Raw genomic sequence first — 57,088 nt, 5'->3', positions numbered from 1 at the left:
TCCCTCCAGCGTAGAGCGTGCGTCCACGTGGATGACACGCACCGCGGAGGAGGGATTCGATGTGGAGCCTAGGAGATTCGAACTCCTGACATCCTGCTTGCAAAGCAGGCGCTCTACCAGCTGAGCTAAGGCCCCGGGAAGGGAACGGGTGGGGCTACCAGGACTTGAACCTGGGACCTCTTCATTATCAGTGAAGCGCTCTAACCGCCTGAGCTATAGCCCCGTCTCGCTGACGCAACGTCGTCAACCTCGAAGACTTTACCTGAATCCCGAGGTTTTTCCGAATCGGCGTCAGTTGGAGGTGAAGCCCACGAGCAGGCCGCCCGTGACCTTGACGGCGAGGTTGTAGATGCCGGCCAGGACCGCACCCATGACCGTCACGACGACCAGGTTGAGGATCGCGACGATCGCGGCGAACGCCATCACCTGGGGCAGGCCCACGTACTGCGACAGGGTGGCGCTCCCGTCGGTGAAGCTGGCGAAGAACTCGTCGGCCCGGGTGATGAGGCCGGTGGCGCTGACGACGAGGTACACCAGGAAGTACGACACGACCGTGACGATCGCGATCGCGACCGCGGCCAGGAAGGAGAGCTTCAGGGCCGACCAGAAGTCGATGTACACCAGGCGCAGACGCACCTGCTTGGCGGACGTCTTCTGAGTCGACTTCTTGGCGAGTTTGTCGGCTACCGTGCTCATGCGTCAGTACTTTCCTCGGGGGTCTCGGAAGAGGAGGCGGTCTCGACCGCATCGGGCGCGGTCGGATCGGTGGTCGTCTCCGTCGTCTCGGTCAGGTTCCGCTCGCTGTTCCGGGCGATCGCGATGATGCGATCATCGCCTCCGGCACGGGCGAACACGACACCCATCGTGTCGCGACCCTTGGCAGGCACCTCGGCCACGGAGGAGCGTACCACCTTGCCACTGGCAAGAACCACAAGGACCTCGTCGCCCTCGGACACCATCAGACCGCCCGCGAGAACCCCGCGATCCTCGGTCAGACGGGCCACCTTGATGCCCAGTCCGCCGCGGTTCTGCATGCGGTACTCGGTGACGGCGGTGCGCTTGGCGTAGCCGCCCTCGGTGACGATGAAGACGAACTCGTCGTCCTTGGCGACGGATGCCGAGAGCAGGCTGTCGCCCGCGCGGAAGTCCATGCCCTTCACGCCCGACGTCGAGCGGCCCATCGGACGCAGCGCGCTGTCGGTAGCGGAGAACCGCAACGACATGCCCAGGCGGCTGATGAGGAGGATGTCGTCGCCCTCGTCGACCAGCAGTGCGCTGACGAGTTCGTCGGCCGCACCCGGCTCGGCATCCTCACCGTCGTCCGAGGCCTGGCCGCGGAGCTTGATGGCGATCACGCCGCCCTGCCGGTTGGTGTCGTACTCGTCGAGGCGGGTCTTCTTGACCAGACCGTTGCGCGTTGCGAGCACGAGGTAGGTCGCGACGTTGTAGTCGCGGATGTCGAGGATCTGCGCGATCTCCTCGTCGGGCTGGAGCGCGAGGAGATTCGCGACGTGCTGGCCCTTGGCATCCCGGCCGGCCTCGGGCACCTCGTACGCCTTCGAGCGGTACACGCGGCCCTTGTTGGTGAAGAACAGCAGCCAGTGGTGGGTCGTGGTGACGAAGAAGTGCTCGACCACGTCGTCGGCGCGCAGCTGCGCGCCCTTCACGCCCTTGCCGCCGCGGTGCTGCTGGCGGTAGTTGTCGCTGCGCGTCCGCTTGATGTAGCCGTCGCGGGTGACGGTGACGACCATCTCCTCCTCGGCGATGAGGTCTTCGATCGACACGTCTCCGTCGAAGCCGTGGAGGATCTCGGTGCGGCGGTCGTCACCGAAACGGTCGACGATCGCGGTGAGCTCGTCTCGGATGATCGTGCGCTGGCGACCGGGGGTGGCGAGGATGTCGTTGTAGTCGGCGATGCGCGCCTCGAGCTCGGTGGCCTCGTCGACGATCTTCTGTCGTTCGAGGGCCGCGAGACGGCGCAGCTGCATGTCGAGGATCGCCTGCGCCTGGATGTCGTCGATGTCGAGGAGCTTCTGCAGTCCCTCGTTGGCATCCTGAGCCGTCGGCGACCGGCGGATGAGCGCGATGACCTCGTCGAGCGCGTCGAGCGCCTTGAGGTAGCCGCGCAGGATGTGCATGCGCTCCTCGGCCTTGCGCAGGCGGTAGCGCGTGCGCCGGACGATGACCTCGATCTGGTGGTCGATCCACAGGCTGATGAAGCCGTCGAGCGACAGGGTGCGCGGCACGCCGTCGACGATGGCGAGCATGTTGGCGCCGAAGTTCTCCTGCAGCTGGGTGTGCTTGTACAGATTGTTCAGCACGACCTTCGCGACCGCGTCGCGCTTCAGCACGACCACGAGACGCTGACCGGTACGACCCGACGTCTCGTCGCGGATGTCGGCGATGCCGGTGATCTTGCCTTCGCGGGCGAGGTCGCCGATCTTGACCGCGACGTTGTCGGGGTTGACCTGGTACGGCAGCTCGGTGATGACCAGGCACGTGCGTCCCTGGATCTCTTCGATGTTGACCACGGCGCGCATCGTGATCGAGCCGCGTCCCGTGCGGTACGCGTCCTTGATGCCGCGCGTGCCGAGGATCTGCGCGTGGGTGGGGAAGTCGGGCCCGGGGATGCGCTCCATGAGCGCCTCGAGCAGCTCTTCGCGGCTGGCATCCGGGTTCTCCAGAGCCCACAGGGCGCCGGCGGAGACCTCGCGCAGGTTGTGCGGCGGGATGTTCGTTGCCATACCGACGGCGATACCGACCGAGCCGTTGACCAGGAGGTTCGGGAAGCGCGCGGGCAGGACCGTCGGCTCCTGGGTCTGTCCGTCGTAGTTGTCCTCGAAGTCGACGGTGTCTTCCTCGATGTCGCGCACCATCTCGAGCGCGAGGGGAGCCATCTTCGTCTCGGTGTACCGGGGCGCGGCCGCGCCCTGATTTCCCGGGGACCCGAAGTTGCCCTGCCCGAGGGCCAGCGGATAGCGCAGCGACCACGGCTGAACGAGACGCACCAGGGCGTCGTAGATCGGGGCGTCGCCGTGGGGGTGGTAGTGCCCCATGACCTCGCCGACGACGCGGGCGCACTTCGAGAACGACTTGTCGGGACGGAAGCCGCCGTCGTACATGCCGTAGATGACGCGGCGGTGCACGGGCTTCAGGCCGTCGCGCACGTCGGGCAGTGCGCGCCCGACGATGACGCTCATCGCGTAGTCGAGGTAGCTCCGCTGCATCTCGAGCTGGAGGTCGACCTGGTCGATCTTCCCGTGGTTGTGAGCGGGCACTTCGGGCGCGCCGGCGGGCTCGGGAGTGATGTCGTCAGCCATGGATTCTCAGTTTCGTATCGAGTCGACCGGGATCAGATGTCGAGGAAGCGGACGTCTTTGGCGTTGCGCTGGATGAAGCTGCGTCGCGATTCGACGTCCTCGCCCATGAGCACGGAGAAGATCTCGTCCGCCGCGGCGGCGTCGTCGATCGTGACCTGCTTGAGGGTGCGGGTCTCGGGGTCCATCGTGGTCTCCCACAGCTCGTGGTCGTTCATCTCGCCGAGACCCTTGTAGCGCTGGATGCCGTTGTCCTTCGGGATACGGCGACCGGCAGCCTGACCCTCGACGAGCAACGCGTCGCGCTCACGGTCGCTGTACGCGTACTCGTGCGGGTGGTTCGACCACTTGAGGCGGTAGAGCGGCGGCTGCGCGAGGTAGACGAAGCCGGCTTCGATGAGACCGCGCATGTAGCGGAAGAGCAGCGTGAGCAGCAGCGTCGTGATGTGCTGCCCGTCGACGTCGGCATCCGCCATGAGGACGATCTTGTGGTACCGGGCCTTGGCCATGTCGAAGTCTTCGCCGATGCCCGTGCCGAAGGCCTGGATCATCGCCTGGACTTCCTTGTTGCCGAGCGCCCGGTCGAGGCGCGCGCGCTCCACGTTCAGGATCTTGCCGCGGAGCGCCAGGATCGCCTGCGTGTGCGGGTCGCGCCCCTGCACGGCCGAGCCGCCGGCGGAGTCACCCTCGACGAGGAAGATCTCGCTGATCGAGGGGTCTTTCGACGTGCAGTCCTTGAGCTTGTCGGGCATGGCCGCGGACTCGAAGACGCTCTTGCGCCGAGCGGTCTCACGGGCCTTGCGGGCGGCGAGGCGCGCGGTGGCCGCGTCGATGGCCTTCCGGATGATGTTCTTGGCCTGCGCGGGGTTGCGGTCGAACCAGTCGCCGAGCTTGTCGCCGACGACCTTCTGCACGAAGGCGCGCGCCTCGGTGTTGCCGAGCTTGGTCTTGGTCTGACCCTCGAACTGCGGCTCCGAGAGCTTCACCGAGATGACGGCCGTGAGCCCCTCGCGGATGTCCTCACCCGTGAGGTTGTCGTCCTTCTCCTTGAGGAGATTGTTCGCGCGCGCGTAGCGGTTGACGAGCGTCGTCAGCGCCGCGCGGAACCCTTCCTCGTGCGTGCCGCCCTCGTGGGTGTTGATCGTGTTGGCGTAGGTGAAGACGTTCTCGGTGTAGGCCGTCGTCCACTGCATGGCCAGTTCGAGGGCGATCTTGCGATCGGTGTCCTCGGACTCGACCTCGATGACCTCGTCGTTGACGACGTCGGCCTTGCGCACGCGGTTGAGGTGCTCGACGTAGTCGACGAGGCCGCGCTCGTAGAGGAACGAATCGTGTCGGGCTGCGGTCACCTCTTCGCCGGGCTCGCCCTCGGTGACCACGGCGTCCGGGCGCTCATCGCGCAGGCTGATGCGGAGTCCCTTGTTCAGGAACGCCATCTGCTGGAAGCGCGTGCGGAGGGTGTCGTAGTCGAAGTCGACGGTGTCGAAGATCGTGGCATCCGGCCAGAACGTGATCGTCGTGCCGGTCTCCTCGCTCTCCTCGCCCTGGGCGAGCGGCGCCAACGGCACACCACCGTCGCGGAAGGACTGCCGCCACACGTGTCCCTGGCGCTTGACCTCGACCTCGAGGCGGGTGGAGAGCGCGTTCACGACGGACGAACCGACGCCGTGCAGACCGCCGGAGACGGCATACCCGCCACCGCCGAACTTTCCACCGGCGTGCAGAACGGTCAGGACGACCTCGACCGTCGACTTGCCCTCGGTGCGGTGCATGTCGACCGGGATGCCACGGCCGTTGTCGATCACACGGACGGCACCGTCGGAGAGGATCGTGACGTCGATCAGGTCGCAATAGCCGGCGAGAGCCTCGTCGACGGAGTTGTCGACGATCTCCTGCACGAGGTGGTGGAGGCCACGCTCGCCCGTCGAGCCGATGTACATGCCGGGACGCTTGCGGACGGCCTCGAGACCCTCGAGCACCTGGATGGCGTCTGCCCCGTACTCGTTGGGAACCTTCGCACTGGTCGTCGCTTCGGGTTCCGCGGAAACGTTGTCGGGGTTTTCGGACGTCATGACTTCGCGAGCTCCAGATCGATTCGTCGGAACCTCCATCCTACCGCGCGAGGCCGCTCAAAGCGGTGTGTACGCCCCTAGGAGGGGATAAATCGGATCGAGCCAACCCCGACCATGGCCTAGCCGTAGGTATCGCGCGGGCCGCGGCCTGGAACGGCTCTCGTCCCCCATTTCCAGGAGGGGACGTCCGGCCCGATGAAGCGGATCGACTCGACCCCCGCCTCAGGGAAGCGCCGGATGATCTCCGACAGGATGTGCGCGCGCATCAACTGGAGCTGCTTCGCCCACGCCGTCGAGTCGGCCTGGACGGTCAGCATCCCGGCATCCAGGGCCACCGGGCGGGTGTGCGCGGCGGTGTCGGCACCGGCCACGTCGTGCCAGGTGCGGACGAGGTCTTCGCGCGCCAGCTGCGGCTCCCAGCCGGCCGACTTCGTCAGGGTCGAGAGCACATCGCCGAGCCCGCGCGGATCGCGGCCCGGGGTGAACGGGGCGTTCTCGCCGTCGTCGGCACGCCGGCGACGCTTCTTCTTGCGATACGGCGACGGCTCGAGACCGCGCAGCCGCAGGTACGTGGCGATGGTCTCGGGGAGGTCGGGCTCGTCACTCATCGGCGCCCTCGATCCGGCCGGCCTCGACGCGGACCACGTGCGCACGTAGTCCGTCGGGCACGTCCTCTTCGACGGCGGAGGTCACGATGACCTGCTCGTATCCCGCGACGAGGTCGGCGAGGCGGGTGCGGCGACCGGCGTCGAGCTCGGCGAACACGTCGTCGAGGATGAGCACCGGGTCACCGAGACGCGACTCCGCGCGGAGCAGTTGAGCGGATGCCAGGCGCAGAGCCAGCGCCACCGACCACGACTCGCCGTGCGAGGCGTATCCCTTCACGGGCAGACCCCGCACTTCGAGGACGAGATCGTCGCGATGCGGGCCCACGAGCGTCAGGCCCCGCTCGAGCTCGGTCGCGCGCCGGGCCGCGAGCGCGGCGCGGAACTGGTCGGCGAGCGATCCCGTCACCCCCGCCTCGGTGGCGTCGTCGCCCTCCTCGGGGTCGCCCCCGCCCACAGACAGCGCCCAGCGCAGACGCGGGTCGTGGTCGGCACCCGCGATCGCGGCGTACGCCTCGGCCACGGGAGAGGAGAGATCGGATGCCAACGCCAGACGCGCCTCGATCACCTCGGTACCGAGGGCGACGAGCTTGTCGTCCCACACGTCGAGCGTTCCGAGGGCATCGCCGCGGATGCCGCGCGCACGTGCCGACTTCAGCAGCGCGGTGCGCTGGCGGAGCACACGGTCGTAGTCGGCCAGGACGCCGGCCAGACGCGGGGACCGCTGGACGATGAGCTGATCGGCGAACCGCCGACGCGCCGACGGGTCGCCCCGCACGATCTGCAGATCCTCGGGGGCGAACAGCACCACCTGCGCGTAGCGGGGCAGTTCGGCGGTGCGGACGTTCACGCCGTTGACCCGCGCCTTGTTCGATCCCTGCCGGTTCAGCTGCAGCTCGAGCAGCACGCTGCGTTCCCCGTGGGCCAGACGCGCCCGGACGATCGCGGCATCCGCCCCGTCACGCACCATCGGAGCGTCACTGGAGACGCGATGCGAGCCCAGCGTCGCGAGATACGCGACGGCCTCGACGAGATTCGTCTTCCCCTGACCGTTGCGGCCGACGAAGAGGTTCGCCCCGGCCGAGAGCGCCACGTCGGCGGCCGCATAATTGCGGAAATCCGTCAGTTCGAGCTGCTCCACGATCACCGGGTCAGACTACCCGCCGGCCCCGACATGCGCCGGGCCGGAGCCCCCTCAGCGCAGGAGGAGATTGGGCTGCAGCAGGTACTTGAACGAGCCCTCGCCGCCCTTGTCGACCGAGGTCTGCGGGGTGATGAGCACCGGGCTGAGCTTGTTGGCGTTGTCGCTCGAGGTGAACGTGATGCGCGCGAACTCGCTGCGGACGGCGCCGAGGGACTCGAGCAGGTACTGCGGGTTCAGGCCGAGGGTGACCTCGTCGCCGACGAGCGTCGCGTCGACGGATTCCGTCGCGCGGGCCTGCTCGGTGCCCGAGGCGTCCATCGACACCCCGTCCGGACCGAAGGTGAAGCGCAGCGGGGCGGACCGGTCGAGCACGAGGGCGACACGGCGCACGGCTTCGGCGAGCTCTGCGGTGTTGACGACGCTGTGGTGCTCGGTCTGCGCGGGGAAGAGACGGCGCACGGGCGGGAAGTTGCCCTTGATGAGCAGCGACGTGACGGTCTTGTTGCCCGAAGAGAAGGCGATGATCTCGCGGTCGCCCGAGCCCGAGAAGGCGATCGAGATGTCGCCGCCGTGCGCGAAGGTCTTGCCGACTTCCTGCAGCGTGCGTGCCGGCACGAGGGCGGCCGTGGGCTCGTCGGATGCCGCAGCCCCGCCGTCCCAGGGGATCTCGCGGAGCGCGACGCGGTAGCGGTCGGTGGCGACGAGGCTCAGCTGCGTGCCGGTGACCTCGAGCTGCACACCCGTGAGGACGGGGGTGACGTCGTCTCGCGACGCGGCGAAGGCGACCTGCGCGATCGCGGTGGCGAAGTCGTCGGCGGGGACCAGACCGGACTCGCCGGTGACCTCGGGGATGGCCGGGTACTCCTGCACGGGCATGGATGCCAGCGTGAAGCGGGCCGAGCCGCACGTGAGCAGGATACCGCCGTCGTCGTCGACCGCGATCTGGATGGGCGCGTTGGGGAGCCGGCTCGCGATGTCGGAGAGCAGACGGCCGTGGACGAGGATCGTTCCCGGCTCGTCGACGGTCGCTTCGATCGTGGTGCGGGCGGATGCTTCGTAGTCGAACGCGGCGAGGGTGAGACCCTGCTCGCCCGCTTCGATCAGCACACCGGCGAGGATCGGCTGGGGGTTGCGCTGTGGCAGGAGCTTGACCACGAACGAAACGGCTTCGCTGAAGACATCGCGATTGACGTGAAACTTCACGGGCGCTCCCTTGACGGCGGTATGGCTTACCCATGCTAGTGCCCGACCGAGTCGGCACACGTCGGCACACGTTCGCACTGCAAGGTCATCGAACCTCTGTTAACTCATCAATGGATTCTTCATCTTGTTAACAGCTGTGGAGAGTGTGGATAACTCGCGCGAGGCGTGTTAACACAAGGGAACTACACGCGTGTGATCTGTGGACGCCTTGCGGAGAGCCTGGGCAGTTAACACGTTCGGTCGAGTGCGGGTTCTCCGCTTCCTCCACAGGCGGACGCGTGTCGTTCACATGTCTTCCGCAGAGAATTCGAGTTATCCACAGGTTTTCCACACTGTGTAGAACCGAGTAAAAGATCTGCCGCGAACGTCGCTGACGGCCCCGCTGGCGCGCGAAAACGACTGAGGGGTTCGCCCGCGGATGCGGAGGAACCCCTCAGTTCAGGTGGGCGCTCAGCGCATGCGCCCCAGCTGCGTCGTGATCTCGGACACCTGGTTGTAGATCGAGCGCCGCTCCTTCATGAGGTCGCTGATCTTCTTGTACGCGTACATCACCGTCGTGTGATCGCGGTTGCCGAACAGCTGCCCGATCTTCGGCAGGGACAGGCTCGTGCGTTCACGGCAGAGGTACATGGCGATCTGTCGCGCCGTGGCCACGGCCTGCGACCGACTCGACCCGTAGAGATCGTCGACCGACAGCTTGAAGTACTGCGCGGTCGCGGTGATGATGTCGGTCGGCGAGACCACGTTCGCGTCGTCCTGGTCGATGATGTCGCGGAGCACGGTCTGCGCCAGAGACATGTCGAGCGTCGAGCGATTCAGGCTGGCGAAGGCGGACACGCGGATGAGCGCGCCCTCGAGCTCGCGGATGTTCGACGAGACCACGGTCGCGATGTACTCGAGGACGTCGTCGGGGATGAGGAGTCGTTCGCTCTGCGCCTTCTTGCGGAGGATCGCGATACGCGTCTCCAGGTCGGGCGCCTGCACGTCGGTGATGAGACCCCACTCGAAGCGGCTGCGCATGCGGTCTTCGAACCCGGTGAGCTGCTTCGGAGGGAGGTCGCTGGTGATGACGACCTGCTTGTCGTGATCGTGCAGCGTGTTGAAGGTGTGGAAGAACGCTTCCTGCGTCTCGGCGCGACCCTGCAGGAACTGGATGTCGTCGATGAGCAGGATGTCGACGTCGCGATAGCGGGCCTGGAAGGCCGAGCCGCGGTTGTTCGCGATCGAGTTGATGAAGTCGTTCGTGAACTCCTCGCTCGAGACGTAGCGCACGCGGATGCCGGCGTACATGCTCGCGGCGTAATCGCCGATCGCGTGGAGGAGGTGGGTCTTGCCGAGTCCGGAGTCGCCGTAGATGAAGAGCGGGTTGTACGCCTTCGCGGGGGCCTCGGCCACGGCGACCGCGGCGGCATGCGCGAAGCGGTTGGACTGCCCGATGACGAAGTTGTCGAAGGTGTACTTCGGGTTCAACCGCGTGTCGTTCCGGGATGCCGGGACGATCGGGTCGGGCGCCTGCTCGGGCAGGGGCGAGTGGGTGTTCGGTGTCGAGTTCGCGACCGGTCGTTCGTCGGCGGCGGGTGCGGAACGGTGCGACTCGATGAGGTCGGGGTTCACGACCACGCGGAAGTTGCTGACTTCGGGGTCGACGCCCTGCACCTGCGTGAGCGCCTCGAGGATGGGCGCGCGCATGCGCTTGTTCATCTGCGCCGCGGTCAGGTCGTTCGGGACGTCGAGGTAGAGCGTGCCCCCCATGACGCCCTGCGGAACGGCGAGGTTCAGGAAGCCGTGGAGCTGCGGGGTGACGCGGTCATCGGTGAGGAGATGGTCGAGCACGGCGGACCAGACGGGAACATCCGGTACTTGGTGCAATGACATATCCCCTCCGGGATCTCGGCGCGCGACTGTCGACGTGCAGCGCGCCGAACCTGTGGATAACTTCCGGGGACACGCTAGTTCGCGGTCCGCACGGAGCCAAATCAACTGTAGAACGCGCTCGCGTGTCTTTGCCACGGGTGTGGACGACGCCTGGGGATAATGAGCGGTCGACCTCCCGGTTTGAGTTAACGTCGCGCACGACGTAGCCTTAGTCGGTTGACTTATGCCTACACGGCAGTCCCGACCACGTCCCCCGGCAGAAGAGCATCGGGTGACATCACCTCCGGAGTGACCCATGAGCAAGCGCACCTTCCAGCCCAACAACCGCCGTCGCGCCAAGAAGCACGGCTTCCGCGCCCGTATGCGTACGCGCGCCGGCCGCGGCATCCTCGCGGCGCGTCGCGCCAAGGGCCGCACCGAGCTCTCGGCCTGACCCACCTAGTGCTCGCGAAGCCGAACCGACTCACCCGCGGATCGGATTACAAAGCCACCGTCCGTCGGGGTTCTCGGTGTGCCGGAACGCACACCGTCACCTACGTCGGCAGCGTGCCGGACGAAGGTCCCGCACGGTTCGGCTTCATCGTGAGCCGCCAGGTCGGCTCCGCCGTCACACGCAACACCGTCCGCCGCCGTCTCAAGGCGGTGTGCGCCGAGGCGCTCCCGCTCGTCCGCGGGGGCGCCTCGGTCGTCATCCGCGCGCTCCCGTCGGCCGCCACCGTCGACTACGCCGATCTCCGCGCCGACGTCGTCCGGTGCCTGCAGCGCAAGGCCGCCGCATGAGCTCGTCAACGCTGCCCGCCTCGTCCACCGGCGTCGGACATCTGGAGTGGGACACCATCGCGGCATCCGTTCCGCTTCTCCCCCGCAATGCCGGCCTCGCCCTTCTGCACGCCTACCGCGCGACGATCTCGCACGTCTACGGCGACGTGTGCAAGTACTACCCGTCCTGCTCCGCCTATTCGGTGGGCGCCGTGCAGCAGCACGGACTCGTCAAAGGTGCCGCGTTGACCGCGGCCCGCCTCGCCCGCTGCCACCCCTGGGCTCAGGGAGGCATCGACGACGTCCGTCCGCACCGCGCCTTCCGTCACGAACTCACTCCGCACGGCTTCGTCGTGCCCTCCCGAAAGGACTGATCCGTGCCGGATCTCATTGGAATCGTCCTCTGGCCCTTGAAATGGGCCGTCGAGCTCGTGCTGGTCGGTTGGCATGCGCTCTTCACCGCGGTCGGCATGCCTCCGGCCGCGGGCCTCACGTGGGTGCTGTCGATCATCGGCCTCGTTCTGATCGTGCGGGCGGCGCTCATCCCGCTCTTCGTCAAGCAGATCAAGAGCCAGCGCAAGATGATGGAGATCGCCCCCGAGCTGCGCAAGGTGCAGGAGAAGTACCGGGGCAAGAAGGACCAGCTCTCGCGCGAGGCGATGAGTCGCGAGACCATGGCGCTCTACAAGAAGCACGGCACCACGCCGGTTTCGAGCTGCCTGCCGCTGCTCGTGCAGATGCCCATCTTCTTCGCCCTGTTCAGCGTGCTGAACGACGTCGCCAAGCACGCCACGAGCGGTCTCGGCGGTGTGGGTCTGCTGACCCCGGAGCTGACCCGCGAGTTCTACGACGCGCGCCTGTTCGACGTGGCATCCATGCACGTCAACCTCGTCACCGCGTGGGGCCAGTCCGACGGTCAGGTCACCGTCGCGATCCTGCTGACGCTCGTCGTGCTGATGATCGCGTCGCAGTTCTTCACGCAGCTGCAGATCATCTCGAAGAACCTGTCGCCGGAGGCCAAGACCGGTCAGGCGTACCAGATGCAGAAGATCATGCTCTACATCCTGCCGCTGGCCTTCATCTTCTCGGGTGTCTTCTTCCCCCTCGGCGTCGTCATCTACTGGTTCGTCAGCAACCTGTGGACGATGGTGCAGCAGTTCGTCGTCATCCGCGAAATGCCGACTCCCGGATCGGATGCCGCGAAGGCGCGGGAAGAGCGGCTCGCTCGCAAGGGCAAGGCGATCGACTCGAGCGGCAAGGTTGTTCCGATCGAGAAGTACGAGGCCGAGCAGCAGCGCCTGTTCGAAGAGGCCGAGCGCGCACGCGCCGCACAGCCCAAGCGTCAGCAGCCCGTCGGCAAGCAGCGCGCCAAGAAGCAGCAGCAGTCCCCCAAGGCCTCCGGAACCGCTCCGCGGACGACCGCGAAGCCCGGAACCGACTCCCCCTCCTGAGCACCTGGAGACCATGAGATGACGACGTCCGAGCAGATCGCGACCGAGCACACCGCCGCCACCGAGGAGCAGCTGGAGCAGGAGGGCGACGTCGCCGCCGACTTCCTGGAAGGGCTCCTCGACATCGCCGATATCGACGGCGACCTGGCGCTCGACGTACGCGCCGGCCGTGCGTACGTGTCCGTCGAGGCCGAGGACGCCTCCGCGCTGTCGACGATCTCGCACCCCGACACAGTCCAAGCTCTGCAGGAACTCACCCGCCTGGCCGTGCAGAACTCGACGGGACGCTTCTCGCGTCTGATCCTCGACATCGGCGGCTCGCGCGATGCGCGCCAGCGTCAGCTCGAGAACCTCGTCGACCGTGCCATCCAGCGTCTCGAGGAAGGTGCTTCGCAGGCGTCGCTGCCGGCGATGTCGAGCTACGAGCGCAAGCTCGTGCACGACATCGCGGCTGACCGCGGGTACTCCTCCGAGTCCTTCGGTGAGGGTGCGGACCGACACACCGTGCTGCGTCGCGGCTGATCCGTTCGACGTGGGCAACCAACTCGAAGCGGAACCGGATGCCGCGGCGGCGCTGTTCGGCGACCGCATCGATCTGGCACGCCGGTTCACGAGGGCGCTGGCCGCTCATGGCGAAGAACGTGGTCTGATCGGACCGCTCGAGGTGCCGCGGCTCTGGACCCGGCACATCCTCAACAGTGCGGTGGCCGCACCGTTCTTCGAGGGGCGAGTCGCGGACGTGGGGTCGGGTGCGGGACTTCCGGGTGTCGTGCTCGCGATCGCACGACCGGACGTGGAGTTCACTCTCATCGAGCCCATGGAGCGGCGGACCATCTGGCTCAGCGAGCAGGTCGCCGACCTCGGCCTCGAGAACGTCACCGTGGAGCGTCTCCGCGCCGAGGAATGGGCCAAGGGTCGCGTGTTCGATGTCGTCACCGCACGTGCCGTCAGTGCGCTCAGGACGCTCATTCCGTGGACCGCGCCGCTGGCGCGCGTGGGAGGGCGACTCGCCTACCTCAAGGGCGCGAATGTGGCGGCCGAGGTCGACGCGGCGGAGAAGCAGATCCGGCGCTTCGGTGTGTCCGACATCGAGGTGCATGTCGTGGGCGAGGGCGTGGTCGACGAACCGACGCGCGTCCTGACGGCGACCGTCACGCGTTAGCTACTCCCGTTCAATGGGAGTCTGTCGACCACGCCCTCACGCGCCTCACCGTTGCCGCTTTCGGGTAGGCGCCTCGATCGGGTGACATCTCGAACACGTCGATGAGAAGCATCTGGGGATACGCCGGAGCCTGATCGAAGGCGGCGACGAGGCGTCCCTCGCACCCGATGGTGGTCACTCCCCCGCCCCACTCGACGCTCCAGGTGAGGAAGCGCGACGCGTCGTGCGGAACGCTCGTCGCGATCATGTCGGTGCGGAGCCGTTCGTCGTGGTGGGCCTTGATGCCGCACCGCACGCGCGTGCTCGCGCCGATGGCATCCGCGTCGATCTCCGCGACGCAGATCTCTCCCGAGTCTCGCGGGTCGTCGTGTTCGGTGCCGACCAGCCAGATGGCTGTCATGCAGTCGGGATCGGTGCTGGCCCGCAGCGTGACATCGACACGGCCGGCCGTCGGGGCGTAGTGAAGGCTCGTCGGGGTGTGCGTACGAACGAGGAGTCCGTCCGAACGGTGGCGGTGTGTTCCCACGTTCGATCCGAGCGTGCCCGAGAAGGTGGCGGTCTGCAGATTCGAGACTCGCATCTGGCCGTCCTCGGGACGCCACTCGAGCTGGTCTTCCTCGATGCGCAGATCGATGCCTTCGGGCGTGAAGGCCAGCCGTGCGGCCGATCTGTCCGCCGTCGTCCAATGCGGCAGGTAGTGCGGAACCCACACCGGCGCGAGCTCGCCGCCCGAGAAATCGTCGTCGATGGCGGGCGCGGAGGTCGGGGGTGGCGAGAGTGGATCACCCGGCGTTCGGAGCATGACAGCCAGTCTGCCGTGGAGGTCTGACATGGATGCCGTCGGAGTGGGCCACGCCTCTGCCGGGCGCGGGGTCGTGACTGTTTCACGTGAAACGGTTCGTAAGGTGGGTGCCATTGCTTGACCAATGAGTGGGGGCGGGTCGAGCGTCTTGGGGGCTGCGCCGAGAAGATGGGAGTTCGCGACTCGGCGAGTTGGGCGTGCTCCGGTTCGCGGCGGCGTGAGATGCGCTGCGTGACCGGCCTGGTGCTGGGGATCTGGCTCATGCGGGCTTCGGCCGTGTTGAGGCTTCGACGCGCCGCGCTGTGAGTGTCGCCGACGCCTCAGTCGTCGGAATCTGTCACTCTGTCGCCGGCCTCCTGTGGTGGTGTGGCGTCGCGCGGCGATCGACGTTCGGTCTCGTGGGAGGCATCGGTCAGCAGGACTGGGGCCGTGCGGAATGTAAGGCTCCCTGTCATCGGTGACGCGTCCCACGTCGATGGGTCGGCACACACTCCCCCACTGTCACCCCATGCTCCAGCGCGGCGATGGGCTGACGTCGAAGGTTGGGTGTCTGAGGCGCGTCGAACGACCGTTGATCGCTTCAGGCGTGGGCGGTGGCGCGCACACCGCGGGGGTCGCGGGGACGTCGTTGGTACCGCGCTCTACGCAGTTCCGCGATCGCGCCGGCGGCTGCTGGCCTTCTCGCACCATGACGGGGTGGAGTCCGCATGCCGATGCGGTTCCCACGCGTCGACGTCCGGATAGGCGGTCGTTGCGCGGAGGACGTCGGCCGTGAGCGGGAATGCTCATCCCGTAGTGCACGCAGGTAGCACGGAGGCTGTCTGGCACACGCGATGTCGCGTAGTCCGCGAACTCGGTCGATGGCAGGCGAGCGCAGCCATTCGGACTGAACCGCGTGATGCCGCGGACCACGTCCGAAAGGGCATCGGCTTGTGTGTCTGTTCCACCTCCGCGTGTGCTCGCTGGTCGGGATGGGGTGCGCGGTCTTCCCTCGGTATGGCGCGGGCGGCGGCGCGCGCTGATCCTGGAGAGGAGCATCCGGTTGCGTGGCCTGAGCGCTGGTGTTCCGGGGTGCGTTGCGTGACGCGTCGCGCCGTACACATACGCGGTGAAGAAGCGCACCCGCGCGGTGTTTCACGTGAAACATCGAGCCACCATCGCGGCGTGCGCCGTCAGATTCTGGTGACGCTGTTGCTGGGCGGCTCCGGCGATGATCGCTACTCGACACCGTCGATCCGCCATTCCCGGCGTCCACTCCCCCACCCGCCCCCCGCCTTGTCGCCACCATCGTCGCTCTGAGGTGCCTGCGCGTGCTGGTCGCGCGAGGAGGTAAGCCGCCACGCGCCACCCGCGAACAACGTTCCGGGCGAAATCCGTCTGCGGATGTTTCGCGTGGAACATCGCGTTCGACCCAATAAGGCACGATTGACGCACAGACGGTGCTCGGCTCGGCCGCTGGTGCCTCGACCGGCCCGGGAGCCTCGCGGCTAAGAAGCTGCGGGCGATCGCCTGAGGAGATCGCGCGCCCACCGTGGCGGCGAGTGGGCGTGGCGTGCCGTGTTCAAGTCTTCTCGTCAGGTGCGCCGGTGGGTGAACTTGACCGCCCGACCACGTTCGCACTCGGCGCGGACACCGTTGCAAGGGAGAGAACCGAGGGTGTTCGAGGGGCCTGATCCCACGACGGGGCCGTTCCTCCGTGGGCATACCCGGCGAGGCCCAACATTCGGTGGGTCGGCGTCGTCTGTGTAGGCGGCTTCGGAGAGGGCGGTGGCCCTGGACGCTCCCGCCTGATGTCCGGAGGCACGCCTCCGGATGGCCGCCGGGGGTGCGCCATTCGCCATCCTCCCGGGCCGCGATCCGAGATGCGGCCACCGACAGGATGCGGACGGAGCACAAGATCGGCCGGTGGTGGGCTGCCGCTAGCCTCCCCTGCGCCCCGTGGGATATGGATAGGCGATGTGTGGAGCTGCGCGCGGTTTCGCGGTGACGTCCATCGCCGTGCGGGCTACGCCCGAGCACGCGATCAGTCGACCATCGAACCGTCCCATGGAACCGATGCAGCGACGCTCTCTGTCTGCCCACGCAGCCGATCTACTCTCCCGGGCGCGGTCATGTTTCACGTGAAACATGACCGCGATGGAGGCCATCATCGGGGAGCCCCGCGTCGTTTCCCTCCCCGCCCCCGCGCACTTCCGCTCGACACTTCGGGTCCCGCAGGGACGAACAAGTGTTGACCGGGATTGCCGCCATCGGTGGAACTGTCGTCTCCGCGCCGTAGCCGACACGTTGGAAACGAGAGCCGCTCGGACCACCGAGTGTGCCGGTATGGTCGCCGACGGTTATCAGTGCGCGCGGCCAAGTACTGATCTCGGTTCTCGACGCGCGATGCTGTGCGCGGGCGCCGTGTGGTGGCGGCGGACAACGCCGCCGGCAGCGGTCTGATCGACGAGCCTTCTCAATGGAGCGCACGCACAGCTACGTGGGTGTCCGCACTTCCCGGGAGTCGCTGTCCCAAGCGTCACGGGCCGCTGGCATCGGCGCATGCCCCAACGAGATGCGGTTCACAGACCTCAGCTGCGCGGCGGGCAGGCGGCGCATGGAAGGTCGTGGTGCCGTGGCAGGGGGCGCGACGCGAGGTGCGGCGGCACACAGGGCGCCAGCAGCCGCGGTCTGACGGCGTGGACACCCGCCGACTGCCCGCGCCGACCCGAAATGTTCCACGTGAAACATCGAGGCCGCGCTGCTCAGCCAGGCCGGATGCGCGTCCGGTGCGCAGACGCCAGCTCGATTGTCACGGGATCCCAGCGTGACGGAGTCCGTCGGTGAAGAGGCGCATCGGGGGAGTCGCGTCACACGGTGTGGCGAGGAGGACGTCAGGCGCGGACTCAGGCCAGCGCACACGGTTGCTGCGTCACGGGCGACACTCTGGCAGTGCGGGCCGTCGCGGTGAACCGGCGCGGCCCGCGAGGCCGCGGAGCGCGCGGGTTCTGCGCGGATCCTTGCGTGGGAAGTGGATACCGGACGGCGTGACGGCACACTCCCCTGACGCGCGAGACTCTAACGAACGGCTGTGTCGGTGGCGAACGGGGGCTGCCCTTCATGACCAGAGCTTGCCGAGAGCAAACGACACTCGCGAGAACGCCATGACCACTTAGGTCCAGCACCAGGGTGCAGATGCCGCACAGTCGCAGGAGCTCCGACGCTCATGCGCTCGTCAGTCACAACGTTTCACGTGAAACATCCACACTTCGGCGCGATGACGAGGCGTGCCCGCCTGTCAGTGCGGACGGCAGCTCTCCACGCCGGCACGACCGAGTAGACGCGCTCCCCGCGCGCGGCACGATCGACGAGTCCAGCGCGTCGTGCTCGTAGACAGCTGCCGCAGCGACGGGTCCGAGTTGGTCCGGAGTGGTGCGTGTTCATCTTCTCGTCGGCGCCGATCGTTGATCTTGCGCGGCACTCGCCCTGGAGATCGCCCGGATTCGCCCCGCGAAACCCGACACGCGCCTGCGCACGGTCGGCGTGCCCACGTAGACTGAGGATGTTGTCCCCGGAGATGAAGGAGCGCGTTTCACGTGAAACAATCCGGCGAGTCGTCCGGCTCGACCTCCTTCGAGGACTCCCCCATTGCACGTGAGCTCGCGGATCTCTCGGCTCGGCGCCGAGCGCTGGAGGCAGTCGAGGTGAAGTTGTCGGGGCGAACCCGCGTATTCACGGTGTCGAACCAGAAGGGTGGCGTCGGTAAGACGACCACAGCAGTCAACATCTCGGCTGCCCTCGCCTCGCTGGGTGCCAAGGTTCTCGTCATCGACCTCGACCCTCAAGGCAACGCGTCGACCGCACTCGGTGTGCCCCACAACGCGGACACGGCGAGCATCTACGACGTGCTCATTGACGAGTTCCCGCTGGCCGACATCATCCAGACCAGTCCGGAGTCGCCGAACCTCCTCTGCGCTCCGAGCACGATCCACCTCGCCGGGGCCGAGATCGAGTTGGTCTCCCAGGTGGCGCGTGAGCATCGGCTTCGCGGGGCGCTGCGTGATTACCTTGCGGATGCCGGTAACCACCTCGACTTCGTGATCATCGACTGCCCGCCGTCTCTCGGGCTCCTGACCATCAACGCGTTCACGGCGGCGGATGAGGTCCTCATCCCCATCCAGTGCGAGTACTACGCGCTCGAGGGTCTGAGCCAGCTACTCGGCAGCGTCCAGATGATCCAGAAGCATCTGAACCCCGCCCTTCACGTGTCGACGATCCTGTTGACCATGTACGACGGTCGAACGCGCCTCGCACAGCAGGTCGCGGATGAGGTGCGTCAGCACTTCTCGAATGAGGTGCTCGACACGGTGATCCCCCGCTCTGTGCGCGTGTCGGAGGCGCCGAGCTTCGGACAAACGGTCATCGCCTACGATGGCCACTCGGCGGGCGCGATCGCCTACCGCGAAGCCGCGGTCGAAATCGTCGCACGCGATACCACCACGAAGGAAGACTGATGGCCAAGAGAACCGGACTGGGCCGCGGAATCGGCGCCCTCATCCCCACCGCCGAGTCGTCGGAGGCCCGCCCGGTCGACGTCTTCTTCCCCGGCGGCACGAAGACCGAGGAGTCGAAGGCGACGACCTCGGCGACGGAGCCCGTGGATGACACGGCGTCGGAGCTCGTCGCCGTCCCGGGCGCTCGGCTGGTGCACATCGACCCGCAGTCGATCGTGCCCAACCCCCGTCAGCCGCGGACGCACTTCGACCCGGAAGACCTCGCTGAGCTCGTCCACTCCGTTCGCGAGTTCGGCGTCCTGCAGCCCGTGGTCGTCCGCGACAAGGGCGACGGCACGTATGAACTCATCATGGGCGAGCGCCGTACCCGCGCGTCGCGCGAGGCCGGACTGTCCTCGATCCCCGCTGTCGTTCGCGAGACCGACGACGAGTTCCTCCTCCGCGACGCGCTGCTCGAGAACCTGCACCGATCGCAGCTGAACCCGCTGGAAGAGGCATCCGCCTACCAGCAGCTCCTCGAGGACTTCGGCATCACGCAGGAGGAGCTCGCCACCCGCATCGGTCGCTCGCGTCCGCAGATCAGCAACACGATCCGTTTGCTGAAGCTCCCCGTCCCCGTGCAGCAGCGGGTCGCGGCCGGCGTCTTGAGCGCGGGCCACGCGCGCGCGATCCTCTCGCTCGACGACCCGCGCGAGATGCAGAAGCTCGCCGACAAGATCGTGAACGAAGACCTCTCCGTCCGGGCGGCCGAGGCCGCGGCCAAGATGCCGGGAGTCGCCCCCGTTCGTCAGAAGCCCAAGGCCGGGAGCCGTCGTTCCGGTCTCGACGACATCGCCGAACGTTTGGGTGATCGGTTCGACACCAAGGTCAAGGTGTCGCTCACCGCAAGAAAAGGCCAGATCAGCATTGATTTCGCCACGATTCAGGACCTCAATCGGATTCTCGCCGTACTCGGAGAAGACGGCTACACAGGCTGAATATCGGCTCATTCCCTTCTCGGCATATACCGGGAGCCGGCCCCGACCGGCTCCTCTGTCCGAGGCCCGACGTAGGCTGGAGAGGTGACCGCGAACGACCAGGGCCCCCGCCGCCGCGCCAGTCTCGAACTGCTGCGCGCGGAGGCCTCGGACGAACTCGCCGTCCTCATTCACGAGCGTCTTCGCGGCGGTGAGGACCCCTGGGACTTCATGGAAGATCTCCCCAGCGTCGATGAACTCGTCGTGTTGACCCTCCGGGCCGAGAACATCGCCGAGAACGGCGGCGTCCGGCCGAACCGGTCCCGCAACTACCGTGTGCTGCGACAGATCGCGCTGGACCATCCGGCGCTCACGCGCGCGGTGTGGCGGATCCTCGGCGATGAGGAACCCCACCGTCGCTGGGACGCATCCGTGCGCCTCGACGCCTCCTAAGCCCACCAGCGACCCGGCGTACGGCAATTCAGCCCCAAACGCTCCAGGATGCCACGGAGAGCTCCCGGAGCCGGCTCTGGCGCCACGGCCACCCCGGGAGCGCCCTCGGTGGCCAGGAGGCCGCAGGGCGGCCCGAATGGAGCGCGTCGGCTCCTGGCATCCCCTCGCCCACGAGAAAGCCCCCGACACCACGAGGGTGCCGGGGGCTTTCGCTGCGAGCGGGCTCAGCCGAGGTACGCCGCGAGGTCCTTCTCGAGGGCGAACTTCGGCTTGGCGCCGATGATGGTCGTCTTGACCTCGCCGCCTTCGAAGACCTTCATCGCGGGGATCGAGGTGATCTGGTACTTCATCGCGAGGTCGGGGTTCTCATCGACGTTGAGCTTCACGATGGTGATCTTGTCGGCGTTCTCGGACTGGATCTCGTCGAGAACGGGGCTGACCATACGACACGGTCCGCACCACTCGGCCCAGAAGTCCACGAGAACGGGGCCCTCGGCCTGCAGGACGTCCTGCTCGAAGGTCGCGCTGGTCGTCGCCTTGGCGGTCATGTGCATTTCTCCTTAGATGGAAGCGTTACCGGTGGAAACCCCGGTGAGCGTGGGTTTATTCCTCAGACGACAGCGGCGTCGGGGAGCCCTTCGAGGGGGCTCTCGGCGACGGCGGGCTCGCCCGCCTCACCGCGCGCGGCGAGGAAGTGCTCCACGTCGAGCGCGGCCACGGTGCCGCTGCCGGCAGCCGTGATGGCCTGACGGTAGGTGGGGTCGATGACGTCGCCCGCGGCGAAGACGCCGTGGACCGACGTGCGCGACGAGCGACCGTCGACCCAGATCGTGCCCTCGGGGGTGAGCTGCAGCTTGTCGTGCACGAGGTGCGTCCGCGGGTCGTTGCCGATCGCGACGAAGAGGCCCTCGATCTCGAGGTCGCGCTCCGAACCGTCGACGGTGGAGCGCAGGCGCACACCGTTCACGGCCTCGTCACCGAGGATCTCGGCGACCTCGCTGTTCCAGACGAACTCGATCTTGGGGTTCGCGAAGGCGCGCTCCTGCATGATCTTCGAGGCGCGGAGCGAGTCCTTGCGGTGGATGATGTACACCTTCGAAGCGAACTTGGTGAGGAAGTTCGCCTCTTCCATCGCGGAGTCGCCGCCGCCGACGACGGCGATGGTCCGCTCCCGGAAGAAGAAGCCGTCGCAGGTCGCGCACCACGAGACACCGTGGCCGGACAGACGCTCTTCGCCCTCGAGTCCGAGCTTGCGGTAGGCGGAGCCGGTCGCGTAGATGATCGAAGCCGCCTCGTGCACCTTGCCGCTGCCCAGCGTGACCTTCTTGACGGGGCCGTCGAGCTCGAGCGAGACGACGTCGTCGTACAGCACCTCGGCGCCGAAACGCTCGGCCTGTGCCTGCATCTTGGCCATGAGGTCGGGTCCGAGGATTCCGTCGGGGAAACCGGGGAAGTTCTCGACGTCGGTGGTGGTCATGAGGTCGCCACCGGCTTCGACGGAGCTCGCGACGACGAGGGGTTCGAGGTTGGCTCGGGCGGCGTAGATGGCGGCCGTGTAGCCGGCAGGACCCGATCCGATGATGATGACGTGACGCACGGTAGCGCGTTCCCTTCGTTGATTCCGCCGGATGAAACCCATGCTAGCCCCGCAATATTCCTTGGGCCCGGGGGCTGGCGCGGGGTCGTGACCGTCAGTCCTGGCCGACCTGTTCGGCGTCGCCGGGGGTGCTGACGTGGGCTTCCGCCCCGCGCGCCCGCCGGCGGCGACTGACAGTGCGCAGGACACCGATGCCGAGGAACACCGCCACCAGGACGATGAAGACGATGAGGCCGATGCTCTCCCATTCGGCGCGGACCTCGACCTGCACATCCTGCCGAGCACCGATGACCTCGCCGGTCGGGCTGTAGAGCTGCATCGAGACGTTGACCTCGCCGTTCGCGATCCGGGCTTCGACGGGGACCTCGGCTCGCGTGTTCGCCGACGCCTGGGCGTCGATCGGGGTGTCGGCCTGCACCCGCAGGCGCACGTCGTCGGGTTGCGCCCGCAGCACCACTGAGATGGGCCACGGCAGATCGTTGCGCACCCAGGGCCGCAGCGGCGCGCTGGAACTGACGAGGCGGAAGTCGGACGACAGGATGCCGACCGAGTCCAGGGTCGTCTGGGTCGCGGAGCGGTGGGCGGCGACGGCCGTGCGGGCGGCATCCCCGGTCCAGGCGACGTTTAGCACCTGCAGGATCTCGGCCCGCTCCCGTCCGGTGAGCAGTTCCGGCTGGTCGAGGATCGTCGCGAAACGATCGATCGTGTCCTCGTCGGTGAGCAGTTCGGCGACGTCCGCTGCGCGGACCGCGTCGGGAGTCGCCTCGGCGAGGGACACGTCCGTCAGGGGAGCACTCGCGATCGCCGCGAACGTCGAGGGGGTGTACCCGGGGGCGGATGCCAGGGCGCCCAGCGTCGCACGCAGGCTCACGCGCGAGCGATCGGTGCCCCGGTCCAGAACGGCCAGCACGGGGCGGTCGTCCGCACCCGTTCGGGCGAAGGCGAGATGGCCGGAGGCGGCGGCCAGCGCGGCACCGCGCCGGGCCGTGTCGTTCTCGGCCGCGGCCGCGGTCAGGGCACGGGAGACCTCCGCGTCGTACGCGGGCGTCGCCACCCCGCCCACGGCGGCGGTGGCCGTGGCGGCGCCCCCCGCGAGGTTGCTCGAGGCGACGAGGATGCGGGTCGGCGCGGCATCCGAGCCGAGGCTCCCGAGGGCGCTCACCACGGCGCCGTCGACCGAGCCGGTGGCGGGCCAGAAGACGTTCTGGTCGGCGGATCCGATGTCGAGGAGGGCCGTCAGGTCGGGGAAGGAGGGTTGTCCGGGAGCCGTCGAGGCCGAGGGGCTCGGAGTCGTGACCCCCGAGACGGGCTGGGTGAAGTCGGACGCCGTCATGTACGACTGCAGCGACGTCGGCGTGAGCGGTGTGGTGACACCCGCGCGGATCTGCGCCGACAGGTCGGCGTCGCCGAACTGCAGCGCGAAGCGATCATTGGGGAGGGCGAGCAGGCGTTTCAGCCATGCGACCGCGGTGGGAGGCGCCGATGACCCGAGCACCCGGATCGCGGCGGGGATCGCGGGGTCGACGGCGAGGGTCGCGACCGAACCGTCGACGGCATCCAACTGCGCCGAGAGCGCGCCGTCGACCGCGGTCAGGTCGGCCAGTTCGTCAGCCGTGAGCAGGCCGCCGGTGCGGGGGGCCGCGGTGATCGGCACGACGACGGCCAGCGGTGTGCTCGCGCCGTCCGCGGGGACGACGACGACCGTCGGGGCCTGCAGCGACGCTCCCCCACCCGTCTGGGCAAGGACGGGGTAGACGCCGGCGCCGCGACCGAGGAGGGCCGGGTCGGTGCCCTGCACCGTGAACGACACCGAGGTCTGTGCCGCCGGGGCCGTGGCATCCAGGTTCCCGGTCGCGACCTGCTGCAGCGTGACTCCGGACGCGTCGCCGCTCAGCCACCGCGTGAGGGCGGCGTCATCGGCCAGCGGTGTCGCACCGATCGACAGCGATACGGAGGTCGCCGAGACGGTCGCACCCCCGGAGTTGGTGAGCGTGGTGAGGACCGCGAGAGTCTCCCCCGCACGCAGGATGCCGTTCCCGGCCGGCGCCGCGGTCAGGGTGGGTGCAGCGGCGCCAGCGGACGGCGAGGGCGTCGGGGTGGTCGCCGCCGTAGCGGCGAGCGGCGCCGTGAGTCCGAGTGCGAGGGCGGCCGCGGCGAGGGTCGCCAGGAACCGGCGCGTGAGAGAGCGCCGCGGCACGGGTGAGCCCGAGGGCAGGGAGGTCACGTTCATACGAGCGTCGGTGGGCGAGGGGGCCTCGCACCGCGACGAGTCTAGGTCCGCCTGCCTCGGAACCCCCCGATAGCCTCGCGCAGACGGTTGAATGGGGCGGTGCTCCCCGAACCAGACCCGACCCTGTGCCGTGCCCTCGCCGACGATCTGCGGACCGCGGGGTTCGCGGGTGCGGCGCTGCGCGAGGCGTGGGGCGTCCAGGCCGATGACGCCGTCCCGCGGGGCCTGCGCGGGCCGGCCGAGCGTGCCCTCGGCGACCGACGCGACGCGCTCGCGGTCCTCGGGCGTCTGTGGGTCCTCGGTGCACCGGTCGCTCGGGAGGACGCGTCGGCGGCTCTCCCGGGGCTCGGGCTCGACGGTGCCGAGGCCCTCGGTCTCGTCGCGCTCGACGGTGATCGCGTCGCCCCCGCGGCCCTCATCCGCCCCCAACCGTTCGCGGATGCCGCCGGGGACGTCGAGTGGTGGATCGCGAGCGACCTCGATGAAGCCGCGCTCGGCGGGCCGCTCCCCGAAGACCACGTCCTGGGCGTGGGTGGGGCATCGCAGACCCTGGCCACGCTGCAGCTGACGTGGCGCGGAGGCTCGGCCCTCGACCTCGGCACCGGCTGCGGCATCCAGGCCCTCCGCCTGCGGCGGCTGGTCCCGCGGGTCGTGGCGACGGACATCTCCGAGCGCGCGCTGCGTTTCACGCGCCTGAACGCGCTGCTCAACGACGTCGACGGGATCGAGACCCGGCTCGGTTCGCTCTTCGACCCGGTCGACGGGGAGACGTTCGATCGGGTGGCATCCAATCCCCCGTTCGTGATCACGCCGCGTGTCGCGGGCGTCCCGGCGTACGAGTACCGCGACGGCGGGCTGGAGGGCGATGCGCTCGTCGCCTCAATGATCTCCTCCGTCGGTGCGCACCTCGCGCCCGGCGGGGTCGCGCAGTCGCTGGGCAACTGGGAGTACCGCGAGGGCGAGTCCGGCCTCGATCGCGTCCGCGGGTGGGTGGACACGTCGCTCGACGCCTGGGTGATCGAGCGCGAGGTGCTCGACCCCCTCGCCTACGCCGAGCTGTGGGTGCGGGACGGGGGCACCATTCCGGGCACGCCCGAGTACGCGCGGCTCATCGGCGCGTGGCTCGACGATTTCGCGAGTCGCGGCGTCACCGGAATCGGCTTCGGGTACGTGCTGCTCCGGCGACCGCTGGCCGGCGCACCGACCCTGTCCCGCTACGAGCGGGTCGCGGGCGGCGGCGAGTCCGCGTTCGGGCCGCACCTCGCGGCGTGCCTGGAGAACCACGACCGCGCCGCCCTCCTGGACGATGAGGGACTGGCATCCGCTGTCCTACAGGTCGCTCCCGACGTGACCGAGGCCCGGCACCACCGGCCCGGCGAGGAGTCGCCGTCGGTGATCGAGCTGCGCCAGGGCGGCGGCTTCGCCCGCACGCTCGACGTCGACTCGGCGCTCGCGGCCCTCGTCGGGGCGTGCGACGGCGACCTGTCGGTCGGGTCGCTCGTCGACGCGATCGCCCAGCTCCTGGACGTGGATGCCGCGGAGCTCCGCGCGGACGTCCTGCCGCGGGTGCGGGAACTCATCGTCACCGGGTTCCTGAGGTTCGCGGACTAGGGCGGCTCCTGCGACCCCCAGCGAGGGTCTAACGGGAGTCGGTGCCGGGTGCGAATCGGACGCCGGCTGCCCGACCCGTTTCGACGGCGGCGGTGACGGCATCCATCACGGCGAGGTTCGCCGCACCCTCGCGGGCGCTGACGAGCGGCTCGGCGATGCCGTTGATGACGTCGGAGAAGTGCCGCAGCTGGCCCGCGTAGGGGTTCGACGATCCACGGGACTCGCGGACGGGGATCATCGGCGTCGTCCACGTGCGCTCGCCCTGGTGTCTCCAGACCTCGAGCGTGGGAATGGTGAGGGAGGCTTCCGTTCCGCCGATGCGGTGCGAGTCGACGTTATGCGCGGGGAACCGCGGGGAGTCGCCGGCGGTCAGATCCCAGCTCCACGGGCCCGCGGCGGTGTCGGAGATGATGAGCGAGCCGAGCGCACCGCCGTCGAACGTGAAGGTCAACGCCCCGGTGTCCTCGACATCCAGCCCGCGGACAGCGGAGGATGCGACGGCGGAGACGGACGTGATCTCGCCGATGAGGTGGCGCAGCATGTCGATCTCGTGGATGAGGTTGATGAGGAAGACACCGCCGCTGCCGGCGCTGCGGCGCCAGGCGACGTCGTAGTAGTCGTCGGGTTTGGACAGGAAGTAGGTGGCGCTGACGGCGACGATGCGGCCGAGTCCGCCGGAGTCGACGATCTCCTTCGCGCGGCGCACGACCGGGTGATGGCGGCGATGGTGCCCGACGAGCACCGGGACTCCGGCATCCTCGGCTGCGGTCACGAGCTCCATCGCCTCGGAAAGGCTGGTCGCGAGCGGTTTCTCGATGAGGATGGGGATTCCGGCGGCGATGAGTTCGAGCGCCATCGGGACGTGGAGCTCGTTGGGTGTGGCGATGATCGCCGCATCCACTCCGCCGGAGCCGATGAGCTCGCCGATATCCCTGTACCGCGCCGTGCCGTATCGCGCGGCGAGCGTCTCCCCCGCGGTGAAGGGGTCGACGATCCCCGCCAGGACGATTCCCGGGGTGGCCGTGATCGTCTCGGCGTGGGTCGCCCCGATGGCTCCTGCGCCGACGACGGCGATGCGGAGGGCCTTCATGCCGGCGCCACCGCGGACACGGCGTGCGATGCAGCGGTGGCGCCGGCGACGTAGGCCCGGGTCACGGCGGAGCCGAGGGTCGCGCCGCCGCCGGGATAGGTGTTCCGGAACACTCCGGCGGCGGCGTTGCCCGCCGCGAACAGTCCGTCGAGGGGGGTGCCGTCCCAGCCGAGCACGCGTCCGTCGACGTCGGTGCGCAAGCCGCCGGAAGTGCCGAGGGCCCCGGCGTGGATCGGCACGGCCGCGTAGGGCGGGGTCGAGAGGGGCGCGAGGCAGGGGTTCGGGCTGTGGGTCGCGTCGCCGAGGAACCGGTCCTGGGGGCTGTCGCCGCGACCGAACTGGGTGTCGCGACCGCGCTCGGTGTCTTCGTTGAAGCGCGCGACCGTCTGGACCAGACCCGCGGGGTGGATGCCGAGCTCGTCGGCGAGCTCCTCGAATGAGTCCGCGGTCACGGCCCAGTCGGGAATCGCCCCTGCCGCCGCCCCGGCGATGGGGTAGCGGGCGGCGAAGGCGCTGTCGAACACGAGCCAGGCGGGATTGTTGCGCTGCCGCCCGGTCGCGGGGTCGGTGTCTCCGAACATGCGGCAGGCGTCGTGGTAGGCGAGTGCTTCGTTGACGAAGCGTCGCCCTTCGGCGTTGACGACGATCGATCCGGGGAGGGTCATCTCGACGTTCCCCATTCGTCCAGACGGGAGTCCGTCGTAGGTCTGCGTCGGGGAGGTGAGCACGGGAACGCCCCAGATCGCGGTCATGTCGGCGACCGCTGCTCCAGCGGCGAGGCCGAGTTCCAGGCCGTCGCCCTCGTTCGAGGGTGCGCTGATGGGGGTGACGGGGAAGGCGAGGAACGCGTCGCGGAGGCGCGGATTCCATTCGAATCCGCCGGTCGCGATCACGACGGAGCGTGCGATGACGGTGGTGTCCCCGAAGGCCACGCTCCACGCATCGCCGGCGAGGTCCAGACCGTCGGCCCGGACGGAGCGGACGATGCGGATGCCGCGGTCCAGTGCCGACGCGACGAGAGCGCCGACGAGCGCGCCGCCCATCGTGCGCACACCGCGCTGACGGCGCTGTTCGAGGAGCGACGGGTCGGGTGCGCGGCCGTTGAGGCCGTCGCGTTCGGCCATCGTGAGCAGCGGGAAATAGGAGGAGGGTCGCAGCGCGTCCGCCAGTCCGGGGAATCCGGCCGGATCGAACGCGTCGTTGTCGAGGCTTCGCCCGCCCTGGGCGGCGCCCGGCCATTCGCCCCGGTAATCGGGTCGAGTGAGCGCGGTGAGGGCCACCCGCGTGCGAGTCGTGAGGTAGTCGATCGCGTCGGCGGCGGTGCGCACGTACCAGTCGATCGCCTCGGCATCCATCACATGCCCCGACGAAGCCGAGAGGTACGCGACGCCGTCCTCGACGCTGTCCGCGAAGCCCGCCGAGGAGCCGACCGCGGTCGCCGGAGCCCAGATGACCCCTCCGCCCGCACAGGTCGTCCCGCCGAGTCGGTCGGCCTTCTCCGCGACGACGACGGATGCGCCCGCATCCGCCGCGCGGAGGGCTGCGACCAGTCCTGCGGCACCGGATCCGAGCACCAGGACGTCGATGTCGGCGGGCAGGGCCGCCGTGCCGGTCAGCAGCGCGCCGGTCATGACGTCACAGCCTGGGCGGCGGGCATGAGGATCAGGATCTTGCCGGTCGGGATGGTGCGGTCGCTCATCGTGTGGAACGCTTCGGCGAGTCGCGAGAACGGGAACCGGTGCGTCAGCAGCGCATCCGCTGCTTCCGGGTGCCGCGCGAGCATCGCGAGCCCTTCGGGGATGAGGCGCCGGCTGTTGCGGCTGCCGCGCAGATCGATCTCCTTGTCGGTGAGGTCCTTGATCTTCAGACCGACCGAGCGGGATGAGATGCCGACCTGCACGATGCGGCCCGCGGGCGCGATCAGGCGGATCGCGTTCTCGAGCGAGGCGGGGACGCCGGTGGCCTCGATGACGATCTCCGGCCCCGCGCCCTCGGTCAATGCGTCCAAGGTCGCGCGTTGCCCGGCATCGGGGAACTCGCGGCCCACCTCGAATGCGTGCGCGGCGCCGAACGTCCGCGCGAGTGCGACACGGTCGGGGTCGGTGTCGGCGGCGACGACGGTCACGCCACGCTCGGAGAGACCGAGCGCGGCGAGCAGCCCGATGGGGCCGCATCCCAGCACCAGCGCCGTCTCGCCGGCGGCGGGTTCGGCACGGCTGACGGCTTGCAGCGAGATCGATGCTGGCTCACCGACGGCGGCGACCTCGAGCGGCAGGTCGTCGGGCACGGGGCACAGCCGGTCGACGGGGACGCTCAGGACCTCGACGAAACCGCCGTCCTCGTAGCAACCGAGCACGGAGAGGTTCTGACACACGTTGTCGCGGCCGATCCGGCAGGCGCGGCAGGTGCCGCACGCGACGACGGGGTCGATCGCGACCCGGTCTCCGACCTGCAGACCGCCAACGGTGTCCGCGTCGCGGATGATGCCGGCCATCTCGTGTCCCTGCACGAGGGGCAGGTCGGTGGGGAAGTCGTCTTCGAAGATGTGCAGGTCGGTGCCGCACAGGCTCACGGCGTGGATCTCCACGAGTGCGTGACCGGGGGTGAGTGCGGGCAGGGGCGTCTCGTCGAACGACAGTGTCTCGCGCGCGACAGTCCGGGCCGTGAGCATCACCGCTCCGTCGTCCGGCGCGGGTCGAAGAAGACGTTCCAGGCGGTCACCGTGCGCTCGGCGATGAGCCCGTTCTCGAAGAACGGGTCGCCGTCGAGCCGGGTTTCCAGGGTGTCGGCGTCGGTGTCCTCGAACACGAGCAGCGCACGTGACGGTTCGCTCGCCAGGGGGCCGCTCATGTAGAGGTAGCCGTCGGAGTGGAGGTCTTGCAGGAACTCGACGTGGGCGGGGCGATGCGTGTGGCGCTCCGCATCGCTGTCGTCCCTGTAGCGGTAGGTGACCGCGAACGTCGTCATGCTGACTCCTTTGTCCTGAGTGTCTGACGGTCTCAGTATGGGAGGCGGATAGTGTGAACTGAACGACTGAATTCGTCTCAATTTATACTCTTGTTCAGTCATAATCCGGACTACGTTGGTGTCATGTCACAGGTGACCTTCGACTTCCGAGACAGCTCCGTCGTCATCACGGGGGGAGCGGGTGGAATCGGCGCGGGCATCGGCGCACTGTTCGCCAGGGCCGGCGCACGGGTGGCGGTATGGGATCGCGATCCCGGCGCGTTCCCCGGCGGATGGGAGCCCGCCGCGCTCCTCGCCGCCGACGTGACCGACGAAGCATCTCTGCGGGAGGCTTTCGCGCAGACCCTCGATCACCTGGGCTCGGTCGACATCGTGGTGTCGTCCGCCGGGATCACCGGCCCGGTCGGACCGTTGTGGGAGTACGACGCGGATGACTGGAGGCGCGTGGTCGACATCGACTTGACCGGTGCATTCCTGACGGCGAAGACCGTGGTGCCGCACATGCGGGCGCGCGGCTACGGGAGGATCATCACCGTCGCCTCGATCGCGGGCAAGGAGGCGACGACCTCGCTGTCGGCGTACACCGCCGCGAAGCACGGCGTGGTGGGGATGACGAAGGTGCTCGCCCGTGAGGTGGTGAAGGACGGCATCACCGTCAACGCGATCGCGCCGGCGATGGTGAAGACGGAGCTGTTCTCACAGTTGACGGAGGAGTTCATCGATCGAACCCGCGCCCTGATCCCCCTGGCCCGATTCCTGACCGTCGATGAACTCGCGGCCACGGTCGCGTGGATCGCCAGCGATCAGTGCGGCTTCACGACGGGGCAGACGTTCGACCTGTCCGGCGGACGCGCCGACTACTGAGTCCCGCCCGGCACCCGCGCGCGTGCTGTCAGCGCGAGGCGGCGCTCAGCGCGCCGGTGAGCTGGAGGAAGTGCGCGCGCATCCGCACCGGGTCGGGCTCGGCGCCGGTGATCAGCCGGAACGCGTCCGCGGCCTGCCCCACGGCCATGCGGCCCCCATCGAGCACGGCGCAGCCGAGCGCGTCGGCGGTCTCGATGAGCTCGGTTCGCAGGGGACGGTACACGGCGTCGGCGACCCACAGGCGCGAGTGCAGCAGCGTCGCAGAGATCGGCATCCCGGGGTGTCCGGTCATGCCGATCGGTGTCGCGTTGACGAGCCCGTCGGCCGCGGCGATCGCCGCGGCGAGCTCGTCAGGGGTGATGGCGACGACCCGCACGCCGGGGAAGGCGGGGCCGAGGGCGCGGCACACCGCGTCGGCGCGCTCGATCACCGGGTCGTACACCGAGAGTCGTGTCGTCCCGGCGTTGAGCAGCGCGTAGGCGATCGCGGACCCGGCACCCCCGGAGCCGAGGAGCACGACCCTGTCCACCACGGGAGCCCTGAGCCCGTCGCGCAGCCCCGAGGCGAAGCCCGAATGGTCGGTGTTCAGACCGATCGTCCGACCGTCGCGGAAGAGGACCGTGTTGACCGCGCCGAGGAGCTCGGCGTCGGGCGAGAGCTCGTCCAGTGCGTCGAACACGGTCTGCTTGCACGGGTGGGTGATGTTGAGGGCGTCATACCCGACGTCGCGTGCCGCGCGGACGAGCGCCGCGGCATCCGTCGCCGTCTTGCCGAGCCGGTCGATGTCGATGAGGCGGTACAGGTAGCGCAGGCCGAGAGCGTCCGCCTCACCCTCGTGCAGGGCGGGAGTGAGGGAGGTTTGGATGCCGGAGCCGATGAGCCCGACGAGGTACGAGGCGGTCATGGGGCTTCCTTCCCGGAAGACGGATCGGGGCCGCGCCGCAACGGCGCGACCCCGACGGTGGTCGATCAGCGGAGCCGATCGTACGGGGTGGTGCGGACCGACGCGGTCAGGGGCTCGCCGACGGCGTCGCGCCGGTCGATCTCGGCCAGCTGGCGGCGGGTGAGGCCCAGGTGCTGCGTGGGTGTGCGGGCCGTCTCGGGAGCGAAGATCGCGGCGATCCCGGAGACGACGACGATGCCGATCGTGAACAGCGCGACGGCGGGCCAGTTCTGCTCGTTGCCGGCACCGGTGACGAAGCCCTGCGCGATGGCCGGCGCGAAGCCCGCGAGCAGCAGCCCCAGCATGAGGCTCACGGCCATCCCGGAGTAGCGCACCCGCGCCGGGAACTGCTCGGGGAAGTACGCCGGGTACACCGAGTTCGACAGCGTGTACGCGACGCCGACCAGGAGGATGCCGAGCACCCAGACGAGTGTCATGTTGGCGGCGTCGACGGCGGCGAGCAGCGCGTAGATCGTGATCGACTGCAGGACGAGTCCCACGAGGAACACGGGCTTGCGGCCGACGCGGTCGGACAGGGCGCCGACCAACGGGCCGACGCAGACGGCGGTGAAGTTCGCGATGGTGATCACCCACAGCAGATCCGCGCGCGGGATGCCGGCGACGCTGGTGCCGTAGGCGAGGACGAAGACGTTGAACATCGTGTTGACGACGGTGAACAGCGCCATCAGCATCACGCGGAGCACGGTGAGGCCGTTGTAACGGAGCAGCGTGACGAGCGGGATCTTCGCGACCTCGTCGCTCTCCTTGACCTCTTCGAACACCTCGGGTTCGTCGAGCATGCGGCGCAGGAAGATCGCGACGATCGTCACCAACGCGGAGGCGAGGAACGGAACGCGCCAGCCCCAGCTCAGAAGAGCCTCCTCCGGCATCGCGGCGATCGGGATGAACACCAGGCTGGAGATCACGATCCCGAACATGATGCCGCTCATCGTCCAGCTCGTGAAGAAGCCGCGACGGTGGGCGGGCGAGTGCTCGAGGGTGAGGGCGCTGGAGCCGGGGGACTCGCCGCCGGCCGAGAATCCCTGGATGAGGCGGAGGAAGACGACGAGGATCGGCGCGAGGATGCCGACCACGTCCCAGGTGGGAAGGCACCCGACGGCGAACGTCGCGATGCCCATCACCAGCAGGCAGGCCAGCAGGGCGCGCTTGCGGCCCCACTTGTCGCCCACGTGCCCCCAGAAGATCGCACCGAAGGGTCGCGCGACGTAGGCGACCCCGACGGTGGCGAGCGAGAGGAGGGTGGCGACGCCGGGCTCACCGGCGGGGAAGAAGAGCTGCGGGAAGATCAGCGCAGCTGCGGACGCGAAGATGAAGAAGTCGTAGTACTCCAGCGCGCTGCCGATGAAGCCGGAGACGGCGGCGATGCGAGCGTTGTTCTTGGGTTTGGGTGGAGATGTCGTCGTTGACATGTCGTCTGCCTTCCATTGGACGACGCGAGGGTCAGCGTCGTTGTCTGCCAGGGTCCGACTGCGGCCCGCAGTCGATGGAGTCACACTGACAGCCGCATTGAGACATGTAAATGACTTTATGCGTCACTGACTAAGCCGTGATCGTGCTTAATCTGCGGGAGTGGGCAGGATCTTCTCGGACAGTCCGAGCACGGCGCTCACGGCCGCGGACTGCTCGTCGGTCATCCAGGCGATGCCGTGGAGCATGTACTGGGGTTCGTCGTGGAATCGGACCCACCGGGCTCCCCGCGGCATGATCGGCGCGAGGTCCTCGGCGATGACCGAGACGCCAAGACCCGCCGCGACCAGCGTCAGCATGATGTAGGGGTCGGTGATCTCCTGCGTCACCCGAGGTCGGAAGCCGGCCGCGATGCAGCAGCGCATCAATGCTTCCGCCATCGAGGAGGAGCCGTCCATCGGCATCGACAGGAAGTCGTCGTCGGCGAGCTGCGCCGCGCTGATCGAGGCCTCGTCGGCGAGCGGGTGATCGACCGGTAGCGCCGCCCCGAGTTCGGTGCGGGCGATCAACCGGGAGGCGACACCCTCGGCCGTGATGGGCAGACCGACGAAGGCGATGTCGAGAGTGCCGTTCCGCAGCTTCACCAGACCGTCGCCGGTACGCACGCGGCTCACGAGTTGCAGATCGATATCCGGCAGTTCGCGGCGCACGGTGCGGGCGAGAACCGGGAGGGTCAGATGATTGAACGCCCCGGAGAACCCGATACGCACAGTCCCGTGGACCGCGCCGGACGCGGCCCGGGCGGCCGCCGTCGCGAGGGCGAGGTCTTGGATGACGCGGTAGGCCATGGGGAGCAGCGCCGATCCCGCCGGTGTCAGCGCGACACTGCGGGTGTTGCGTTCGAACAGGTCGGCACCCACGCTCGCCTCGAGCCTGCGGATGGTCTGGCTCAGGGGCGACTGCGCGATACGGAGGCGTTGCGCGGCGCGACCGAAGTGCAGCTCCTCCGCGACGGCGATGAAGGCCTCCAACCACCGGATCTCCACTGTGATCTCCCCGATCTGCCGTGCGGGAGGCATCCATTCGCCGGCCCGGCCGAAGCCAGAACCGCACCTGATGCCTGCCCTTTTATACCGGAAGAATACATAATTCCGGATGCCGTCAGTCACAGTCCCCGATGGTGCGGTCTCAGCCGGGTGGGGTCGACAGGATCTCGACGAAGAACCCCAGGCTCGGTCGAGCGTCGAAGTACGCGTACCGGACGCCTCCCCCGCGCACCGAGTCGCCCTCCTGGTGGACGGGGATGCCGATGGCCGCCATGGCGTCGACGACGGTGTCATGATCCTCGACCGCGAATCGGATGTGATGCAGGCCCGGGCCGTGCTCGTCCTGGAACTCCTGCCAGATGTCGGGACCGCCGCGCGGGGAGAGGAATTCGAGCTCGAGGCCGAAGAGGTCGTAGAACAACGCGCCGACTCGCGTGTCGATCGTGCGGCCCCTATAGGAGGTGCCGGTGTACACGTTCTCGGAACGGGAGCGCGGCTCGAGCCCGAAGATCGCGCGCATCCCGACCTCGACGGCGTTGAGATCGGGGACCACTATTCCCACCTGGTCGAGGGCGGACGCGAGATCGCGGAGATTCGACGTCGGTTGCCCGAGGGAGTCGCGGGAGGTCATCGTGGTCGTCCTTCTCTCGTCCAGGTGTCAGCGGTCGACCGTCGCACGAGTTCGCGAGCCCTGTCGGGGGCGCGCCAGGTCTCGTGGCGCGTCGTCGCGTGGGTCGGCGCTCTCGCGGCGCGCGGCATCCATGGCGGCGATGTAGCCGAACGTCATTCCCGCACCGACCTGGCCGCCCGCGCCGGGGTACTCCGCCGCCATGGGTGAGTCGGCGTCGTTGCCGGCGGCGTACAGCCCGGGAACGACATCGCCGTGGGCGTCGAGCACGTGAGCGCTCTCGTCGATGCGCAGTCCGAGAGCCGTGCCCAGGGGTGTGGGCACGAGAGGGAGGGCGTAGAAGGGGCCCTTCTCGATCGGCCCGAGGTTGACGTTCGGGGTGTGGCGGGGGTCGCCGTACTGGTGGCCGAACGGGCTCGATCCCTTGCCGAACTCCTCGTCGACACCGGTGAGGGCGGCGCGGTTGTTGGTGCGCACCGTCTGGGCCAGACCGTCGGGGTCGATGCCGATCCGCTTCGCAAGGGCGTGGAGGGAATCCGCCCGGTGGATGTACCCGCCGGTGACGTACTTGCGCAGGAACGCTGCGGGTGTGTGGGGGCGGATCATGCCGAGCCCGTACTCGTAGAGCGATCGCGAGTCGATGATGAGCCACGCCGGCACCGCCTCGTCGGTCGCCTGCGTCCGGTACATGGCCCTCACGAACCGGTGGTACGACACGGACTCGTCGACGAAGCGACGGCCGGATGCCGTGACGGCGACGATTCCGGGCTTCGCGCGGTCCCAGATGTGCGGGAACACCACGAGCGAGCCGTCCTTGCGATGCCCGATGGAACTGGGGAACCAGAAGCCGTTGTCGTCGTGGTCGGGTCCCAGCGCGCCGCCCGCAGCGAGGCCGAGGGCGATCGAGTCGCCGGTGGCGCTCTCGGCCGCGCGGGTGAACTGCGGGGTCGGTGTGGGAAGGTGCTGTTCGCGCCACGACCGGCTGGCCGAGAAACCACCGCCGGCCAGGACGACGCCACGGCGGACGCGGATGCGCCGCTCCTGTCCGGCCGTTTCGATCACGGCGCCGATGACCGCCCCATTCTCGACGAGGAGTTCCTTGGCCGTGCTGTTGAACAGCACCTCGCCGCCACGGGTCTTGAGGGTGTGGAACAGGTTCGCGACCAGGGCATTGCCCATGGCCAGTCTCGTTCCGCGCGGGTATGTGATCCGATCGAAGAACCACCGCACGCCGAGCCGGAGTGCGAGGAGGGCGGCGCGTGGCGACCAACGGAAGAGCTTCAGCAGTTGCGTGACCTCGGCGCGGCGCACCATCAGCGTGCCGCCGAAGAGGGCGAACTCCGGAACGGGTCGGCGTACTCGACGGAAATCGTCGATGCCCAGCCTGCGGCCGTCGAACGTCTCGGGTTCCAGGGCACGGCCCACACCCGCCCCCTCGATCTCGGGGTGGTAGTCCACCACGGTCTGCGAGTGCCAGAACCGCACGCCGAGGTCGTGGAACCAGTCGATCATCTCGGGTGCGCGCGCCAGATAGGTCTCCCGCATCTCCCGGGGTGCCTTGTCGCCGACGACGAGGTCGAGATAGCGCGAGGCGTCGCGCTGCTCATCGACCTGGCCGGCGGCGCGCTGGTAGCGGTGGCCGGGAACCCAGCAGGTGCCGGCGGAGTAGGCGGTCGTGCCGCCCAGGTACTCGGTCTTCTCCAGCACCAGCGTGCTCAGGCCTTTCGCGGCGGCGGTGGTCGCGGCGGACAGGCCCGCCGCGCCGGTGCCGAGCACGAGAAGGTCGACGGTGTCGTGCCAGGGGGCGCTGTCGGTCATGGGTTCTCCTTCGATGCGGATGCCGTGCGCCTACGCGGCGGCAGTGTCGCGGGCTTCGTCGACGCGGTCGATGAGCTGCCTGGCGGAGCGCGCGGCGAGAGTCGCGTACTCGAGCGGACTCCATCGCGCCTGCAGCTCGGCGTGCGGGATCTCCACGCTCACCGGGGTCCCGGCCGGGGTCGCGTCGAGGAGCTCGGCAAGCGGCAAGGCGCCCTCGCCCACGAGGAGACGCTGCACGCGCGCCTCCCGCTGGAGCGCGGCGACCCGATCCGGCCCGGTGGGCGCCTCCAGGGGCGCGTCGCACAGTTGCACGACGGGGACGAGATCGGGTTCGAGGGCGCGGATCTCGTCGAGCGTGCTGCCGCCGCGGTGCACATGGAGCGGGTCGAGCATGATCGCGGCGCGGGCGGCGCGGGCGACGGCTGCCGCGTCCGCGACGCGGCTCACCGGTTGGTACGAGATCGGCTCCAGGACGGGACGGATGCCGTACCCGGCCGCGTCTGCGGTGAGTCGCGTGAGCGTGTCCAGCAGGCGGGAGCGGTCGGGGTCGGCGCCGGTCACGGTGAGCGCGGTGGCGCCCAGCGCCGCCCCGGATTCCAAGGCGGCGAGCCAGTCGCCCGACGTGGTGGTGGGGGTGATCGGCAGGAACTCGATGTCGCGCACGATGATGCCCGTGTCATCCATTCGGGCGATCGTCTCCCGCAGCATCGGCGAGCCGGCGTGCATCGGGAAGGCGCGCTCGGTCGCAGTGACCGCCTTGACTCGGAGGCCGACGAAGTCGAACCCGGCGGCCGCGGCGGTCGTGACGACCTCCGGTGGTGTGAGCGAGAGCAGGGTGAGATGGGCGACACCCAGGGACCGTTTCATCGGAGTGCCTCTTTCTTCATCCGTGCGAGCTCGCGTCCGGCGACGTAGCCGAATGCGAGGGCGGGGCCGATGTTGACACCACCGGCGGGGTAGTGGCCGGCCATCACATTCGCCTGATCCGCGCCGACCGCATACAGTCCTTCGATCGGTCGCCCGTCGGCATCCACGACCCGGGCGTGACCGTCGGTGGCCAGGCCGGCGAACGTGCCGAATGAGCCGGGAACGACTCGGACCGCATAGAACGGACCCTTCTCCAGCGGCGCCAGCGAGGGGTTCGGTGTGTAGGAGACGTCTCCGCCGTACCGGTTGAAGGGTGTGGAGCCGCGCTGGAACTCGGTGTCGACACCCCGGCGGGCATCGGCGTTGAACTTCTCCACCGTCGCGAGGAGACCGTCCGGGTCGATGCCGCATTTCGCGGCGAGCTCGGGCAGCGTCCGTGCTCGCACGAGATACCCGCTGGACAGGTACGGGAACAGCGGCACCGGCCGCGGCTTGGCCATCCCCAGCGGGAATCGGCGCACGAACGTCGCATCCGCGATCTGCCACGACTGCACGGGCTCACCCTCGGGCGCAGCCTGGAACATGCCCGTGACGTAGTCGAAGTAGCCGTTGGCCTCGTTGACGAACCGCTTGCCGGTGCTGACGACGCCGATGCTGCCGGGCTTGGCTCGGTCCATGATGTGCGGGAACACGCCGGTGCGACCGTTGCGATACGGCACGAGCGAGACCGGACACCAGGCGCCCGCCGACGCAGCTTGCACGAGCACGCCGCCGACGCTCTCGCCCAGGGTGATCCCGGAGCCGTCGGCCGTCCGCGGCGCGAGCGTCCAATGCTCTCGCCCGGTCGGCGTGCGGGGGAACCGCTCGCGCCGTCGCTCCACATCATTCGGGAATCCGCCGCCCGCGAGCACGACTCCCGCGCGAGCGTGGAAGGTCATCTCCCCGTCGGGGGTGTCGGCGACGACGCCCGTGACCCGGCCGTCGCCGTCCGTGAGGATCCTGCGGGCGGGCGAGGTGACGCGTATCTCGACGCCGGCATCCTCGGCGGATTGCAGAAGGCGGCCGACCAGTGCCGTGCCGTTGACGAGCTGCCATCCCCGACGGTGGAGGACCAGATCCCAGAGGTGGAACCCGAACCGCCAGAAGCAGTGCCAGAGGCCTTTCACGCTGCCGCGCGCTGCGGACAGGAATGCTCCCAGGTCGGGCCCCGCCATGATGCCCATGCCCAGGAACGACGTCTCGTAGAGCTGTCCGCGCAGGAGTCTGCGCACGGCGGGGCTCAGCTTCCGGGCGTTGATGGGCTTCGCACCCGCGGAGCGGTTGCCGGTGCCCGCATGGGGGAGATCGCCGTAGATGTCGTTGATCTTCGACCCGGGCACGAACTTGAGCGCGGTTCTGGTGTGGAAGAACTCGATCATCTCGGGCGCAGCTTCGAGGAAGGCGGTGATCCGCTCCTCGTCGTAGTCGTCGCCGAGCGCCGCGCGCAGGTAGCTCTTGACGTCGTCGATCGACTCATCGACGCCCTCGGCTTTCGCGAGGATCGATCGCGGCGCCCACAGCCATCCGCCCGACCACGCGGTCGCCCCGCCGCAGGTCTCGTCGGCTTCGAGGACGAGGACGGAGCTTCCCCGGTGGGCGGCCGAGACGGCAGCCGCGAGCCCACCCGCTCCTGCCCCCACCACGACGATGTCGTAGGTTCCGTCGGACGGTTTCGATGGCATCAGGTTCCCCCGTTGGTACGTGATGATTGGCGCGAGTTCGCTACTCGCACTAAGCTTTGATTACACATATTCAGTAACTCATAATGTGTGATGCGAGCATAGCTTCCCGTCCGAGTGCCCGCAACGAGCACATCGCCGACGGCCTCAGCCGCCGCGGGCCCCCGCGGCCCGCGCACCCGGGGCGTCGGTGCCCCCGGTTAGGCTCGAAGGCATGCTGAACATGGCCGACGGTGTCGCGCGCCTCGGTGAGCTCGCCGAACACCCGGTGGTCGCCACTCTCGCGCGGGTGTTCGCCGACGCGGGGCGCGATCTGGCGATCGTGGGCGGTCCGGTGCGCGACGCGCTGCTCGGACGCACGACGCACGACCTCGACTTCACGACCGACGCGCGCCCCGACGAGATCCTGGCGCTCGTGAAGCCGGTGTCGTCGGTGCAGTGGGACGTCGGCCGCGCCTTCGGGACGATCGGCGCCAAGGTGCAGGGCGAGCAGGTCGAGATCACGACGTACCGGGCCGACAGCTACGACGGTGTGACCCGCAAGCCGACGGTCGAGTTCGGCGACACCCTCGAGGCCGACCTCACGCGGCGCGACTTCACCGTCAACGCGATGGCGCTGCGCGTCCCTTCGCGCACGCTCGTCGATCCGACCGGCGGCGTCGAAGACCTGCTCGCGCAGCGTCTCCGCACCCCGATCGACCCCGCGGTGAGCTTCGGCGACGATCCGCTCCGCATGCTCCGGGCAGCCCGGTTCGCCTCGCAGCTCGAGTTCGCGGTCGACCCCGAGACACTGGATGCCGTCGCCGAGCTGCGCGGAACGCTCGAGATCGTGAGCCCCGAACGCGTGCAGGCCGAACTCGTGCGGCTGCTCCAGACCGATGACCCGGTGCGTGGCATCCGGGTGCTCGTGGAAACGCGGTTGATCGAGGAGTTCCTCCCCGAGGTCCCGGCGCTGCGCCTCGAGGTCGATGAGCACCATCACCACAAAGACGTGTACGAGCACTCGCTCACGGTGCTGCGTCAGGCGATCGCGCTCGAGAAGCAGCGCCACCCCGGCGCTGCGCCCGACGTGCCGCTGCGCCTGGCGGCCCTGCTGCACGACATCGGCAAGCCCGCGACGCGGCGTCTGGAATCCGGCGGCGGCGTGACGTTCCACCACCACGACATCAAGGGCGCGCGCATGGCGCGCAAGCGCCTGCAGGCGCTGCGCTTCGACGCGGCGACCACGACGGTCGTCGCTCGCCTGGTGGAGTTGCACCTGCGGTTCTTCGGCTACGCCGAGGGGGCGTGGACGGATGCCGCGGTCCGCCGTTACGTCCGTGATGCCGGCGACGAGCTGGAACGCCTGCACATCCTCACGCGGGCGGACGTGACCACGCGCAACAAGCGGAAGGCCCAGCGTCTGGCATCCGCCTACGACGACATCGAGGCGCGCATCGTGGCGCTGCGCGAGCAGGAGGAGATCGATTCGATCCGTCCCGAGCTCGACGGCAACCGCATCCAGGAAATCCTGGGGTTGAAGCCCGGCCGCGAGGTCGGTGAGGCGTACCGCTTCCTGCTCGACCTGCGCCTCGACGAGGGCGTCCTCGGCGAGGACGAGGCCGAGAAGCGCCTGCGCGAATGGTGGGCCGCGCGGAGCTGAGGAGGCCGCCCGGCGTTCCGCCATGGAAATGCTGGGGAAACGCCCAGTGTCTAGGGTCATCCTCATGACCCCCCTCTCTCCCGCATTCCGTGCGCTGAGCGTCACCACGGTGACGATCGGAATCCTCGCGACCGCCGTGGTCCTGCCGGGCGCCGCAGTGGCCGACACCATCGACCCGGCCGCCGACATCTTCCCCGCGGTGGGGACGTCGGACTTCGATGTCGAGCACTACGACGTGCAGATGGACTACCGAGCCAACGACGACATCTCGGTGGTCACCACGATCACCGCCTCCGCCGCGGCGACCCTCGACACGATCCGCCTCGACTTCGAGGGGCTGACCGTCGACACCGTCACCGTCGACGGGGTCGCGGCGACCTTCGCACGCGAGGACGACAACGACGCGACGCTGCACAAGCTCGTCGTCACGCCGGCGGCTCCGGTGTCCGGCGACTTCACGGTGGCGGTGGAGTACCACGGCGCTCCGGGCACGCACGAGGATCCGGACGGGTCGTTCGAGGGGTGGATGCCGACGAGCGGCGGCGTGGTGGCGCTGGGGCAGCCGGTGGGCACGATGACGTGGCTGCCGAGCAACAACACCCCCAGCGACAAGGCGACCTACGACATCGAGGTCACCGCTCCGACCCAGACGGATGCTCGCGACCTGTCGGTGGCGAGCAGCGGCGATCTCGTCGGACAGGAGCCCGTCGACGCCGATCGCACGCGATGGTCGTGGCACGTCGGGACGCCGTTGTCGACGTCGATGCTCGTGCTCGCGGTCGGGCACTACGACATCCAGAACTCCACCATCACGCTGGCGAGCGGCCGCGTGTTGCCCGAGTGGTCGTTCGTCACGGCGGACGCGTCCGACGAGGACAAAGCTCTCGTGGCGAGCATGCGCGGGCGCATCGCCTCGATGCTCGACTGGCTCGAGACGAAGCTCGGACCGTACCCCGGGGAGAGCACGGGCCTCATCTACGACTACGCCGGCGTGGGGTACGCCCTAGAGACGCAGGACCGGCCGTTCTTCGACGGCGGGATCGACGAGGCCACGCTGCTCCACGAGCTCACTCACATGTGGCTCGGCAATTCGGTGAGTCCCCGCACCTGGTCGGAGATCTGGCTCAGCGAGGGCGGCGCTTCCTTCTTCGAGTCCTATTACGCGTGGGAGGTGCGAGAGCAGGGCGATCCGCGCGACCTCGCCGCCGAGGCGATCGGTCCCGAGGGCGACCCTGACATCTGGGAGGTCCCGACCGTCGGGTGGACCGACCCCGCCCAACTCTTCGGCAACCAGAGCTACGTGCGTGGCTCCTACGTCTACAGCGCCCTCATGAACGCCGTCGGCCCCGACGGCTTCGACCGGATCATGCGGGCGTGGACGAAGGAGCACGCGACGTCGTCCGTCGTCACGGAGGACTTCCTCGCGCTCGCCAACGAGGTGTCCGGCCGAGACCTCAGTCGCACGCTCGTGCAGTGGATCTCGAGCGACACCCCGCCGGCGGTCCCCGAGGACATCGTCTCGTTCGAGCCGCTCACTGCCGAGACGACGGTCGGCACGGCCCCCGTCCTCCCCACGGAGGTCACACCGAACTACCGGTCGGGACCGGGCTCGCCCGCGTCGGTCACGTGGGACACCGCGGATGCCGACTGGTCGACGCCGGGGACGGTCACCCTGACCGGAGCGGGCACCGACTTCTTCGGCGCACCGTTCACCACGGCATCACTCGTCGTGACCGTGTCGGCGGCGGCGAGCCCGAGTCCGACGGAATCGGCATCCCCGACCCCGTCGTCGGCCGCGCTCCCGCACACCCTCAGCGCGACCGGCGCGGAGCCGGCCACCGTGCCCCTGATCGCCGCGCTGTCGCTGTTGGTCGGCGGTGCCGTCGTCCTGGTCGCCGCGCGTCGGCGCCGGAAGGTCGACTGAGCTCGGCGGCCCCGACCCCGGGTTTGGGGCGCGTTTCTCCGTTTGGGGCGGAAAACCCGCGCCCCAAACCGAGAATCACGCCCCGAACCCGTCGTGCGAGCGCCGAGGGCGGCATCCCGGCCCGACCCCTGGCATCCCGCTGTGAACCCGCCCACTCCCCCCGGACGGCGACCTACACTGGGCACGACACCGTCACCGCCGATGGGAGTCCTGTGTCTTCGCCATGGTCGCGACCCGCCGTCTCCCCCGAGAACTCGGGGCTGCTGATCGCGCGCGCCCACGACGAACTGCTCGCCGGCAACGAGGATCGGCGGCTCAGCGACGTGCGTCCGCTGGTGCAGGAGTCGTGGCGGCGGTCGCTGGCATCCCTCGTCGGTCCGGAGGGTCTGCCGACACTCGATCTCGCGTCCGAGGAGCTCGAGGCGTATCGCCGCGCGCACCCGCTCGCCGGGGTGATGGACATGATCCGCGCCCTGCTGCTGCCGGGGTCGGCGGAGGATTCCGGCGTGGTGGTGGCCGTGGGCGATGCCGCCGGTCGCCTGCTGTGGGTCGAGGGTGATCGACAGATCCGCGCGCGCACCGGCGACATGGGATTCATCGCCGGGGCGAACTGGTCGGAGGACGTCGTGGGCACGTCCGCGCCCGGCACGGCGTTGACGCTCGACCGGTCGGTGCAGATCCGCGGGGCGGAGCATTTCAACCGTCTCGTGCAGCCGTGGTCGTGCACCGCGGCACCCGTGCACGATCCCGAGACGCGGCGGCTGCTCGGCATGATCGACGTCACGGGAGGCCCCGAGGCCGTGACCCCGCAAGCGCAATTGCTGGTGGATGCCACGGCCCGGGCGATCGAGAGCGAGATCCTCGTCGGGCGGCTCCGGGCGCAGCAGGACCCCCCGCCGCGTCGACCGCGGCGCTCCCCCGGGACGCGCGCGCTGCTGCGGATCCTCGGCCGGGATCGGGCGCTGTTGGAGGTGTCCGGCGAGTCCGGCGAGACGGTGGTCGAGCTCGGCGCGCGGCACGCCGAGATCTTGCTGCTGCTCGCCGTGCACCGCGAGGGGATGTCGGCCGAGGCGCTCAGCGAAGCGGTCTACGGGCACCCCGCCACCGAGACGCTGCGCCCCGAGATGGTGCGGTTGCGGAAGGTGCTCGAGCCCCTCGCGCCCGCGCTGGTGCCGGCCTCCCGCCCCTACCGGCTGCCCGAAGGCCTCGAGACCGACGCCCAGCAGATGGTGTCGCTGCTCGATCGCGGGGCGCACCGCGTCGCGCTCGCCGCCTACCGCGGGCCGGTGCTGCCCGATTCGGTGGCGCCGGGGGTGGCCGAGGTGCGGGAGTCGGTGCGTCAGGCGCTGCGCGAGGCGTTGATCGAGGAGGCGGGGATCGACGTGCTGCTCGCGTACGCCGACACCGTCGACGGGCGGGAGGATGCCGAGGTCTTGCGGCTGTGCCTCGGCATGCTGCCCGCGCGGTCGCCGAAGCGCGCCGGGCTCGTGTCACGGATCGAGCGTCTCGAACAGGACTGATGTCGGACCCCGTGGCTACGCTGAATCCATGGACGAACAGACGCTCGACATCTTCTCGGCAGCTCGCGCCCGTCGCGATGTGGGGCGCATCCGCGAGGCCGTCGCCGAGGTCAAGGCGGGTGACATCGCCCGCGTCCTGGTGCGATCGCCCCGCTACGGTCTGTACGCGATCGAGGGGGCCGTCCGCATCGGCGTGGGCGGGCAGCCGCTCGTCGGTGATGTGATCCTCGCGACCAGCGCCGAGATCCAGCGCATCGATCTCGGCATCTCCGCGCCCGAGCCGGCCCTGTCGGCCGACGTCGTCGACCCCTCGACCCTCCCCCACGGCACTCCCGTCCGCGTCACGTTCGTCACGCCGACGGCCGCGACGTTCGCCGTGACGGGGCCCATCACCGCGGGCAACGACCGCTTCCTCCTCGTCGGCAGCTGGATCGTGGCCGACGACCGCGCCATCGCTCCGCGCGTGGTGAGCATCGAGCGCCTCGACGACGTCGACCTGCACGAGGTCAACGTCCCCCCGCTGCGGTCGGTGCTGGTCGACGCCGACGCGTGAGCGCGTGAAGCGAGGGATGCCGCGGCCTCGGGGTCGCGGCATCCCTCCTTCGTGAAGGGCGTCAGGGCCGGATCAGCACCTTCAGCGCTTCGCGGCTGTCCATGAGGCGGTACGCCTCCGCGATCTCGGACAGCGGTAGTTCGCGGTCGAAGACGCGGCCGGGGTCGATGCTGCCGTCGAGCACCTGGGGCAGCGCCGCTTCGATGTACGCCCGGATGGTCGCGGGTCCGCCGGTCAGGGTGGCGTTCTTGCCGAACAGCGAGGTGAAGCCGACGGGTGCGTCCTCGTACTGGGGGACGCCGACGCGCGAGATGACTCCGCCGGGGCGGACGATCCGGTACGCCTGCTCGTAGGCGGGCATGTGTCCGACGGCTTCCAGCACCACGTGCGCGCCCTCGCCGCCGGTGAGGTCGAGCACGCGGGTCACGCCCTCGTCGCCCCGCTCGGCGACCACGTGCGTCGCGCCGAAGTCGCGACCCAGGCTCGTTCGCGCCTCGTGGCGCCCCATGAGGATGATCTTCTCGGCACCCAGCTGACGCGAGGCGAGGACCGCGGACAGACCGACGGCGCCGTCCCCGATGACGACGACGGTCTTCCCCGGCGCGACGCCGCCCCGGTGGGCGGCGTGGTGTCCGGTCAGGTACACGTCCGACAGCGTCAGCAGCGAGGGCATGAGCGCCTCGTCGGTGCCGGCCGGGACGACGACCGCGGTGCCGTCGGCCTGCGGGACCCGCAGGCGCTCGGCCTGGGTCGCCGACCCGGCGCCGTCGAAGAAGCCGCCGTGTACGCACGACGTCGTGATGCCGTCGCGGCAGAACACGCACGTGTTGTCCGACCAGGCGAAAGGCACGATCACGGTGTCGCCGACCGCGAGGGTGCGGACGTCCTCACCGATCTCCTCGACGACGCCGATGGCCTCGTGACCCATCCGGCGCCCCTCGGGGGTGTGCTCGAGGGAGTGGTACGGGTGCAGGTCGGACCCGCACACGCAGGCGTACGTCACCCGGATGACGGCATCCGTGGCTTCTTCGATGGTGGGATCGGCGACCTCTTCGACGCGGACGTCGCCCGCGCCGTACATCAGTGTGGCTCTCATCGTTTGCTCTCCTCGGTGGTGGGGCCGTTGTACTCGTCGTCGGAGACGTGGGAACCCCACGTCGCGCTCTCCGCGCCCTCGGGGGTCTCCCACAGGGCCAGGTGGGTCATGAAGCTGTCGGGTGCGGCACCGTGCCAGTGCTCTTCGCCGGGCGGACACGAGACCGTCTCGCCCGCGTGCACCTCGACGATGTCGCCGCCGCGCGCCTGCACCCGCGCGGTGCCCTCGACCACCCGCAGGGTCTGGCCGAGCGGATGCGAATGCCACGCCGTTCGCGCGCCCGGGGCGAACCGCACGAGGCCCGCGTGGAGCCGCTGACCGTCGTGCTGCGGTGACACGACCGGGTCGAGCCAGACGTCACCGGTGAACCATTCGGGCGGGTTCTTCACGGTCGGTGGGATGGGGAGGGTACGCATGGTGTGCTCCGTTCGTCAGGGCGGTACGCCCAGCACACTCCGTCGACGGCTCCCGCGGGAGGCCCTGACGGAAGGTGTACCGCCAGGGCATCCCTTCCTCCGCGCGACGGTCCTAGCGTGGACGGCATGGACAACAAGGCCGAGGTGCGGGAGTTCCTCACGACCCGCCGCGCCCGCGTCGCCCCCGAGCAGGTGGGGCTGCCGGCGGGCGCCAATCGGCGCGTTCCGGGTCTGCGGCGCGCGGAGGTCGCGATGCTCGCCGACGTGAGCGTCGAGTACTACGCCAAGCTCGAGCGCGGACAGATCGCCGGTGCCTCCGCCGCGGTGCTCGAGTCGCTCTCCCGCGCCCTGTTGCTCGACGAGACCGAGCGGATGCACCTCCTCGATCTCGCCCGGGCGGCCGATGGCATCCCGACCTCCGGGCGACCCCGGCGACGGTCGAGCGCCACTGTGTCCGCGCGTCCGGGTCTGCAGAGGACCCTGGATGCCATCACCGGCGGGCCGGCGTTCGTCCGCGACCGCCACCAGAACCTCGTCGCCACGAACGCCCTCGGAGCGGCGTTCTACTCCCCCGTCATCGGTGCCGGCGGGCGGGCGCCGAATCTGGCGCGATTCCAGTTCCTCGACCCGGCGGCGCGCGACTTCTACCCCGACTGGGAGCTGTTCGCGCAGATGTGCGTCGGGATCATGCGGGTCGAGGCCGGGCGCGACCCCCACGACCGCACGATGCAGGACCTCGTCGGTGAGCTCACGACCCGCAGCGAGACCTTCGCCCGCCTGTGGTCGGCGCACGACGTGCGCACCCACGGGACCGGGACCAAGAGGTTCCATCACCCGGTGGTCGGCGAGCTCACCCTCGCGTATGAAGAACTCGCCGTCACCGCCGAAGACGGGATGGCGCTGCTGGTCTACACCGCCGAACCCGGGTCGCCGTCGGCCGAGCGCCTGCAGATGCTCGCCAGCTGGTCGCTCAGCGAGGCGGGTCGCCCGTGAACGTCGATGATCTTCTCGAAGCCCTCGACCGCGGTGACACGATCACCGGCGGATCGCCCCTGCACGACGTCATGCACGCCGCGAGTCAGGAGGCCCTGCGGATCGCGGCCGAGCTGAACTCCGCGTACCGCGAGCCCGACGACGTGCGTGCCCTCCTCGCGCGGCTGACGGGGCGTGAGATCGACGAATCCGTCACGCTCTTCCCGCCCTTCACCAGCGATTTCGGTCGCAACATCCGGCTGGGCGAGCGGGTGTTCATCAATTCCGGATGCCGCTTCCAAGACCAGGGTGGCATCACGATCGGCGACGACTGCCTGATCGGCCACAACGTGGTGATCGCGACGCTGCAGCACGGCATCGACCCCGCTCGCCGCGCGGATCTGCTGCCCGCGCCGGTGGTCCTCGGACGCAACGTGTGGCTCGGGGCGAACGTCACGGTCCTGCCCGGAGTGACGATCGGCGACGATGCGGTGGTCGGCGCCGGATCGGTGGTCACGCGAGACGTCCCGGCGGCCACGATCGCGGTGGGGTCTCCCGCGCGGGTGGTGCGCGGCATCCACGACCCGGCGTAGGGGCGGGTCGGGCGGCGCGTGCGCGCGCGGGGCGGGGTGCGCGTGGTGCGGTCGCGGTCGCGCGGCGCCGAGAGCACACGATCCGTGCGAGGTCACACGCTATGGGCGGCCGTACCGTGTGCTTTCGCACGGATCGTGTGCTCTCGCGGTCCCGACCCCCCGGTCCGACCCCGTGCAACCGGATGCAACGTGGCGCGGCGTACGTTCGGCGCATCGCCGCCCGAAGCCGTCGCGGCGTCTCATGACCGTCGAAGGAGACACGCATGACCATCGTCGAAGAAGGCGTTTCCAGCGTCTACGCCGCCCCCGGTTCGCGCGGGGCCGTCGCCCAGTATCGCGAGCGGTACGGCCACTACATCGGCGGGGAGTGGGTCGAGCCGCACAGCGGCGAGTACTTCGAAGACATCACCCCCGTCACCGGCAAGCCGTTCTGCGAGGTCGCCCGTGGCGACGCCGCCGACATCGATCGGGCAGTGGATGCCGCCTGGAAGGCGTTCGCGTCCTGGAAGAAGACCACGCCCGCCGAGCGCAGCGTCATCCTGAACAGGATCGCCGACCGCATCGAGCAGAACCTCGAGATGATCGCCGTCGCCGAGACGTGGGAGAACGGCAAGCCGGTGCGCGAGACGCTCGCCGCCGACATTCCCCTGACCGTCGACCACTTCCGCTACTTCGCGGGTGTGCTGCGGGCCCAGGAGGGGTCGCTCAGCCAGCTCGACGAGAACACCGTCGCGTACCACTTCAACGAGCCGCTCGGTGTGGTGGCGCAGATCATCCCGTGGAACTTCCCGATCCTGATGGCCGCCTGGAAGCTCGCCCCGGCGCTCGCCGCGGGCAACTGCGTCGTGATCAAGCCGGCCGAGCAGACTCCGGCATCCCTGCTGTTCCTGTTCGACATCATCGGCGACCTGCTGCCGGCCGGTGTCGTGAACATCGTCAACGGTTTCGGCATCGAGGCGGGGGCGCCGCTGGCGCAGCACAAGCGGGTCCGCAAGGTCGCCTTCACGGGTGAGACCACCACGGGCCGCCTGATCATGCAGTACGCGTCGCAGAACCTCATCCCGGTGACGCTGGAGCTCGGGGGCAAGAGCCCGAACGTCTTCTTCGAGGACGTGGCCCGCGCGACCGACGACGCCTACTACGACAAGGCGCTCGAGGGCTTCACGCTCTTCGCGCTGAACCAGGGCGAGGTGTGCACGTGCCCGTCGCGGGCGCTGATCCAGCGGTCGATCTACGACCAGTTCCTCGGCGACGGCCTCGCGCGCGTCGGCAAGGTGAAGCAGGGCAACCCGCTCGACCCCGAGACGATGATCGGCGCTCAGGCCTCGAACGACCAGCTCGAGAAGATCCTGTCGTACATCGAGATCGGCAAGGCCGGCGGCGCGAAGCTGCTCACCGGTGGCGAGCGGGTCGACCTCGGCGGCGAGCTGTCGGGCGGCTACTACGTCGCACCGACCGTCTTCGAGGGCACGAACGACATGCGGATCTTCCAGGAGGAGATCTTCGGTCCGGTGCTCGCGGTCACGTCGTTCGACAGCTTCGACGACGCGATCTCGATCGCGAACGACACCCTCTACGGCCTCGGCGCCGGTGTGTGGAGCCGCAGCGGCGACACCGCCTACCGCGCCGGCCGGGCCATCGAGGCCGGACGCGTCTGGACCAACACCTACCACCAGTACCCGGCGCACGCCGCGTTCGGCGGGTACAAGCAGTCGGGCATCGGCCGCGAGAACCACCTCAAGATGCTCGACCACTACCAGCAGACGAAGAACCTGCTCGTGTCGTACGCCGAAGGGGCGATGGGCTTCTTCTAAGCCGGCGCCTCGCGGACGGAGCGCCGGGGCGGCGGGTCGCCGACGCTCAGTGACCCCCGGGATGCCCCCCGGGGGTCACACCCATTTGCTCGGTGGCGCTGCGGCGTCGCCGGGGCCTCGTCCCACTTGTTGCGGTTCCCTGGGCAGGTGCGTCCCACTTGTTGCGGTTTCGGGGCCGCCATATCGACAACTCTTGGGACATGAATCGGAAGGAGTGGGACATGACGACACAACTCTCCCGCGTGGATGTGACGGATGCCGCGGCCGCGCTGCTGCGCGACCTGACGGCGAAGCACGGCCCGCTGATGTTCCACCAGTCGGGCGGTTGCTGCGACGGCAGCTCCCCTATGTGCTACCCGGTGGGGATGTTCCTCACCGGTCCCAGCGACGTGCACCTCGGCACCATCGGCGTCGGCCTCGACGACCCGATCGAGGTCTACATGTCGGAGTCGCAGTTCGAGTATTGGAAGTTCACGCACCTCACGATCGACGTCGTACCGGGCCGCGGTGCCGGGTTCTCGGTCGAGGGGCCGACGGGGATGCGGTTCCTCATCCGGTCGCGGATGCTGACCGAGGAGGAGGCGGTGGCATTCGGGGTGGGGGTGTAGGTAGCCGGATGCGTCCTGATCTTGCAAGCATGCAGTGTCCATGTTCCCCGAGCTCGAGGGGGGAGTGCGACGGTTCACACCCGCCTCGCCCGCGTGCGAAGACCGACGGTGGTGACGGCGGCGTCGCGATGGGTGAACGGACGAGCTCCGGCCCACAATCCCTTATTCACCCGCTAGAGAGGCCTCTATCGTGTTCCGATACAGTTGACGTGTGTCTACCGGCCGTGTGACTGATCGCAGTCTGACGAATCCGCCCGTCGTGGAGGCCGTCGCAGGGATCGAGTTCCGCCCGCGGGGGCTGGACGTTGTGGGACTGGTGCGGGAAACTTCAGCCTGGATGGACCAGTATCCAGACGTAACCGCGCAACCGACGCTTCCTCCGTCACGACCATCTGGACAATCCGGCCCAGAGTTTGAGATGCAGTTCGTGGCTTCCGCCCCGCCTACCCGCCTCTGGTCTACCTCTCCGGACAAGGCCTGGCTCGTCCAGACCCAGGACGATCGGCTACTGCTCAACTGGCGACGGACCTCCGATGAGGCAGGCACCTATCCTGGGTTCGATGACGCGATTCGGCCGAGAATGCTCGCGCTTATCGGCGAGCTCGCTCCATCAGTGGACGGGGAGGGTCTGATCCCTCTGATTGCAGAGTTCTCTTATGTGAATCGTGTGCCCACCTCGGAGTCAGGATTGCACGCGAAGTATGCCCCCTTTAGACAGCTCGATACGCCCGTTCCGGGAACTGTTATCGCAGAAGGGTACGAAGTTGCGGCTCAGGTTGTCCTTGAATATGGAACGGCGCAAGTCACAGCCTCGATCCAACCAGCCGGCGAGCCAAACCAAACAGTCTTGACTGTATCCACTAAGTTGTTCGCCACAACGCAGCTAATTACCGACGACACGATCATGATGATCGATGACGCACACAAAATTTCGAAGCAAATGTTCTTTGCTGTAGTCTCCAGCGACGCGATCAATGAGTGGGAGGCCTAATTGACTCCGAGCCTGACGATTCCCCAGACCGAATCCTTCACGGTTGGTGACGTCCATGCCAGCGTTTTGACGCCCTCCTTCACATACGGAGAGCTCGGCCTCAACGTTTCTCGACCCCGACGGCTTCTGATCATGTCTGCGTACCGCCAGTTGCGCGCGCTTGCTATCCGTCAAAATGCTGCATCTGGGGCTGCATATGCCCGGATTTTGCGACTCCTCGGCACACTTCTTGCTGACGGGGCGCCAACGCCGCAGATCGGTTCCAATGGCGAGGGCGGCATCCTTGTTGAGTGGCTGGTCAACGGTCAGTCTCTGACCATCGACTACGAGGATGAAACCGAAATCTTGATCGTGGCGTCGGATCGAGGCGGGCTTCAATTCGAAGTGACGATCACCGCCTGGTGGGAGCATCGTGATCCGGCGATCGTAGCCACGCGGCAGATCTTGGCTGACATGTCTTCAGGCTTGGCGTACCCCATACCCCTTGCCTAGCGGTGGTCGATAGAGGCAATCCGGGGGCGGTCGGAGCGAACGTGCATTTATGGAGGCGCTTTGACGCTACCGATCCCGCTCACTTTGACTCGACCATCTGGGATGAGGGGAGCGGTGTCCGCCATCTCAAGGGAGGTGCGCTCCGCTTCGATGCGGACGGCTGCTCCGTGTACAGGGGTGACGTTCTCGGCTCCCTTGGGCTGACTCCGGCGTCCATCACAACTGAGAGTCACAGCGCGCTCGCGCATGCGAACCGCGCGGATATCGAAGCATTCCGCTCGCCGCTATCCAGCGCGCCTTCCCAGCAGGCGTTCAGGGTGGTACCCGATCCACTTGAACCCGAACCGCCCTACAACCCTGCTCACACGCTTGTGCAACATCTTCTGGACTACGCTTCAAACTCGAAGCGACGTCGGGCGCAGGGTGAGTTGGCGCGCAGTGTGTTTGTGTACGTCGAGCATTAGTCGGACACGTACAGGTTGGCAAGCCTCGACAACGGTTACGCCGCGCAGGCGGACAATGCCGTGTGTTGGGCGTCCCGCCGCCGATCCTGATTCGTGCGCCCGTTGGCGCGCAACTCCGCGAGTCGCGCCGCAGAAATTGCATCGACCTCAGCCCACAAGATTGGCCTTCATTTAGAGGCAGGGAGAAGTTTGCGGCCGTCGGCCGCTCTCTGAAAGAGCGGCCGAAGATGCCGGCTAAAGCCACCCCCGCTCCACGGCCACGCGCACGGCATCCGCGCGATTCCGCCCGCCGGTCTTCCCGATAGCGCTGGACAGGTGATTCTTCACCGTCCCCTCCGACAGGTGCACCATCCGGGCGATGTCGGCGATCGACCCGCCGGCGCGGGCGGCGGCGAGCACGTCCGTCTCGCGCTCGGTCAAGGGAGAATCCCCCTGCGCCAGCGACTCGGCGGCCAGAACCGGGTCCACGACGCGGAACCCGGCGGAGACCCGCCGCACCGCATCCGCCAGCTCCGCCGCGGGGGTGTCCTTCACCACGAACCCTGACGCCCCGGCCTGCATGGCACGCGCGAGGTATCCCGGCCGGCCGAAGGTCGTGACGATGAGGGCGCGGCATCCGGGAACCTGCGTACGCAGAAGAGACGCGGCGGCGATGCCGTCGATGCCGGGCATCTCGATGTCGAGCAGCGCCACGGTCGCCTCCGACGCGCGCGCGGCCTCGACCACCTCGTCGCCGCGGCCGACCTGGGCGACGACCTCGATGTCTGGCTCCAGCCCGAGCAGCGCGGCGAGAGCGCCGCGTACGAGCGCCTGATCGTCGGCGATGAGAAGTCGGATCACCACGTCACCCCGCCCCGAATCTGCCGAGGCCGCTGCGGCCCAAGGTCATACCGATCACCAGGTCACCTTCACTCGGAATCCGCCGAGGTCGCTGCGCCCCACTGACATGCGGCCGCCCGCGGTCTCGACGCGCTCGCGCAGCCCGGACAGCCCCGAGCCAGACGACGCGCCCGACGGCCCACGCCCGTCGTCGGCGACCTCCACCGAGCGAGAGTCCAGCGACACCCGGCACACGGATGCCTCGGCGTGCCGCACCACGTTCGTCACCGCCTCGCGCACCACCCACCCCGCAAGCTCGCGCCGGTCGGACGGCACCTGATCCGTCGACCCGGGCAGCTCGGGCGCGACGCCGGCGCTCTCCAGCGCCGCGCGGGCCGCGGCGAGCTCGCCGCTGATGCTCACACCTCTATACCCGTGCACCGTCGCGCGGACGTCGGCCAGCGCACCGCGCGACAGCTGCTCGATCTGCGCCACCTCGTCGCGGGCGGCCGGGGAGCCGGCATCCATCAGTCTTCCGGCCAGCTCGGCCTTCACCGTGATCACGGTCAGCGAGTGGCCGAGGATGTCGTGCACGTCGCGCGCGACGCGGCTGCGCTCGCGTTCGGCGGCGAGCTCGGCGACCTGTTCCTGCGCGGCGCGGAGTCGCTCGAGGGTCGTGATGTTCTGCACGAAGCTCAACATCATGATCGAGATGGAGAGGATGATCGCCGAGTTCAGCACGTTCGTGAACGTGTCGGCGCCGCTCCACTCCCCCACCACGAACGACAGCGCGCTCAGCAGCAGCACGAGGATCCACGTGGGGCGCCGTGCGACGCTCGACACCGCGACGGCGACACCGACGAACGTCCACATCCACCGCACGTCCTCGCCGATCCAGGGCGTCAGGCTCAGGCTCAGAGCGAACATCACCGCGGCCGGGATCAGTCGGCGCCACCCGGAGGTCGTCCGACGCGCGAACGGCACGGACGCGAGGAACACCGCCGCGAACACCACCACGATCAGCGTTCCCACGGCATGAGCGACGGGATCGGGCACTTCCCAGATCGACACCAGCGTCGGGAACGTCCAGATGAGCGAGATGCCCCCGCCGATGAACCAGCCCCGCGTGAACGAGCGCCGGCCCGGAACGCGGAAGCGCCCCGGGCTGGTCGTCTCGTCCATGTCGTTCACGATAGAGCGGCTCACGAACGCCGCGTGTCCCGCCGGAAGAAGTACACCGTGCCGGCGACGAACACCGCGAGCCACACGACCGCGTTGATCAGGGCGCCGAGATCGAAGGCATCCCCCGTCAGCGGCGCACGCGCCAGCTCGGCGATGCCGTACACGGGCGTCAGCTTGCCGACCGCCTGCAGGAAGTCGGGCATCGACGACAGCGGGTAGAACAGCCCGCCGAGGAACGACAGCAGCACCACCGCGAGGCTCGTGATCTGCGCGACGTTCTCGCCCGGCACCATGTACCCGACCATCAGTCCGAGCGTCGTGAACACCGCCCCGGCGAGCAGCCACGCGGCCAGACCCGTGACGATCCACTGCACCGCCGACAGCTGAACCCCGACCATGGATGCCACGACATACGTCGCGATCACCGCAATGAGTCCGAACAGCATGCCCGCCAGGAGCTTCACGATCACGTTGACGAGCGGGTTCAGCGGCGTGAGGCGCAACTGCCGCGTCCACCCCTGCGCGCGCTCGACCGCGACCGCCGCGCCCGTCTGGGTCGCCGACATCATCGCTCCGTACATCGCCATCGACACCATGATGTACGCGGCCACCGACACTCCCCCGTCGGCCACCGGCACCTGCGTCAGGGGCTCGTCGAGCATCTGGTACCCGATGATGAAGAACATCAGCACCGGGAACGCCACGGTGAAGAACAGCGCCCGCGGGTTGCGGAGCTTGCGGACCAGCTCGATCCGCAGATACGTGAGCGTGAAGCCGCCCAGGACGGGGGCGGGACGGTCGAGGCTGATGGCGGTCATCGGGTTGCTCCGTTCGAGGCGTCGGCGGATGCCGGGGAGTCGATGGTGAGCGCGACGAACACGCTCTCCAGGTTTCGCGCGGTGATCTCGAGATCCCGCGCGGGGGTTTCCGCCAGGAGGTGGCGCGCGAGGGCGTCGGAATCGCGGGTGTGCAGCGTCACGCGCTCGCCGGCGGCCTCGACCGAATCGACGCCCGGGAGGGACGCGAGCGCCGTGATGTCGGCATCCGGGATCGTCGCCTGCACCACCCGACCCGAGACGAGGTTCTTGATCTCGGCCGTGGTGCCGTCGGCGACGATCTGGCCGCTGCGCATCAGCACGATGCGGTCGGCGTACTCGTCGGCCTCGTCGAGGTAGTGCGTCGCGAACATGACGGTGCGGCCGCGGGCGGCATCCGTCCGGATCGCGTTCCAGAACGAACGGCGGGCCTCGACGTCCATGCCGGTGGTCGGCTCGTCGAGGATCAGCAGCGCCGGATCGCTCACGAGCGCCATCGCGAAACGCAGCCGCTGCTGCTCTCCGCCCGAGCAGAGTCCGACGCGACGATTCGCCAGATCCCGGATGCCGGCCCGCTCGAGCGCCTCGTCTACGGGACGCTTCTCGGCGAACAGGGATGCCGTGAGCTCGACCGTCTCGCGGACCGTGAGGTCTTTCAGCAGACCCCCCGTCTGCAGGACGGCGGAGACGAGGCCGCGCGACACCGCCCCGCGCGGGGTGTGCCCGAAGACGCTGATGGAGCCCGAGTCGGGGTTCGTGAGGCCGAGGATCATGTCGATCGTGGTGGTCTTGCCGGCGCCGTTCGGGCCGAGGAACGCCACGATCTCGCCGGGCTGCACCCGCAGATCGACGCCGCGGACGGCGTGGACGGAGCCGAAGCTCTTGACGACGCCCCGCGCGTCGATCGCGGCGGGAGCGGTGGTAGAGGAGGTCATGTCCTCATGCTGGCCCGGCGCCGTGCCCCGTGCCTGGGGCGGGGGTCACCTCGTGGGGGTGACGTTCGTCATGGGTGGCGCGGTTACGGCGCTTCGGTCGCGGGCCGCTGCGCGCACTGCGAAGTCGAAAGGATATCGACGACGACTCCCTCGTCGCGTGTGAGCACCGAAACGTCGACAGTGCTGTTGGAGTATCCGGGGGCAATGAGACTCGCGGCCGGATAGTTGAGTTCGAGACCTCGGTCATCGGTGCGGAAGTCGGAACCGAGCGCCGCGGGGAGCCCATCGACGAAACTCTGACCGTCGAAGCCCTCGGGAGGGAACACCGTCCACTGGCCGGTGTAGAAGACGCCTTCCCCTTCGCATCCGAAAGGCTTGTCCGAGGGATTCTTCTCGACGCGGACGTCAGGCGAGAGCTCGTCGACGACGCGTTGCATCGCCGCTTGTGCCTGGCCGCGGACCGCTTCGTAGGTCGGTAACGAGGTCGGTGCGCAGCCGGCGAGCGCGAGCGCGGCTGCCGCGAGGAGTGCGAGCGCGGGGCGGGTGGCATCCATTGTCTCGGTCAGGCCGGCTTCGACGCGCGGATCGTGTAGCTCAGCGGCATGACCGACGGCTGCTCGGTGAGGGCGTACTCGCCGTCGGGGCGCAGGGTCATGCGGCCGGGGAGGGCCTCCCACGGCACGCTGTCGTGCTCGATGAGCGCGTCGAGCCGCAGGCCACGGTCGAGCAGCGCGGTGACGATCTCCCCGAGGCTGCGGTTCCACTCGTACGTCCGTGTGGACTGCAGGGGAGCCGACACCTCGACGTAGGTGCTGTCGTCATCCCATTCCAGCGGTGCGGGCTGCTCGAAGTACGGGAACGCGAGCGTCAGCCCCGGGAGCGTCTCGTTCATCGACCACAGCACCGGGTGTCCCTCGCGGATGTGCAGCGTGCCCCCGGGAGCCAGCAGGTCCGCGACGACACCGGCCCATTCCGTGATCGACGGCAGCCAGCACAGCGCCCCGATGCCCGTGTAGACCAGGTCGAACTCCCCCGCCGAGAGGACGTCGAGGGCGTGCGCGACGTCCGATCGGACGAAATCGACGGCATCCCCGGTCTCGGCCACGAGCCGGCGGGCTTCCGCGACGGCGTTCTCCGAGAAGTCGAGGCCCGT

General features: G+C 68.8%; 51 protein-coding genes and 2 tRNA genes (1 of these 53 only partly in view). 21 read left to right on the top strand and 32 right to left on the bottom strand.

Annotated elements, in window-relative coordinates:
* Positions 1 to 62 precede the first annotated feature (62 nt).
* From P8R59_RS06365 to dnaA, 9 genes are all read right to left on the bottom strand, one after another.
* Positions 63 to 135, bottom strand: a tRNA-Ala gene (locus tag P8R59_RS06365).
* Between the two features lie 14 nt (positions 136 to 149).
* Positions 150 to 223, bottom strand: a tRNA-Ile gene (locus tag P8R59_RS06360).
* Between the two features lie 68 nt (positions 224 to 291).
* Positions 292 to 696, bottom strand: coding sequence for a DUF3566 domain-containing protein (locus P8R59_RS06355; protein WP_077051051.1), 405 nt, complete (start codon positions 694 to 696; stop codon positions 292 to 294).
* Complete coding sequence (gyrA, locus tag P8R59_RS06350; protein ID WP_278103214.1) at positions 693 to 3,320, bottom strand: DNA gyrase subunit A; 2,628 nt, start codon at positions 3,318 to 3,320, stop codon at positions 693 to 695. The genes P8R59_RS06355 and gyrA overlap by 4 nt, the downstream gene beginning before the upstream one ends.
* 32 nt (positions 3,321 to 3,352) lie before the next feature.
* On the bottom strand, positions 3,353 to 5,389 hold the full coding sequence (gene gyrB / locus P8R59_RS06345) for a DNA topoisomerase (ATP-hydrolyzing) subunit B (protein WP_077051053.1): 2,037 nt from the start codon (positions 5,387 to 5,389) through the stop codon (positions 3,353 to 3,355).
* Positions 5,390 to 5,508: 119 nt separating this feature from the next.
* A complete protein-coding gene (locus P8R59_RS06340; protein ID WP_077051054.1) occupies positions 5,509 to 5,997 on the bottom strand; it encodes a DUF721 domain-containing protein in 489 nt (162 codons plus the stop codon).
* The gene (gene recF / locus P8R59_RS06335) at positions 5,990 to 7,141 is read right to left on the bottom strand and encodes a DNA replication/repair protein RecF (RefSeq protein WP_278103213.1); all 1,152 of its coding nucleotides are present in this window, start codon (positions 7,139 to 7,141) and stop codon (positions 5,990 to 5,992) included. Before recF ends, P8R59_RS06340 begins: the two co-directional genes overlap by 8 nt.
* Before the next feature lie 48 nt (positions 7,142 to 7,189).
* The gene (dnaN, locus tag P8R59_RS06330; RefSeq protein ID WP_077051056.1) at positions 7,190 to 8,341 is read right to left on the bottom strand and encodes a DNA polymerase III subunit beta; all 1,152 of its coding nucleotides are present in this window, start codon (positions 8,339 to 8,341) and stop codon (positions 7,190 to 7,192) included.
* A gap of 450 nt (positions 8,342 to 8,791) precedes the next feature.
* Positions 8,792 to 10,216 carry a chromosomal replication initiator protein DnaA gene (gene dnaA / locus P8R59_RS06325; RefSeq protein ID WP_278103212.1) on the bottom strand — a complete coding sequence of 475 codons (1,425 nt, stop codon included), beginning with the start codon at positions 10,214 to 10,216 and terminating at the stop codon, positions 8,792 to 8,794.
* A gap of 295 nt (positions 10,217 to 10,511) precedes the next feature.
* Here dnaA and rpmH point away from each other — a divergent pair, with 295 nt between their 5' ends.
* From rpmH to rsmG, 6 genes are read left to right on the top strand one after another with little or no spacing between them, the layout of a single operon-like run.
* Positions 10,512 to 10,649 carry a 50S ribosomal protein L34 gene (rpmH, locus tag P8R59_RS06320; protein ID WP_013584598.1) on the top strand — a complete coding sequence of 46 codons (138 nt, stop codon included), beginning with the start codon at positions 10,512 to 10,514 and terminating at the stop codon, positions 10,647 to 10,649.
* A gap of 8 nt (positions 10,650 to 10,657) precedes the next feature.
* Entirely contained in the window at positions 10,658 to 10,996 is a 339-nt protein-coding gene (gene rnpA, locus P8R59_RS06315) for a ribonuclease P protein component (RefSeq protein ID WP_077051058.1), read from the top strand.
* Positions 10,993 to 11,349, top strand: coding sequence for a membrane protein insertion efficiency factor YidD (yidD, locus tag P8R59_RS06310; RefSeq protein ID WP_278103211.1), 357 nt, complete (start codon positions 10,993 to 10,995; stop codon positions 11,347 to 11,349). Before rnpA ends, yidD begins: the two co-directional genes overlap by 4 nt.
* 3 nt (positions 11,350 to 11,352) lie before the next feature.
* Positions 11,353 to 12,426: a membrane protein insertase YidC gene (gene yidC / locus P8R59_RS06305; RefSeq protein ID WP_077051060.1), complete on the top strand. Its 1,074-nt coding sequence runs from the start codon at positions 11,353 to 11,355 to the stop codon at positions 12,424 to 12,426.
* Between the two features lie 18 nt (positions 12,427 to 12,444).
* Positions 12,445 to 12,948 (top strand): protein jag, encoded by a 504-nt coding sequence (locus P8R59_RS06300; protein WP_077051061.1) that lies wholly within the window; start codon positions 12,445 to 12,447, stop codon positions 12,946 to 12,948.
* 10 nt (positions 12,949 to 12,958) lie between these two features.
* A complete protein-coding gene (rsmG, locus tag P8R59_RS06295) occupies positions 12,959 to 13,588 on the top strand; it encodes a 16S rRNA (guanine(527)-N(7))-methyltransferase RsmG (RefSeq protein ID WP_278103210.1) in 630 nt (209 codons plus the stop codon).
* A 10-nt stretch (positions 13,589 to 13,598) separates the two neighbouring features.
* On the opposite strand, the gene P8R59_RS06290 is transcribed toward rsmG, so the two are convergent.
* Positions 13,599 to 14,390, bottom strand: a complete 792-nt coding sequence (locus P8R59_RS06290; protein ID WP_278103209.1) for a hypothetical protein — start codon at positions 14,388 to 14,390, stop codon at positions 13,599 to 13,601.
* Positions 14,391 to 17,965: 3,575 nt separating this feature from the next.
* Here P8R59_RS06290 and P8R59_RS06285 point away from each other — a divergent pair.
* The 3 genes from P8R59_RS06285 to P8R59_RS06275 all read left to right on the top strand — a co-directional run bounded on the left by P8R59_RS06285 (position 17,966) and on the right by P8R59_RS06275 (position 20,292).
* The gene (locus P8R59_RS06285) at positions 17,966 to 18,883 is read left to right on the top strand and encodes a ParA family protein (protein ID WP_278103208.1); all 918 of its coding nucleotides are present in this window, start codon (positions 17,966 to 17,968) and stop codon (positions 18,881 to 18,883) included.
* The gene (locus tag P8R59_RS06280) at positions 18,883 to 19,860 is read left to right on the top strand and encodes a ParB/RepB/Spo0J family partition protein (protein ID WP_278103207.1); all 978 of its coding nucleotides are present in this window, start codon (positions 18,883 to 18,885) and stop codon (positions 19,858 to 19,860) included. The genes P8R59_RS06285 and P8R59_RS06280 overlap by 1 nt, the downstream gene beginning before the upstream one ends.
* An 84-nt stretch (positions 19,861 to 19,944) precedes the next feature.
* A complete protein-coding gene (locus tag P8R59_RS06275; protein ID WP_278103206.1) occupies positions 19,945 to 20,292 on the top strand; it encodes a tryptophan synthase subunit alpha in 348 nt (115 codons plus the stop codon).
* A 224-nt stretch (positions 20,293 to 20,516) separates the two neighbouring features.
* Here the strand turns inward: P8R59_RS06275 and trxA are convergent, their stop codons facing one another.
* From trxA to P8R59_RS06260, 3 genes are all read right to left on the bottom strand, one after another.
* A complete protein-coding gene (gene trxA, locus P8R59_RS06270) occupies positions 20,517 to 20,840 on the bottom strand; it encodes a thioredoxin (protein ID WP_077051390.1) in 324 nt (107 codons plus the stop codon).
* Between the two features lie 62 nt (positions 20,841 to 20,902).
* Positions 20,903 to 21,889, bottom strand: a complete 987-nt coding sequence (trxB, locus tag P8R59_RS06265; protein WP_278103205.1) for a thioredoxin-disulfide reductase — start codon at positions 21,887 to 21,889, stop codon at positions 20,903 to 20,905.
* Positions 21,890 to 21,983: 94 nt separating this feature from the next.
* Positions 21,984 to 24,113, bottom strand: coding sequence for a DUF6049 family protein (locus P8R59_RS06260; RefSeq protein WP_278103204.1), 2,130 nt, complete (start codon positions 24,111 to 24,113; stop codon positions 21,984 to 21,986).
* A gap of 105 nt (positions 24,114 to 24,218) precedes the next feature.
* Between P8R59_RS06260 and P8R59_RS06255 the strand changes: the two genes are divergently transcribed.
* Positions 24,219 to 25,730, top strand: coding sequence for a DUF7059 domain-containing protein (locus tag P8R59_RS06255; protein ID WP_278103203.1), 1,512 nt, complete (start codon positions 24,219 to 24,221; stop codon positions 25,728 to 25,730).
* 28 nt (positions 25,731 to 25,758) lie between these two features.
* Here the strand turns inward: P8R59_RS06255 and P8R59_RS06250 are convergent, their stop codons facing one another.
* From P8R59_RS06250 to P8R59_RS06235, 4 genes are read right to left on the bottom strand one after another with little or no spacing between them, the layout of a single operon-like run.
* On the bottom strand, positions 25,759 to 26,820 hold the full coding sequence (locus P8R59_RS06250; protein WP_278103202.1) for a Gfo/Idh/MocA family protein: 1,062 nt from the start codon (positions 26,818 to 26,820) through the stop codon (positions 25,759 to 25,761).
* A complete protein-coding gene (locus P8R59_RS06245) occupies positions 26,817 to 28,451 on the bottom strand; it encodes an FAD-dependent oxidoreductase (protein ID WP_278103201.1) in 1,635 nt (544 codons plus the stop codon). The genes P8R59_RS06250 and P8R59_RS06245 overlap by 4 nt, the downstream gene beginning before the upstream one ends.
* Positions 28,448 to 29,491 (bottom strand): alcohol dehydrogenase catalytic domain-containing protein, encoded by a 1,044-nt coding sequence (locus tag P8R59_RS06240; RefSeq protein ID WP_278103200.1) that lies wholly within the window; start codon positions 29,489 to 29,491, stop codon positions 28,448 to 28,450. Before P8R59_RS06240 ends, P8R59_RS06245 begins: the two co-directional genes overlap by 4 nt.
* Positions 29,491 to 29,787: a YciI family protein gene (locus P8R59_RS06235; RefSeq protein ID WP_278103199.1), complete on the bottom strand. Its 297-nt coding sequence runs from the start codon at positions 29,785 to 29,787 to the stop codon at positions 29,491 to 29,493. The genes P8R59_RS06240 and P8R59_RS06235 overlap by 1 nt, the downstream gene beginning before the upstream one ends.
* A gap of 123 nt (positions 29,788 to 29,910) precedes the next feature.
* Between P8R59_RS06235 and P8R59_RS06230 the strand changes: the two genes are divergently transcribed.
* Positions 29,911 to 30,651 (top strand): SDR family NAD(P)-dependent oxidoreductase, encoded by a 741-nt coding sequence (locus P8R59_RS06230; RefSeq protein WP_278103198.1) that lies wholly within the window; start codon positions 29,911 to 29,913, stop codon positions 30,649 to 30,651.
* 28 nt (positions 30,652 to 30,679) lie between these two features.
* Here the strand turns inward: P8R59_RS06230 and P8R59_RS06225 are convergent, their stop codons facing one another.
* The 7 genes from P8R59_RS06225 to P8R59_RS06195 form a co-directional block, all read right to left on the bottom strand.
* Entirely contained in the window at positions 30,680 to 31,555 is an 876-nt protein-coding gene (locus tag P8R59_RS06225; protein ID WP_278103197.1) for a shikimate dehydrogenase, read from the bottom strand.
* 65 nt (positions 31,556 to 31,620) lie between these two features.
* On the bottom strand, positions 31,621 to 33,024 hold the full coding sequence (locus tag P8R59_RS06220) for an MFS transporter (RefSeq protein ID WP_278103196.1): 1,404 nt from the start codon (positions 33,022 to 33,024) through the stop codon (positions 31,621 to 31,623).
* A gap of 147 nt (positions 33,025 to 33,171) precedes the next feature.
* A complete protein-coding gene (locus P8R59_RS06215) occupies positions 33,172 to 34,101 on the bottom strand; it encodes a LysR family transcriptional regulator (protein ID WP_278103195.1) in 930 nt (309 codons plus the stop codon).
* Positions 34,102 to 34,210: 109 nt separating this feature from the next.
* Positions 34,211 to 34,699, bottom strand: a complete 489-nt coding sequence (locus P8R59_RS06210; RefSeq protein ID WP_278103194.1) for a VOC family protein — start codon at positions 34,697 to 34,699, stop codon at positions 34,211 to 34,213.
* A gap of 27 nt (positions 34,700 to 34,726) precedes the next feature.
* Entirely contained in the window at positions 34,727 to 36,514 is a 1,788-nt protein-coding gene (locus P8R59_RS06205; RefSeq protein WP_278103193.1) for an FAD-dependent oxidoreductase, read from the bottom strand.
* Between the two features lie 30 nt (positions 36,515 to 36,544).
* Entirely contained in the window at positions 36,545 to 37,381 is an 837-nt protein-coding gene (locus P8R59_RS06200; RefSeq protein ID WP_278103192.1) for a sugar phosphate isomerase/epimerase family protein, read from the bottom strand.
* Complete coding sequence (locus tag P8R59_RS06195) at positions 37,378 to 39,102, bottom strand: FAD-dependent oxidoreductase (RefSeq protein WP_278103191.1); 1,725 nt, start codon at positions 39,100 to 39,102, stop codon at positions 37,378 to 37,380. The genes P8R59_RS06200 and P8R59_RS06195 overlap by 4 nt, the downstream gene beginning before the upstream one ends.
* A gap of 211 nt (positions 39,103 to 39,313) precedes the next feature.
* Here P8R59_RS06195 and P8R59_RS06190 point away from each other — a divergent pair, with 211 nt between their 5' ends.
* From P8R59_RS06190 to P8R59_RS06175, 4 genes are all read left to right on the top strand, one after another.
* A complete protein-coding gene (locus P8R59_RS06190) occupies positions 39,314 to 40,741 on the top strand; it encodes a CCA tRNA nucleotidyltransferase (protein ID WP_278103190.1) in 1,428 nt (475 codons plus the stop codon).
* Between the two features lie 64 nt (positions 40,742 to 40,805).
* The gene (locus tag P8R59_RS06185; protein WP_278103189.1) at positions 40,806 to 42,665 is read left to right on the top strand and encodes a M1 family aminopeptidase; all 1,860 of its coding nucleotides are present in this window, start codon (positions 40,806 to 40,808) and stop codon (positions 42,663 to 42,665) included.
* A gap of 212 nt (positions 42,666 to 42,877) precedes the next feature.
* Positions 42,878 to 44,185, top strand: coding sequence for a GAF domain-containing protein (locus P8R59_RS06180; RefSeq protein ID WP_278103188.1), 1,308 nt, complete (start codon positions 42,878 to 42,880; stop codon positions 44,183 to 44,185).
* Between the two features lie 28 nt (positions 44,186 to 44,213).
* The gene (locus P8R59_RS06175; RefSeq protein ID WP_278103187.1) at positions 44,214 to 44,738 is read left to right on the top strand and encodes a hypothetical protein; all 525 of its coding nucleotides are present in this window, start codon (positions 44,214 to 44,216) and stop codon (positions 44,736 to 44,738) included.
* Positions 44,739 to 44,799: 61 nt separating this feature from the next.
* Here P8R59_RS06175 and P8R59_RS06170 read toward each other — a convergent pair whose 3' ends face one another.
* Entirely contained in the window at positions 44,800 to 45,834 is a 1,035-nt protein-coding gene (locus P8R59_RS06170; RefSeq protein ID WP_278103186.1) for a zinc-binding dehydrogenase, read from the bottom strand.
* Entirely contained in the window at positions 45,831 to 46,250 is a 420-nt protein-coding gene (locus tag P8R59_RS06165) for a (R)-mandelonitrile lyase (RefSeq protein WP_278103185.1), read from the bottom strand. The genes P8R59_RS06170 and P8R59_RS06165 overlap by 4 nt, the downstream gene beginning before the upstream one ends.
* 126 nt (positions 46,251 to 46,376) lie before the next feature.
* Here P8R59_RS06165 and P8R59_RS06160 point away from each other — a divergent pair, with 126 nt between their 5' ends.
* From P8R59_RS06160 to P8R59_RS06135, 6 genes are all read left to right on the top strand, one after another.
* A complete protein-coding gene (locus P8R59_RS06160) occupies positions 46,377 to 47,243 on the top strand; it encodes a helix-turn-helix domain-containing protein (protein ID WP_278103184.1) in 867 nt (288 codons plus the stop codon).
* The gene (locus P8R59_RS06155) at positions 47,240 to 47,815 is read left to right on the top strand and encodes a sugar O-acetyltransferase (RefSeq protein ID WP_278103183.1); all 576 of its coding nucleotides are present in this window, start codon (positions 47,240 to 47,242) and stop codon (positions 47,813 to 47,815) included. The genes P8R59_RS06160 and P8R59_RS06155 overlap by 4 nt, the downstream gene beginning before the upstream one ends.
* 263 nt (positions 47,816 to 48,078) lie before the next feature.
* Complete coding sequence (gene exaC / locus P8R59_RS06150; protein ID WP_278103182.1) at positions 48,079 to 49,629, top strand: acetaldehyde dehydrogenase ExaC; 1,551 nt, start codon at positions 48,079 to 48,081, stop codon at positions 49,627 to 49,629.
* Positions 49,630 to 49,850: 221 nt separating this feature from the next.
* Positions 49,851 to 50,237: a DUF779 domain-containing protein gene (locus tag P8R59_RS06145; RefSeq protein WP_278103181.1), complete on the top strand. Its 387-nt coding sequence runs from the start codon at positions 49,851 to 49,853 to the stop codon at positions 50,235 to 50,237.
* A 211-nt stretch (positions 50,238 to 50,448) separates the two neighbouring features.
* Complete coding sequence (locus tag P8R59_RS06140; RefSeq protein ID WP_341210522.1) at positions 50,449 to 51,228, top strand: TIGR04255 family protein; 780 nt, start codon at positions 50,449 to 50,451, stop codon at positions 51,226 to 51,228.
* The gene (locus P8R59_RS06135) at positions 51,229 to 51,720 is read left to right on the top strand and encodes a hypothetical protein (RefSeq protein WP_278103180.1); all 492 of its coding nucleotides are present in this window, start codon (positions 51,229 to 51,231) and stop codon (positions 51,718 to 51,720) included.
* Positions 51,721 to 52,418: 698 nt separating this feature from the next.
* Here the strand turns inward: P8R59_RS06135 and P8R59_RS06130 are convergent.
* From P8R59_RS06130 to P8R59_RS06105, 6 genes are all read right to left on the bottom strand, one after another.
* On the bottom strand, positions 52,419 to 53,024 hold the full coding sequence (locus P8R59_RS06130; RefSeq protein ID WP_278103179.1) for a response regulator transcription factor: 606 nt from the start codon (positions 53,022 to 53,024) through the stop codon (positions 52,419 to 52,421).
* A gap of 54 nt (positions 53,025 to 53,078) precedes the next feature.
* Positions 53,079 to 54,185, bottom strand: coding sequence for a sensor histidine kinase (locus tag P8R59_RS06125; protein ID WP_278103178.1), 1,107 nt, complete (start codon positions 54,183 to 54,185; stop codon positions 53,079 to 53,081).
* A gap of 20 nt (positions 54,186 to 54,205) precedes the next feature.
* Positions 54,206 to 55,003 (bottom strand): ABC transporter permease, encoded by a 798-nt coding sequence (locus P8R59_RS06120; RefSeq protein ID WP_278103177.1) that lies wholly within the window; start codon positions 55,001 to 55,003, stop codon positions 54,206 to 54,208.
* Positions 55,000 to 55,935: an ABC transporter ATP-binding protein gene (locus P8R59_RS06115; protein WP_278103176.1), complete on the bottom strand. Its 936-nt coding sequence runs from the start codon at positions 55,933 to 55,935 to the stop codon at positions 55,000 to 55,002. The genes P8R59_RS06120 and P8R59_RS06115 overlap by 4 nt, the downstream gene beginning before the upstream one ends.
* An 83-nt stretch (positions 55,936 to 56,018) precedes the next feature.
* On the bottom strand, positions 56,019 to 56,489 hold the full coding sequence (locus tag P8R59_RS06110) for a hypothetical protein (RefSeq protein WP_278103175.1): 471 nt from the start codon (positions 56,487 to 56,489) through the stop codon (positions 56,019 to 56,021).
* Between the two features lie 8 nt (positions 56,490 to 56,497).
* Positions 56,498 to 57,088: the 3' portion of a class I SAM-dependent methyltransferase gene (locus P8R59_RS06105; protein WP_278103174.1), read on the bottom strand. The gene runs 240 nt beyond the window's last position; 591 of the gene's 831 nt are visible here — the last part of the coding sequence; its start codon lies off the right edge, out of view; its stop codon occupies positions 56,498 to 56,500.

Source organism: Microbacterium proteolyticum, assembly GCF_029639405.1.
Classification (GTDB): domain Bacteria; phylum Actinomycetota; class Actinomycetes; order Actinomycetales; family Microbacteriaceae; genus Microbacterium.
This window is presented reverse-complemented; position numbering and strand designations above follow the sequence as displayed.

Excerpts from the sequence above, each read along its gene's own strand:
- P8R59_RS06355 (WP_077051051.1), bottom strand. The coding sequence starts at position 696 with ATGAGCACGGTAGCCGACAAACTCGCCAAGAAGTCGACTCAGAAGACG.
- gyrA (WP_278103214.1), bottom strand. The coding sequence starts at position 3,320 with ATGGCTGACGACATCACTCCCGAGCCCGCCGGCGCGCCCGAAGTGCCC.
- gyrB (WP_077051053.1), bottom strand. The coding sequence starts at position 5,389 with ATGACGTCCGAAAACCCCGACAACGTTTCCGCGGAACCCGAAGCGACG.
- P8R59_RS06340 (WP_077051054.1), bottom strand. The coding sequence starts at position 5,997 with ATGAGTGACGAGCCCGACCTCCCCGAGACCATCGCCACGTACCTGCGG.
- dnaA (WP_278103212.1), bottom strand. The coding sequence starts at position 10,216 with ATGTCATTGCACCAAGTACCGGATGTTCCCGTCTGGTCCGCCGTGCTC.
- rpmH (WP_013584598.1), top strand. The coding sequence starts at position 10,512 with ATGAGCAAGCGCACCTTCCAGCCCAACAACCGCCGTCGCGCCAAGAAG.
- yidD (WP_278103211.1), top strand. The coding sequence starts at position 10,993 with ATGAGCTCGTCAACGCTGCCCGCCTCGTCCACCGGCGTCGGACATCTG.
- P8R59_RS06300 (WP_077051061.1), top strand. The coding sequence starts at position 12,445 with ATGACGACGTCCGAGCAGATCGCGACCGAGCACACCGCCGCCACCGAG.
- P8R59_RS06290 (WP_278103209.1), bottom strand. The coding sequence starts at position 14,390 with ATGCTCCGAACGCCGGGTGATCCACTCTCGCCACCCCCGACCTCCGCG.
- P8R59_RS06280 (WP_278103207.1), top strand. The coding sequence starts at position 18,883 with ATGGCCAAGAGAACCGGACTGGGCCGCGGAATCGGCGCCCTCATCCCC.
- trxA (WP_077051390.1), bottom strand. The coding sequence starts at position 20,840 with ATGACCGCCAAGGCGACGACCAGCGCGACCTTCGAGCAGGACGTCCTG.
- P8R59_RS06250 (WP_278103202.1), bottom strand. The coding sequence starts at position 26,820 with ATGAAGGCCCTCCGCATCGCCGTCGTCGGCGCAGGAGCCATCGGGGCG.
- P8R59_RS06245 (WP_278103201.1), bottom strand. The coding sequence starts at position 28,451 with ATGACCGGCGCGCTGCTGACCGGCACGGCGGCCCTGCCCGCCGACATC.
- P8R59_RS06240 (WP_278103200.1), bottom strand. The coding sequence starts at position 29,491 with ATGCTCACGGCCCGGACTGTCGCGCGCGAGACACTGTCGTTCGACGAG.
- P8R59_RS06235 (WP_278103199.1), bottom strand. The coding sequence starts at position 29,787 with ATGACGACGTTCGCGGTCACCTACCGCTACAGGGACGACAGCGATGCG.
- P8R59_RS06230 (WP_278103198.1), top strand. The coding sequence starts at position 29,911 with ATGTCACAGGTGACCTTCGACTTCCGAGACAGCTCCGTCGTCATCACG.
- P8R59_RS06225 (WP_278103197.1), bottom strand. The coding sequence starts at position 31,555 with ATGACCGCCTCGTACCTCGTCGGGCTCATCGGCTCCGGCATCCAAACC.
- P8R59_RS06220 (WP_278103196.1), bottom strand. The coding sequence starts at position 33,024 with ATGTCAACGACGACATCTCCACCCAAACCCAAGAACAACGCTCGCATC.
- P8R59_RS06215 (WP_278103195.1), bottom strand. The coding sequence starts at position 34,101 with ATGCCTCCCGCACGGCAGATCGGGGAGATCACAGTGGAGATCCGGTGG.
- P8R59_RS06210 (WP_278103194.1), bottom strand. The coding sequence starts at position 34,699 with ATGACCTCCCGCGACTCCCTCGGGCAACCGACGTCGAATCTCCGCGAT.
- P8R59_RS06205 (WP_278103193.1), bottom strand. The coding sequence starts at position 36,514 with ATGACCGACAGCGCCCCCTGGCACGACACCGTCGACCTTCTCGTGCTC.
- P8R59_RS06200 (WP_278103192.1), bottom strand. The coding sequence starts at position 37,381 with ATGAAACGGTCCCTGGGTGTCGCCCATCTCACCCTGCTCTCGCTCACA.
- P8R59_RS06195 (WP_278103191.1), bottom strand. The coding sequence starts at position 39,102 with ATGCCATCGAAACCGTCCGACGGAACCTACGACATCGTCGTGGTGGGG.
- P8R59_RS06190 (WP_278103190.1), top strand. The coding sequence starts at position 39,314 with ATGCTGAACATGGCCGACGGTGTCGCGCGCCTCGGTGAGCTCGCCGAA.
- P8R59_RS06185 (WP_278103189.1), top strand. The coding sequence starts at position 40,806 with ATGACCCCCCTCTCTCCCGCATTCCGTGCGCTGAGCGTCACCACGGTG.
- P8R59_RS06175 (WP_278103187.1), top strand. The coding sequence starts at position 44,214 with ATGGACGAACAGACGCTCGACATCTTCTCGGCAGCTCGCGCCCGTCGC.
- P8R59_RS06170 (WP_278103186.1), bottom strand. The coding sequence starts at position 45,834 with ATGAGAGCCACACTGATGTACGGCGCGGGCGACGTCCGCGTCGAAGAG.
- P8R59_RS06165 (WP_278103185.1), bottom strand. The coding sequence starts at position 46,250 with ATGCGTACCCTCCCCATCCCACCGACCGTGAAGAACCCGCCCGAATGG.
- P8R59_RS06160 (WP_278103184.1), top strand. The coding sequence starts at position 46,377 with ATGGACAACAAGGCCGAGGTGCGGGAGTTCCTCACGACCCGCCGCGCC.
- exaC (WP_278103182.1), top strand. The coding sequence starts at position 48,079 with ATGACCATCGTCGAAGAAGGCGTTTCCAGCGTCTACGCCGCCCCCGGT.
- P8R59_RS06145 (WP_278103181.1), top strand. The coding sequence starts at position 49,851 with ATGACGACACAACTCTCCCGCGTGGATGTGACGGATGCCGCGGCCGCG.
- P8R59_RS06125 (WP_278103178.1), bottom strand. The coding sequence starts at position 54,185 with ATGGACGAGACGACCAGCCCGGGGCGCTTCCGCGTTCCGGGCCGGCGC.
- P8R59_RS06120 (WP_278103177.1), bottom strand. The coding sequence starts at position 55,003 with ATGACCGCCATCAGCCTCGACCGTCCCGCCCCCGTCCTGGGCGGCTTC.
- P8R59_RS06115 (WP_278103176.1), bottom strand. The coding sequence starts at position 55,935 with ATGACCTCCTCTACCACCGCTCCCGCCGCGATCGACGCGCGGGGCGTC.
- P8R59_RS06110 (WP_278103175.1), bottom strand. The coding sequence starts at position 56,489 with ATGGATGCCACCCGCCCCGCGCTCGCACTCCTCGCGGCAGCCGCGCTC.